Below are 57671 nucleotides of genomic sequence, written 5' to 3' on the forward strand. Positions count from 1 at the left end.
ATGATTCCCTGACTCTTCAAAGAATTTTTCATTGATCGCAACAAGTCCACTTGCCACAGCCGTTAAACCTGTCTCTTCTTTTACTTCCCTTACTAGAGCTTTCTCTAACGTTTCACCCTTTTCAACAGCCCCACCTGGCAATGACCAAACGTTTCGTTCTACATTATGTACCATTAATACTTTATCCGTTTCCTCATCATGTATTAGTGCATATACGACGTCAACTCTTTGCATGTTCCTTTTCTCCTTCAATTAAAAGGGTCGATTCCTAAGAATCGACCCTTCCTATTAATTCGTCACTAACTCAGCTGTGAGCTTTTTTTTTAACTTAGCCAACATGTCCGTTGTCATTTTGTCTAAATCATATTCTGCTTTAAAGCCCCACTCTTTCATTGCCGCTGTTGCATCAATAGAGTTTGGCCAACTATCAGCGATTGTTTGACGAGCAGAATCTACAGCGTAGTCCATTGTAAACGTCGGAATGTGTTTACGAATTGATGCTGCGATTTGCTCTGGCTCAAAGCTCATTGCTGTAATATTGAACGCGTTTCTATGCACAAGTTTACTTGGATCAGCTTCCATTAATGAAATAATCGCTTGTAAAGCATCTGGCATGTACATCATATCCATGTATGTTCCTTCTGCAATGTATGAGGTGTATGTGCCTTTTTTAATCGCCTCATAATAAATTTCAACTGCATAATCAGTTGTTCCCCCTCCTGGAGGAGCTACGTAAGAAATTAAACCTGGGAAACGTACACCGCGCGTATCAACGCCAAATTTTTGATGATAATAATCACATAGTAATTCTCCTGCTACTTTGTTTACCCCATACATCGTAGTAGGACGCTGAATTGTATCTTGTGGTGTATTATCTTTCGGCGTAGATGGACCGAATGCACCGATAGAACTTGGCGTGAAGAATTTACAGTTTAATTCACGAGCTGCTTCTAATGCATTTACAAGTCCGCCCATATTTAAATTCCAAGCAAATAACGGATTTTTTTCTGCTGTTGCTGAAAGTAAAGCTGCTAAATGAATAATTGTATCTACTTCATTACGCTTTGCGATATCATGTAGTTTTTGTCCATCTGTTACATCTAACGTTTCAAATGGACCAGATGTTACTACTTCACTATCTGTTTCACGAATATCTGTTGCAATAACATTTGATGCGCCGTATACATCACGAAGTTTCATTACTAGTTCTGAACCAATTTGCCCTAAAGAACCGGTTACTAGAATTTTTTTCATTTTCCCCACTCCTCATTTGCAAGCTATTCAAAAGATGTCGTTACTTAAATGATGCCCATTTCTTTCCCTACTTTTTCATACTTACGAATTGCTTCATCTAACATTTCTTTCGTATGAGCTGCTGTTGGCATATTACGAACGCGCCCTGTTCCTTTAGCTACAGTTGGGAACACGATAGATTTTGCATATACGCCTTCTTCATTTAGACGTTTACTAAATTCTTGTGTTAATACTTCGTCACCAATAATACAAGGTGTAATTGGCGTTTCACTTTCTCCAATGTTAAAGCCAAGTTCTTTTAACCCTTGTTTTAAATAGCGGCCATTTTCCCATAAACGATCATGTAACTCTGTGCTTTCCATTAAAATTTCAATTGATCGCATACATGCAGCTGCATCAGCTGGTGTTAATGCTGTGGAGAATAAGAATGGACGTGAACGAACTTTTAACCAGTCAATTAAGTTTTGTTTCCCTGCTACATATCCACCAATTACCCCAATTGCTTTTGATAATGTACCAATTTGGAAATCAACTTTATCAGATAGACCGAAATGCTTTACAGTTCCTGCACCTTTTCCAAGTACGCCTGAACCGTGTGCATCGTCTACATATGTCATTAAATCTAATTCTTCTGCAATCTCAACAATTTCTGGTAGTTTTGCAACATCTCCGTCCATTGAGAAGACACCGTCTGTAATTACCATTAATTTATTGTAAAGACCTGATTCTTTCGCCGCGATTGCTTTTTGGCGTAAATCTTCCATATCAGAATGTTTATAAACAATAATTTTTGCTTTTGATAGACGACTACCATCAATAATAGAAGCATGATTTAATTCGTCTGAAAGAATCGCATCATTTTTATCCATAACGGCTGAAATCGCTGCCATATTACAGTTAAATCCTGATTGGTAAGCAATTGCTGCTTCTGTATGTTTAAACTTTGCAATTGTCTCTTCTAATTTAATATGCAAATCTAAAGTACCGTTAATTGTACGAACAGCTCCTGCCCCAACACCGTACTTATGAATTGCACCAATTGCTGCTTCTTGCAAACGGCTATCTGTTGCTAACCCAAGATAGTTGTTTGAAGATAAGTTAATATATTCTTTTCCGCCAATTGTAATGATCGGTCCATTTGAACTCTCAAGCGGATCAATTACGTTATAAAGCCCCTTTGATTTTAAATCCTCTAAATTTTCTTCTAAAAATTTTGCAAGTGTTTTACTAGACATCGTGAAGCCTCCCATCGTTCATGTAAGCGAATTATTGTCTTAATAGTTCTAATAATCCCTCTACTAGCTTAACACGTTTTCAGAATTTATTATAGAAAAATAGTTTAAAGTAACCGCTTACAATTCTAGATTATATATGATTCATTACAAGAAATCTATCATTTACTTTTCATATTTGGTAGAATAAAAAAAATATTTAAGGGGGCTTCAATCATGGCATTTACTGAATCTGATGTATATAATAACGAAGCGTTTTTTGAACAATATATGAAACGAAGATACCGAGAAAATAGCCCAAATGAATCACTTGAAAAACCAGCCTTCTTTCAACTCATTGGTGATGTGAAAGGAAAGAAAATCCTCGATTTAGGCTGTGGGGACGCTAAATTTGGCAAGGAATTATTAGAAAAAGACTGCTACTCTTACACTGGTATTGAAGGCTCCGAACTTATGTATGAAAAAGCTAAAAAACAACTAGAAAATAAAAATGGGATTGCCCATTTTTTAAACCTCAAAGACTACACATACCCTCCTGCTACTTTTGATTTAGTAACATCTAGACTCGCCTTACATTATATTGAACATCTTCCTATCATTTTTCAAAATGTGTACGAAACGTTAAAAACAAATGGAACCTTTACTTTTAGTGTTCAACACCCTGTTATTACTTCTTCATTTGAAAGCTTGCAAACGAGCGGAAAGAGAACGAGCTGGCTCGTCGATGATTATTTTAAAATGGGAAAACGCGTTGAGCCTTGGATTGATCAAGAAGTTATTAAATATCATCGTACAACGGAAGAATATTTCACATTATTACAACAAGCTGGATTTACGATTACAAATATAAAAGAAGCTACACCAAGTCAAACTTATTTTCAGAGCGAAGAAGAATATGAACGACGTTTACGAATTCCCCTCTTCCTCTTATTCTCTTGCGAAAAATAAAAAAGACGATGAATCCTCATCGTCTTTTTTCATTAACTCATTGCCTGAGCAACCTCTTTACGTACACGTCTTCCTTTTCCATGCGGGATACAAAGTGGCGTCCCAAATAACGGATCCGTACTGATTTGACACTCCATTCGGAATACATCACGTACTAGTTTCTCATCTACTACTTCTTCTGGCTTACCTTGTGCATATATTTGTTTATCTTGAATGGCTACAATATTATCTGCATAACGGCATGCTAAATTTAAATCGTGTAATACCATAACAATTGTTCTTTGTTCTGTTTCATTTAATTCGAATAATAAATCTAGCACTTCAATTTGGTGGGTCATATCTAAATAGGTAGTAGGCTCATCCAATAAAATAATATCTGTATCTTGTGCAAGCGTCATTGCAATCCAAGCACGTTGTCGTTGTCCACCTGAAAGAGCATGCACATCACGCTCAGCAAATTCTGTCATACCTGTTGCTGCAAGGGCTTTTTGTACCATTTCCTCATCTTTTTCTGACCATTGCTTCAGCCATGTTTGATATGGATAGCGTCCTTGCTTTACAAGTTGCAATACTGTAAGCCCTTCTGGTGCTTGCGGTCCTTGCGGTAAAATTGCCATTTGACGAGCGATTTGCTTCGTTTGCATACTTTGAATGGCTTGATTATCTAATAAAATGTCACCAGTTGTTGGTTTTAGTAATCTAGCTAGTGAGCGCAATAATGTTGATTTCCCGCAACCGTTAGAACCGATAAAGATTGTAATTTCGCCTTTTGGAATTTCTAAATTCAACTCATCAATAATAATTGTTTCACCATAAGACAATGTCAAACGTTTCGTCTCCAATGCTTTTTGCATATTCATCTCCCTTTATGAATTCCGACTTTTATAAAGTAAATAAATAAAATAAGGTGCACCAATTGCTGATGTAAATACCCCTGCTGGAATTTCAAGTGGCGTGAAAACCGTACGCCCAATTAAATCTGCAGCAAGTACTAAAATTGCACCAACGATTGCCGCAACTGGGAGTAATGCACCGTATAAAGAACCAACTAGTCTTCGTGAAATATGAGGGGCCATTAAACCGACAAATCCAATTCCTCCGGCAAAGGCAACTGCTCCACCAATTAAAGCTGTACTAAGTAATAACATGAATATGCGTGACTTCGTTAAAGGGACACCAAGTCCTACCGCAATATCATCCCCTAGCTCTTGCGCATTTAAATGTCTAGCAGCTATAAATGATATTACCGTTAAAATGAGAACCCACGGCGCAAGCACCATAACGTTTTGCCATGAAGACCCGTAAACGGTGCCTGTAATCCATACATTCGCTTGACTCGCTTGGTAAATTGGCGCTAACAACATAAACAAAGTCGTTGCCGCTTTCGTTAATGCCCAAAAGCCAACACCAATTAAAACAAGACTAATCGGTGATAATCCGTCATTTCTCCATGCAAATAAATATACAAAAAGTGCTACAATCGTTGCCCCAACAAAAGCTGCTAACGGCATATAATGAATGCTTACAGTTAGCGCATTATTTTTATCACTAAATATAGCTAAAAATAATACAACAGCAACACTTGCACCACCTGTAATCCCGATAATATCAGGAGAAGCTAGTGGATTTCGAACGAGACCTTGTAAAATACATCCTGCTACAGCAAGTGCAATTCCTACAAGGATGGCAATTAAAATACGCGGCATACGAAACTTATTTACAACCATATTTGACATCGCATCGCCATTTCCAGTGATCGCTTGCCATACATCATAAGGAGCAATTTTCATGTCTCCCATACCTGCACTCGCAAAAAATAATCCTATTAAAACAACTAATAAACTGAATAAGACGAGACAAGCTCGTTTATACATTAAAAACGAGAGCCCGCCTTTTCCTATACGAAACGGAATATACTTCTTCATTTGCTAAGCCCTCTCTTACGTGCAATATAAATAAAGAACGGTGCACCAATAAATGCTGTCATAACGCCTACAGGTACTTCTTGTGGCATAATGACATATCTTGCTGCTATATCAGCTAAGATTAATAGTATTGCGCCTAACAAGCCGCTATACGGTACTCTCCATCTGTGATCGACCCCAACAAGAAATCTGGCAAAATGCGGGGTAATAATTCCAATAAACCCAATCGGACCAGCGACCGCAACTGAACCACCAGATAACAAAACAATTATAAGTAACACGAATGATTTCATTAAAATTGTTCGTTGCCCAAGTCCTTTTGCAACATCTTCCCCCATCATTAATGTATTTACTTTCCCTGCCATCATAATTGATGCAACCCAGCCTACTAATAAATACGGGAATACAGATTGTAAAATTTCTAACTTTCTTCCTTGCACCGATCCGGCAAGCCAAAATAATACCTCTTCAAGTGCTTTTTCATTTAACACAAGTAATCCTTGTGTTAATGATGAAAATAACGCACTAATTGCGACCCCTGCTAACGTTAATTTAAGAGGCGTTGTCCCCTCTTTTCCTAAAGAACTAGAAGCAAATACAAATACAGCTGCAACTGCTGCCCCTAAGAAGGCAATCCACGTGAAAGCTGATAATGATGTCACGGAAAAAAGAACAATTGCTACAACAATGAAGAAAGCAGCACCTGAATTTAATCCAATAAAATCCGGAGAAGCAAGTGGATTCTTCGTTAAAGTTTGCATAAGACAACCTGCAATGGCTAAACTAGCACCAACACTAGTTGCAATTAATGCCCTTGGTAGACGCACATTTTGAATAATAATATGCTCATTGGAACCATTAAAATGAAAAAAAGCATCTAACGCTAATTTCCAGCTCGTATTTGTATATCCGAAAATAATACTTCCCCAAATACAAGTAATGACTGCAATGATCCCAACAAATAATCCAATCCATTTTGCTCGATTTGTTTTTAATAACATGCAGCGTTTCCCCTTCAATGTATAATGATACGTTGTAAGTGTATTTCAACTTAATTCTCATTGTCAACGGAAATGAGAATTATTTTCAACCGTATGTATTGACAATCCAAAGATAAAGGCTTAATATCATGCTTGCTATTGAAAAAAATTCTCAATATGTAGGGGGTACATAATGAATTTCATGCGAAAGAAATCGTTTACAGTATTTGTATTTTTACTAGCCTTTTCATTACTTTTAAGTGCTTGTGGAAAATCAAATACGAAAGAAGAATCAAAAGAAGATACGAAAAAAGAAATGATTACTGTGGAACATGCAATGGGTAAAACAGAAGTTCCTGCTAATCCAAAACGTGTAGTTATTTTAACAAATGAAGGAACTGAAGCTGTACTTGAGCTAGGTGTGAAACCAGTTGGGGCTGTAAAATCTTGGACTGGTGATCCATGGTATCCACATATTAAAGATAAAATGAAAGATGTAAAAGTTGTTGGTGATGAAGGACAAGTGAATGTGGAAACAATCGCTTCTTTAAAACCAGACTTAATTATCGGTAACAAAATGCGTCACGAAAAAGTGTACGAGCAACTAAAAGCAATTGCACCTACTGTGTTCTCTGAAACGCTACGCGGTGAATGGAAAGATAACTTCAAATTTTATGCAAAAGCATTAAATAAAGAAAAAGAGGGGCAAAAGGTTTTAACTGATTACGATAAACGTATGAAAGATTTAAAAGCCAAACTAGGCGATAAAGTAAATCAAGAAATCTCTATGGTTCGCTTCATGCCTGGTGATGTTCGTATTTATCACGGTGATACATTCTCTGGTGTTATTTTAAAAGAACTTGGATTTAAACGTCCTGGTGATCAAAATAAAGATGACTTTGCAGAACGTAACGTATCTAAAGAACGTATTTCAGCAATGGATGGCGATGTATTATTCTACTTCACATTTGATAAAGGAAACGAGAAAAAAGGCTCTGAATTAGAAAAAGAATATATCAATGATCCTCTATTTAAAAATTTAAATGCAGTAAAAAATGGTAAAGCATACAAAGTTGACGACGTTATTTGGAATACAGCTGGTGGTGTAATGGCTGCTAACCTACTATTAGATGATATCGAAAAACGCTTTGTTAAATAATATTTCCTTAACCAGCTCCCCTTCTATGGAGCTGGTTATTTTTCAATTCACTTAAATGTCACATTATTTCATTTTGTATTTTTATTCTCAATATGTTATATTATAAAAGTAAATAGAATATATTTTCTCTATATCAGAATAAAAAATTTATTCTAAATCTTCTGATTAATCACTATTTTATTTTCTTTTAGAATTCAATTATTACATTTGAAAACGCTTATTATCTAGTTTTCAGGGAAAAATACAGTAACAGTTGAAGAAAAATAGATTTTTTCAGAAATTTTCTTTCTATTTCCATATAATTCTATTGACTTCTAAATATTTTGTGAATTAAAATAATTACATAAATATCCGTTATACAGGATTAGGGGGAAACAAAAATGGATGCAGCTTTAAAATTAGAAAAAGCTGGAGAACAACAATCACCAAAAAAACATCCACCAGGATTATATTTGTTGTTCTTAACAGAAATGTGGGAAAGATTTAGTTATTATGGAATGCGTGGCCTTTTAGTTCTTTATTTAACAACTGCTGCCGTTAGTGGCGGATTAGGATTTGATAAAGCAGTCGCAGTGCAATTATATGGTACTTTTACAGCAGCAGTATATTTCATGCCAATTATAGGCGGATGGCTAACTGATCATTATATTACGAGACGTCATGCCATTACTCTCGGCGGAATTATTATGGCGATTGGTAACTTTGTACTATTCTCCATGAATACAAAAACAGGACTATTCCTTGGATTAGTACTATTAGTTATTGGTAATGGATTCTTCAAACCAAATATTTCTACACTGTTAGGTGAATTGTATGACGAAAATGATTCACGTCGTGACAGTGCATTTACTATCTTCTATATGGGTATTAACGTAGGTGCTTTCTTCGCTCCACTTATTTGTGGATTTTTAGCAGAAGATTTCTTTAAAACAAGCGTTGATGGCGTTATGGTTATGGGATATAAATACGGATTCTTAGCAGCTTGTATCGGTATGATTATTGGACAAATTGTTTTCAACTTATTAGCTCCTCGCTACCTTGGTACAGCAGGAACAACAGTTGTTGGTAAAAAAACAAAAAATCAACCTGCAACCGAAAAAAAACCTTTAACAAAACAAGAAAAAAATCGCACTTGGGCAATTGTAATTTTAACTTGTTTCGTAGTATTCTTCTGGGCAGGCTTTGAACAAGCTGGTAGTTCTTTAACACTTTATACAGATAAATTTGTTGATCGTACAATTTTCGGATGGGAAGTTCCAACATCTTGGTTCCAATCCGTTAATCCAGCATTCATCGTACTACTTGCACCATTCGTATCTATGCTATGGTTAAAACTTTCTAAATCAAAGCGTGGCGATTTAAAAGTACCAACAAAAATGGCATTTGGTATGATTTTACTAGGTATAGGTTATCTTGTTTTAACATTAGCGGTTCTAAAAACTGGAAGTAGTGAAGCTGATATAACTGTTAAAGCAAACTTATTATTCATCGTTATCACTTATATGTTCCATACAATTGGCGAACTATTCTTATCACCAATCGGTCTATCAATGGTAAGTGCAATTGCACCTGTTAAATTAGCATCATTACTAATGGGTGTATGGTTAGCTGGTTCAGGTATGGCTAACTGGTTAGCTGGTAAACTTGCTTCTTTTACACAATCATTAGGTTATCTTGAAGTATTTGCAAGTATCGGTATTATCGTTATCGTCCTAGGAGTTGTACTTCTTCTCTGCTCTAAAAAAGTTGCAAGTATGATGGAATAACACAAAAAAGACGCTTCTAAAATTAGAAGCGTCTTTTCTATTACCTCTCTTCTAAAGCCGTCACGTCCACGTGAACGCTCTCTCCTGGGTTGGATACGTCATACACTTGAGCGCTCCCCTTCTGCTCATCACAGCTCTCAATCCATACAGGTACGCCCTCATATGTAACGTCAATGCTACTTGAAGAAGATAAGATTTGTTTCACACGTTTTACATCCATACTACTATTCCTCCTTTTCCTTACTACACTCCTTTCTATCTTTTCTTTTCCCTTTAGAATATATTCCATACAGTAGCATGTTAATTCGTAGCCTTTTCTTCCTTACATGCTAATATTTACTCTCATATCACCTTTCTGACAAATAAAAAAAGACGTATATTCCACACGTCTTTTTCCATAATATTCAAATTTTAAGAAAATAATGTTTTTACAACTTCACTTACTTTATCATTATGAATTTGATAATACACTTCTAGTCCTCGTCTTTCAAAGCGCACTACTTTATTTTGTTTTAATTTCGTTAAATGTTGCGAAACCGTTGATTGTGGAATTTCTAACACTTCCTGTAATTGCGTTACATTACAAGTTCCACGTTGCATTAGTTCCATTACTAGGCGTAAACGTAACGGATGCGCTAACGCTCTTAACATTTGTACATCTTCTTCTGAAATACGACATTCGAATTGATTTTGGCTCATAAAGTTCCCCTCATTTTCGTTTTTATTTTCTTTTTATTTATTTATATATCTGTTCTTATATTTCCTGTTACGACATAACTTTATCAACCTATAATGCTGAAAATTTTTTCCACCTTTATCAGGAAAGAATTCAGGAAAAATTCCTTGCTGATTTTGAATATTATACTATATGATATAATGAAAAAGCAAAAGTAAGGGCTATGAATACTTTGCTTACAAACGTTGTTTTATCAAGCTTTTTGTTATATTTTCACCTCACTGCAACGTACGGTAACGATATTGTAAAATACCGTCTATAATTGATAACCTATCGTAACGTATTTGGGTTATATTTAACCTCTTTGTTATGCTAAAAGGAATTTTCAGTAAAAAAAGATAATGTAATATTAAAAATTGACTTATTGCTGTTTTAATTCGTATTTTACTTGCTCAGACTGTTATTCAAAACTTCCTATTAAATGCATTTGCTTTCTCTTTCTTACTAGATCAACTCAGACCAGCATGTGACACCTATCAAATTTCAACATCCTATATACTTAATGCAAAGACGTCATCTAACATATAAGATTAATGATATACTAACAAAGAAAACAATATAGAAATAACTTCAAAAAGCAAACTCAAATCTATTTGAGTTTGCTTTTTGTCTACTTTATGAACAAAGCATTTCTTTTAATACTATTATGGAATAATTATACTTTTTTACGTTGACAATAGTGTTGAAGGAGAATATACTAAGCATGTAAGTTGATTGTGAATTGTTTCACAAATAATGTGAATTTCTTCACATAAAATAGATAGGAGTTGTCATTATTATGAGTACTTGGACACAAATTTATGACCCATTAAACAATATTTGGTTATCTGCACTAATCGCAGCACTTCCAATTTTCTGCTTCATCATTTGTTTAATGGGACTGAAAATGAAAAGTTACATGGCTGGTCTTTACAGTGTGATTGTCGCTATTATTCTTGCTATATTCGTTTATAAAATGCCAGCAACCGTAGCTGTAGCATCTGCCGGATTCGGTGTTTTATCTGGATTTTATCCAATTTGTACTATCGTTATCGCAGCAATTTTCCTTTACAAATTAACTGTTAAAACAGAGCAATTCAACATCATTCGTGATAGTATTTCAAGCATTACAAATGATCAACGTTTACAAGTATTATTAATCGCTTATTCTTTCGGTGCTTTCTTAGAAGGCGCAGCTGGTTTAGGGGTTCCAGTTGCTATTACAGCTGCATTACTTGTGGGTATGGGCTTTAACCCATTAAAAGCAGCAGGTATTTGTTTAGTAGCTAACATCGCTGGTGGTGCTATGGGTGCTATGGGTATCCCAGTTACAGTACCAGCACAATTAACTGAGCTAGACGCATTAACTATCGGTCGTCAAACTGTTCTTATTTTACCATTTATTAGTATTGTTTTACCTTTCTTACTTGTTTCAATGGTTGATGGAATTAAAGGTATTAAAGAAACTTGGCAAGGTATTCTTGTAAGTGGTTTTTCTTTCGCTATAACTCAGTTCCTTGTGACTTACTTCTTAGGTGCAGAACTTACTAATATTTTCGCAGCCGTTGTAAGTATGGTTTCTCTAGCATTATTCTTACGTGTTTGGCAACCAAAATCTTCTTCTACAGAAGAAAAACAAGAAAAACAAGAATCTCATACATTCAATCAAATTTTATATGCTTGGTCTCCATTCGTATTCTTAACTGCATTCGTAACAATCTTTAATTTAAAACCAATTAAAGCTTTATTTGCTCCGGATGGCGCACTAGCAAACTTAGTATTTAACATTCAGTTCCCTGGTCTTCATAATGCTGTTATGAAAACTACACCAATTACAAAAGCTGATACACCTTTCGCAGCTGTTTTCAAGTTTGATGTATTCTCATCTACAACTACTGCAATCGTATTAGCAATTATTGTTTCACTTATCGTTTACCGCGTAAAAGGTAAAATGGTTAAAGAATTAATAGTAGAAACAATGAAAGAACTAAAAGCTCCAGTATATACAATCTGTAGCGTTATCGCTTTAGCTTACGTAGAGAACTACTCTGGTATGTCATCTACACTTGGACTGGCATTCTCTTCTACTGGTAATGCATTCCCAGTTCTTTCTCCAATCTTAGGATGGATTGGCGTATTCATTACAGGTTCAGTAGTATCAAGTGGTTCATTATTCGCACCGCTTCAAGCAGTAACTGCAGATCAATTAAACATCGTTCCTTCTACACTTGTTGCATTAAACGTAGTAGGTGGTACAATGGCAAAAATGGTTTCACCACAGTCTGTAGCCGTTGCTTGTGCAGCAGTTGGACTAGTTGGTAAAGAATCTGCCCTATTTAAAACAGCGATGAAATACAGTTTAATCTTCTTAGCTATTATTAGCTTACTTCAATTAAACGCTGTATTTAATATCTTTTAAAAATAAAACACCGATCCAAATGGATCGGTGTTTTTTTCATATTACATCTTCTTATTCTTTAATAAAGAAGCTCCAGCAATTTCAGGATGCGTCATTTCGAATGGATCTAAAATAATATCCAATTCTTCTTCTGTCAGTACACCATGTTCTAAACATAGCTCCCTAACAGATTTTCCTGTTTCAATTGCTTCACGTGCAATACGAGATGCTGCTTCGTAACCAATATGAGGGTTCACCGCTGTAATAATTCCAACACTTTTCTCAACATATTGCTTCAGCAATTCTTCATTTGCTGTAATTCCTTTAATACAATATTCACGGAATACACGGAATCCGTTATTCATAATACTAATAGATTGAATTAAATTAAATACGAGTACAGGCTCCATTACGTTTAACTCTAATTGTCCTGCTTCTGATGCTAAGCAAATTGTATGATCATTACCAATTACTTGGAAAGCAACTTGATTAATTACTTCTGCCATAACAGGATTTACTTTACCTGGCATAATAGATGAACCTGGTTGGCGAGCTGGTAATTGAATTTCCGCCAATCCAACACGTGGACCAGATGCCATAATACGAAGATCATTTGCAATTTTAGACATATTCATCATACATACTTTTAATGCCGCAGATACTTCTGTGTATGCATCTGTGTTTTGCGTTGCATCAACTAAATGCTCTGCACCAACAAGTGGGAATCCGCTAAATGTTCTCAAGTGTTTAACCACTTGTTCAATGTACGTAGGGTTTGCATTTAATCCCGTACCAACAGCTGTCGCCCCCATGTTCACTTCATATAAATGTTGGCGAGACTGTTTAATTCTTTTTATATCACGTTCAAGCACTCGGCTATACGCTTCAAATTCTTGTCCAAGACGAATCGGAACAGCATCTTGTAAATGTGTACGCCCCATTTTAATAACGTGATCGAACTCTTTTGCTTTTGCACGGAAAGCTGAATGAAGTTCTTCCATTGTAATAAGAAGTTCTTCTAACATCATAAGAGTTGCAATATGAATTCCCGTTGGAAACGCATCATTCGTTGATTGAGCCATATTCACATGCGTGTTTGGACTAATCTTTGCATACTCGCCTTTTTCATATCCCATACGTTCTAAAGCTCGATTAGCGATTACTTCATTTGTATTCATATTAATAGAAGTTCCAGCACCGCCTTGGATTGGATCCACGATAAATTGATCATGGAATTTCCCATCAACAATTTCTTGCGCTGCCTCTGCAATTTCATATCCAATGTCTTTAGCTAAGTAACCAGTATCCATATTTGCAAGTGCCGCCGCTTTTTTCACAATTGCCATTGCCGTAATGAGTGACGGATGAATGCGATATCCTGTAATCGGGAAGTTTTCTACAGCACGTAATGTTTGTACCCCATAATAAGCTACACTCGGTACTTCCTTTTCACCTAAAAAATCTTTCTCTATACGTATATCCTTCGTTGCTATCATTTTCATCACCTATACTTTTCATTCTAAATCCTTATCTAAAAAATTCGCCTCTAAAAAAACGAGTATCATTCAGAAGAATTTTTCAGTATCCACCTTCACTATATAGCACCTTTTTTGAAAGCGCAAACATTTATTTTTCTATATATACCTTTTATAAAGTGAAACTTTAATCAGTGGGGGTTTTGTTGATCCCCCACCTAACTTCTTCGCTTTCGCTGAATTTTGAAGTAGGGGTCTTACTGCCCACAAATAGCGGGATAAAAATTTATAGAAAATCATTCTTCTACCTTCTTTATTTCCACTCGTTTAATTTGATGCATATCCTTTTCAAGAACTTTAAAAGAAAAGCCGTGTTTTTCAATAATATCTCCTTCAGCAACGATTTGCTTTTGTACCATAATCCAGCCACCAATTGTATCTACATCATCAGCGATTAAGTGTAGGCCAAATAAATCATTTACTTCACTAATAAGCACTTTTCCCTCTACGATTTTACACCCTTCACTTATATGCTCTATAGGCGGGTGTTCATCTTCATCGTATTCATCTCGGATTTCTCCAACAATTTCTTCTAAAATATCTTCTAGTGTAACGATCCCCGCTGTACCACCATATTCATCATATAATACAGCTAATGGAATTCGTTTTCTTTGCATTTGTAATAGCAAATCATGAATAGGAATATTTTCTAACACTTCAATAACTGGTCTTGTATATGGCTTAATCGAGCACCCCTCGTCTCGATTACCATCCATATAACGAATAAATAAATCCTTTACATTAACCATCCCAATAATTTCATCTTTATCTTCACCAAATACGGGATATCTCGTGTACTTTTCTTGTGCGATTATTTTAATATGTGTTTCAAATGGTTCGTCCTCATATAAACCTACAACTTCCGTACGAGGTACCATAATTTCCTTTGCGACTCTATTATCGAATTCAAAAATATTATTTACATATTTAAATTCCCTTTGATTAATCTCTCCGCTCTCATAACTCTCGGATAAGATTAATCGTAATTCTTCCTCCGAATGAGCAACTTCATGTTCAGAAGCCGGATGTAATCCGAATAACCCTGTCACAATCCTTGCAGAACCATTTAAAGCCCAAATAAACGGATACATTACTCGGTAAAAGTAAATAATTGGCTTCGATAATAATAAGCTAACTTGCTCTGCCCTTTGTATAGCGAGCGTCTTCGGAGCAAGTTCACCAATGACAACATGTAAAAACGTAATAACTGCAAAGGCAATAATAAATGAAACTGTACTTGCAATTGCAGGAGATAGGTGTAGTTTTAAAAACAACGGCTCGAGTATATGTTTTATAGTGGGCTCTCCTAACCACCCAAGTCCTAAAGCAGTAATTGTAATACCTAACTGACATGCTGATAAATACTCATCTAAATTCGAAGTTACTTTTTTAGCTGCCAATGCTCCTCGTCGTTTCTCACTAACGAGTTGATCAATACGACTGCTACGTACCTTAATAATTGCAAACTCAACAGCTACAAAAAATGCTGTTAACGCAATAAGGATGACTACCATCAGTAATTTTAAAATATCCACATATGTCCTTTAGCTTTCTTAGCTAAAGTTACACCTCCTTTAAAAAAGAAGTTTCACTTTAGTTTCTTCATTTATTTGAAAGCAACCCTATATAAAATTCACCAATTTCAAGCCTCATACAATTCTAAAGGCAAGCCATCAGGATCTTGGAAAAAGACAAATTTTTTATCCGTAATTTCATCCATACGTATCGCTTCAGTCTCCACACCGCATTGTTTTAAATGGTTTACAGCTTCTTCTATATTTGTAACAGCAAATGCTAAATGTCTAAGTCCAGCTGCTTCTGGAAAACTTGGGCGCTCAGGTGGACTAGGAAATGAAAATAATTCAATTTGATACTCTTCCCCTACACATAAATCTAACTTATAAGAATCTCGTTCTTTTCTATATACTTCATTTATCGCTTTAAAACCTAATATCCGAGTATAAAAATCCTTTGACAGTTCATAATTCGAACAAATAATTGCAACGTGGTGCACTCTACATATATTCATGCTCTCTCTATTCCTTTCTTTACCAAAGATGCATATTCTCCCTTGAAATGAAAAACATATATAGCAGAATATCTCTTTTAGGAGGCTTACTATGAAATTTATTACTTTTTTCATGGGACTTATCGTTGTTTTCTTCCTTGCTTATATTGCTAGCAACAATAAGAAACATATTAAATTTAAACCAATTTTCATCATGCTTATTATACAGTTGATTTTAACCTATTTATTATTGAATACAGAAATCGGCCTCATACTTATTCGGGTCATTTCCAGTCTGTTTACAAAGCTACTCGAGTACGCTGCTGATGGTATAAACTTTGTATTTGGCGGTCTTGCTAATAAAGGTGAAATGTCATTTTTCCTTACTGTATTATTACCGATTGTCTTCATTTCCGTCTTAATTGGTATACTACAACATTTCAAAATACTACCATTTTTTATTCATTGGATCGGTTACTTCCTTAGCAAAATAAATGGTCTTGGGAAATTAGAATCTTACAACGCTATCGCCTCTGCCATTGTCGGCCAATCAGAAGTTTTTATTACAGTTAAAAAGCAATTAGCTCAAATTCCAAAACACCGTCTTTATACACTTTGTGCTTCTGCCATGTCAACCGTATCTATGTCTATCGTAGGTGCCTATATGACAATGATCGAGCCTAAATATGTAGTAACCGCACTCGTTCTCAATTTATTTAGTGGTTTTATTATCGTACTCATCATCAATCCTTACGACGTGAAAGATGACGAAGATATTTTAGAAATTAAAGGCGAAAAGCAAAGCTTTTTTGAAATGCTTGGAGAATACATTCTAGATGGCTTCCGCGTAGCCATCGTTGTCGGCGCTATGCTCATCGGATTCGTCGCATTAATTAGCTGCATTAATGACCTATTCCTTATTATATTCGGCATTACTTTCCAGCAATTAATCGGCTACGTATTTGCGCCTGTTGCATTCCTTATCGGTGTACCAAGTTCTGAAATTGTCACAGCTGGTAGCATTATGGCAACGAAGCTTGTAACGAATGAATTTGTAGCAATGATGGACCTTAGTAAACTTTCTAATAGCCTTTCTCTCCGTACAGTGGGTATCATTTCTGTTTTCCTCGTTTCTTTTGCCAACTTTTCTTCTATCGGCATTATTTCAGGTGCAGTAAAAGGGTTAAACGAAGAACAAGGAAACGTCGTTGCCAGATTTGGCCTTAAATTACTATATGGAGCTACTCTCGTTAGCATTTTATCTGCAATTATCGTAAGCATTATGTTGTAATTAGGTAAAATTTTATCATTTTCTTATCCTTATCTTTTGTATACAATAACGAATAGATGTCTTTATAAATAATCAAGACATCTATTTTTTATACATGTACAATCGCTTTTATTTAGCGTACAATATTTTTTATGTGTTTGAATGTGCTTCTAGATGTATACACTTTGATAGTTTTAAAGGAGAAAAAATGATGAAATCCGATATGAACAAAGATACTCGAGCCAAAAAAGGACGCTCAAAGAAAAAACGCCTACTTTGGTTCCTTCTTATTCCATTACTGATTATAGCACTTGGAGCAGGAGGCTATTCCTTCCATATATACAGTAAAGCAAAGTCTGTATTAAGTAATGCCTATTCTGAACTGGGCCGCGGGGATAAATCCAGCAAACGTGAAAAAGCCGTGAAACCTATGACTGACAACATTTCCGTACTTATTATGGGTGTTGATGAAAGTGATATTAGGGACAAGAATTACGGAAAAGCAACTCGTACGGATGCGCTATTACTTGCAACAATTAATAAAAACGATAACTCTGTTAAACTTGTGAGTATTCCACGTGACTCACGTGTCTACATTAAATCACGTGATAAATACGATAAAATTACACATGCACACGTATTCGGTGGTGTGGACAGCACAATTGATACAGTAGAGAACTTTTTAGATGTTCCAGTTGATTACTATGTAAAATTCAACTTTAAATCATTTATCAAAATTGTCGATTCTCTTGGTGGTATTACTGTCGATGTTCCAGTTGAGTTTACAGAACAAAATAGTAAAGACGAAGCAGATGCAATTCACCTCAAAAAAGGACGTCAACATTTAAATGGAGAAGAGGCATTAGCACTAGCTAGAACTCGTCATATCGACAGTGATTATATGCGCGGTCAACGACAACAGCTTGTTTTAGAAGCTATTGCTGCAAAAGCACTATCTCTTAATTCCATTAATAAAATCGGTGGCCTATTAGACGCTGTCGATAAAGACTTAAAAACAAATTTAACTTTTGATGATATGATGACAATTGCCAAAAATTCAATGGATTCCAATTTAAAAATGGACAAAATGCAAGTAGAAGGTACTGATAAATATATAGGTGGTATTTATTATTACGTTCCAAATGAAAAAAGCGTCAATAATATTTCGACAACACTACAAGAACATCTCGGTGTTACGAATAAAAATGAACATAAAAAATTATAATAAAAAGGCTGCTAGATCTTTCTAGACAGCCTTTTTATTATAATTTTCAACATATTTCTCGTTCATATTGTGACAAAAAGAGACAATTATTACAACAGTGTAACATTTTTTATGAAAACATTACACACACAGTGAAAATAATAGTATACTAGTACGTACATAATGTTATTTTCATCATATTTATACAAAAAATGTAATACATATATTTATACAAAAATTTCTGGGGGGAAATAAATGAAGCTAAGTAAAATACTGATCGGTTCTGCAATTACTGGAGGCATATTACTTTGTGCAGGCAGTGTTGGTGGATATCAATATGTATCCAAACTAAATAATCAATTAGATACTACTGCATTACCGAATACTACATTTGAAGGTATTTCTCTCGATGGAAAAAATAAAAAAGATATTCAAACCATTATAAATCAAAGGATAACTGAATTAGATCAAAAATCTCTTACCTACATATTCCAAAATGATAAACAAACGTACACATGGAAAGATTTAGGGATAAATTATAAGGAAAAAGATATTATCGACAAAATTTTTAAAGAACAAGAAGGAAACGCAGTGAATCGTTACAAAATGCGGAAGCAGGCTGAAAACGGTGAATTAAAACGTGATTATAAATTAACAGCTCAATTAAATACAACTGCTTATGAAAGCTTTATGAAAGATAAATATAATGAAACATTAAAAAATCCTGTTAATGCAGAATTAAGTATTGAAGGCTCTACAGTAAATATTAGCCAAAGTCAAAATGGAGAAAAAATTGATAAAGGAAAATTAACTCATTTAACAAAGCAGGCCATTACTTCTGGCACATCGGACGTTACGTTACCCGTTACACTATTAAAACCTGAACGTTCTACAGAAGATATACAGAAAATGGGGATTAAAGAAGTAATCGCTGAATATTCGACTCCAATGGCTGGTCGTAACGGGAATCAATCCTTTAACGTAAATAAGTCAGCTAATACTTTAAGTGGAGTTATTGTCGCACCTGATGAAACATTTAGTTTTAATGGCCGCGTTGGCGTAACTGATGCTGCACATGGTTATAAATCCGCAGCAGTATTTTCACAAGGTAAAGTTATACAAAGTGCAGGCGGAGGCGTTTGCCAAGTTAGTAGCACTTTATATAGCGCAGCTTTAAGAGCAGATTTAGGAATTGTTTCTCGAAGCAATCATTCTATGCCCGTAAATTATTTACCACTTGGGCAAGATGCAGCAGTGGCAGATTATGGTCCGGATTTAAAATTTAAAAACAATACAGGCAATCATATTTATATTCAAGCATTTTCAAATGGCGGTAGTATTACTACTCGCATTTTTGGTACAAATACTGGTAAAAATGTTGAAGTTTCTTCTCAAGTAGTTAGTAGAACTGGTGATAAAATAACAGCGGTTACGTATAAAAAAGTAACACAAAACGGTGAAGTAGTATCAAATGGACAAATTTCAAAAAGCGTATATAAAAGTACCCCAACACAATGAGACACCATCAAATTGGCAAACAAAAAAGGCGTGATCTATTCACGCCTTTTTCTTTTGCAATAATAGTAAAAAAGCTTCAAGATGGTCTTTCGTTTCTTCTAAAGACCACATGCGATTTCCTTGCTTCGCAGCTAATACGCACGCCTCTTCCCAAGCGTTTTTTTTCTTCATATATAATAATTCATCGCGTAATTTCAAAACAAATTCTTCATCTTCTTGCTCTATAAACTCTTCCATCACGCCTACTATTTCATCCTCATGGATACTTAACGTACAATACGATTTGAGAAAATATTGTAATGTCGTATACATATTTACTCCCCCTTCTTATTTATCAGATGGATAAGAAGTAATGATCTTATATCCTAAATCTCCTGACTTATCTCTCGCCAAAACAGTAACAGTTTTTACTAACTTGTCTTTTACATTCATATTTTTCTTTATTACCGTTTTTCCAACTGGGAATGAATGAGTTGTATTTACTACGAGACGAGCCTCTTTAGAATTTTTTAACCAATCTTGAATTTCCTTATCATGCTGCTTCAAACTATCTTTTACAGCTTTCGTCGCTGTTTCCTTATCATAGTATGTACTTGCCGCTGATACTTTATCTGTCTTCAAGCGATTCTTCAAATCCTCTTCTGATTTTCCTACATGTCTTTCAATCGTATGACCATTTTTAGGTGGCCCTTCCATTTCATCTAAAATATTATCACTAATTTTTTCTACTGATGTCGATTGATTCCCTGTTTGTTTCTCTGTTTTTTGTTCTTTTCCTGCACATCCACTTAAGATCAGCATTAATGCCAATAAACTACTCAAGAGAAGACTACTTATTCGTTTCATCATATCACCTCTCCCATGATTATTATCGTAACTTCACTAAAAGTCAATTTCACAACGAAAAAACATATACATTTTTAAAATTCCTCATCAATTTTGCCATATTACCACCCTAGTTTCATCAAACTACTATTTTGGACCCTCTCCGAAATATACCCCTATGTTTTTATAATTATTTCCCGGATTAAATCACTCCTAAAATAGCTAAATAATCCTTTTAAAAACAGAGTTTTTTGGTTATTTTCTAAAAAATAAAATATACCCCTGATTTCATATACATAATACCCCTATAAGGTATATTGATAGTGTTTTATCAACGTTTTCTACATTATGTAAATTTGTGCTTGCCTACACAATGGAAATATGGTGTAATGCAAAAAAAGATAAAGGATTTTAAACAATGGCTGAAACAATTCAAAACTTCTTAACAGACTATTATTCAATCGCAATTCCACTTAGTATCTTAATTAACGTCATCATCAGTCTTTTAGGTTTTATCCCTAGTATTTTTTTAACCGCTATTAACATACAGCTCTTTGGTGTAACAAACGGAACCATTATTTCGATCGCAGGTGAGGCATTAGGGGCTATTATCTCGTTTTATATTTATCGTATAGGCCTTCAGAAATTCACTCACAACAAAGTAAATAAGTATCCAAAGGTAGAACGCCTACTTTATGTAGAAGGTAGAGAGGCCTTTCTACTCGTTCTATCGTTTCGATTCATACCTTTCATCCCATCAAGTATCGTTACTTTATTTGCCGCTCTAGGAAGAATGTCATTACTCTCTTTCAGTATTGCTAGCACAATAGGTAAAATACCGGCTTTGTTAATCGAAGTATATTCTGTCTATCATGTCATGAATGGAACGAATGAAGCGAAGTGGATTGTAACAATGGCGGGGTGTGTTGGATTGTTTTATTTGTGGAAAAAATGGAGAAAAAAATAAAGAAGGAGCATAGGCTCCTTCTTTATTTTTGAAGTATTTTATTAATAATACTCTCTTAAACCCTTAGTTTACACCAACAGCACTATATGATTGCTTCACTGCTGCTACTTCTGCAGAGTTAGCACCATATAAATCAGCTGCAGCTTGTACTAAACCAGCACGAGCTTGACTAAACGTAGTAGATTGAGTGAAATATTGCGTGTTTGCACGATAATAAATCGCTCCTACTTTATCTTTACCAATACCACTCACAGTAACACCGTAATGCGTGCCACCATTCGCTAATAAATAAGCCGCTTTGTTAATAATACCGCTATTCGTATGAACGCCACCATTGTCACTAGTACCAGTGTAACGCTTAGAGTAATGGTCTGGATCACCATATTTCGTTGGATCACTCATAGAGCGAAGCGCATCTCCTGCTTTACCAGGCGTATAAATATCTTCACCAATTTCCCAATCTGGGTTACGATTATCATAATACTCTACTAATGTACCAAAAACATCTGAAATAGCTTCATTTAATGCTCCTGATTCATTTTGATAAATTAAATCTGAGCTATACTCTGTAACAGCATGCGTTAATTCGTGTCCAATTACATCAATTCCACCAGACAATGAAGTGAATGTTACACCATCACCATCTCCGTATACCATTTGTGAGCCGTTCCAGAATGCATTATTATACTTACTTCCGTAATGAACTGTTGATTTTAATGGTGCTCCTGCATCATTAATAGAGTTTCTGTTAAATGTAGCTTTATAGTAATCATATGTTTTACCTGCATAATAATGAGCATCTACTGCCGCTGCATCATACGCTGCATTGAAAATATTATCTGCATCTACCCATAATGTTCCTGGTAATGTTGAGCGATTTTTCGCATCATATGTGAAAATCGTTGCTCCGCGCGTATTATCTTGTAAGTAGTAAGATGAGCTAGATAACGTTGTATTAAGTGATTTTGTATCTCCTAGTACACCTTTACCAGTTCCCACTGCATTTGTTCCTGTTACAGGTTTTACAGCCGGTTTCGCTTCCTGTTTAGGAGCATCTTGCTTAACTGGCGATTTATCTTCATTTGCTACATGATCAAGTTTATTATATTTATTTAATACTTTACCGCTGTCTGCTTCAATGAAATAATAGTAGTTTCCTGGACTTGGATCTAAGAAGTTTAGATTTACAACGTATGCATATGTTGTTTCCTCACCATTTTGATATACATATAAGTCCGCTTTTGGTTCTACCTCATATTTAGGTGTAACACCTAAATCTTGTTGCGCAATTTCAATTGCTTTTGCGCCTTCAATCTTATTTTTATTTTTCAACTTTTCTTTTTTGTCTAGATCAGGTGCAACTGTTCCAGACAATACTTTTAAAGAACCATCTTTACTTACATGAGCTACTTGAGTAGAACCCCATACAGGTACTCCTTCGTATACTTGTTGCATACGTACTACTGTTGAATCAGTTACAGAGTCTTTTTTTACTTGTTTCACTTTGAAAGAATCTTGCGCACTCTTTTCCCCTAACTTATAATCGCCTTTTGCTGCGTTTAAGTAATCAAACACAACAGATTCCGCTTTCTTACCAGTCGCTCCAGTTAGATCACCAGAAATAAACTCCGGTGACTGTACTGTCTCATTGTACTTCTTCGTAGAGAGCACATTTTTAGAATCTGCAAACGCAGAGCCTGTCCCTCCAAACGTTGTAACTGCCATTCCTGTCGCTAACACTAACGCTAAACTTTTCTTTTTCATGAACCTTCCCCCTAATAAATTATTTTTTGAAAAAGAGTAGTTTTATCGTAGCACTATGTTTCCACTATTAATATACTAAAAATTCAAATAATTTTTTTCTCAAGTTTTGTAGAATTTTGAGGAACAAATATTGAAAAACCCCTTTCCGATTGGAAAGGGGTTTTTCAATATTTTCTTAACCATAAATATCTGGATTAGAATAATTTATGAAACTTTTTTCTGAAAAATTAAAGCCATAAATATCCGGATTAGAATATTGTATATTCTCCTCTTTTACAGACTTCAATCCATAAATATCTGGATTAGAGTAATTTACTGATCCTTCTTTTAAGGATTTTACTCCATATATGTCTGGATTAGAATAATTAACCCCTAAAGAAAGAATCGCTACTATTCCCAATCCTACTACACCATATATACGTTTTTTCAATTCAATTCCTCCCTTTCTTCCAAAACTTTAATAACTTCTTTATAATATTTATTGCTTTCCTCGTACTTAAATTCATTCTCTAAGTACATTGCTAATTCTAAATAGGCATTTTTTAATTCTTTCATACTACCCACACTCTTAAAGAATGGAATAGCCTCATTCTCTAAAAATCTCTTAAACTCTTGGGATTCCCCAAAATATTTATACTTAAATATACAGAATGAATAAATCATTTTATTATATTTTTCATCACTACGTGAACACTCAATCCCTTTTTCTATCCATTTCTGTGCTTCTTCATAACATTTAAGATGAATAGATTGTTTAGCCAAACCATAAATTGTTTCAATATAATTCATATTGACAGTCTGCTGTAATTGGAAACTTTGAAGAAAATAGTTTTTTGATTTATCATGCTCATTCTTATAATGGTATAATTCTCCCATATTATTTAAAGTCATAGCTTTAATCATGTCTTTTTCCGCAAAAGAATCCACTTCTCTTAATATACTTTCATAAATCTTTAGAGCTTCTTCATACTGTGCTTTTTCCACATAACTTAAAGCAATAATCGTTTGACAATTTATTACATAACGGAATTTGTATTCGTTACGGAACCCTTCCATGGCAATGTTAGCAAAGTGCATGGCTAAATGTGGTATATTTAGGTGACTATACGCAAGGCTCAAGTTATAATATATACCAGTTTCATAATACCCTTGCTCTTTAGCCATTTCTTCCGTTTCAATTAAATACTTCAAACTTTCCTTATGCTTATATTGCAGACTAAGTAACAATGCCTTACTGTACGTATACAACATCTTCTGAAAAGGTGAATATTTCTTGTAAACTTTTTTCAATCTTTCCAACTCTTCTTCAACAGCAAGAAAATCTCGTTTCATAATTAAATAACGCGTATAAAGCAGTTTATAATAATTTATAATTTCAAAATCCAAAACATGCTTCATTTCACCTTGCAACTCTTCATATATGCGCTCTACTTGTGGCTTGTCCAAATGAACTAGTGCATTCAACCATTCATCTAGCTTCCCCTTCACATCTTCTTCTACATCTCTCAAATCCGTCACGGCAATTTCTAATCTTGCGCAGAGCAATTGTAGAATTTCTTCTGATGCCTCGATCTTTCCATTTTCGATTTTACTTAAGTATGAGACAGAACAAATGCCCTGACATAATTCTTCTTGTGTCATTTTTTGCTGTAGCCGTTTATAAAAGACTTGTTTGCCTATTTTTTCTAATGTTTGTTGCATTGTCCTCCTCCATTCTCATTACCCCCATTACTCTAATAATACATAAAATCTTGAGAAATATAAATTGATAAATGTTAATTTTCTAAAAAATATGCATTATTTCATTTTTTTCCCTCTTGACTATACTTTCATATCCATTCTTTGCTACGAGCGGTGAAAAATTGGTATACTATAACCAAATTATGGAGGTGTTTTCGCGATGACTTATTATAAAGACGATAGCTATGCCTTACATACAGATTTATATCAAATTAATATGGCTTATACATATTGGAAAGATGGTATTCATAATCGCCGCTCGGTGTTTGATTTATACTTTCGAAAGCTTCCATTCGAGAACGGTTATGCTGTTTTTGCTGGCCTTGAAAAGATTGTAGAGTACATAGAAAACTTCAGCTTTACCGAAAGCGATATCGCTTATTTAGCAGAATTACAATTTGAAGAAGAATTCCTTCAGTATTTACAAAATATGAAATTCACTGGGACCGTTCGAAGTATGCAAGAAGGTGAAGTTGTATTTAATAACGAGCCTTTATTACGTGTTGATGCACCGCTCGGTGAAGCACAAATTATTGAAACTGCCCTGTTAAACATTGTGAATTACCAAACATTAATTGCAACAAAAGCAGCTCGTATGAAGCACGCTGCAAATAACGATGCACTTTTAGAATTCGGCACAAGACGTGCCCACGAGTTTGATGCTGCTCTTTGGGGCACACGCGCTGCCTTTATTGGTGGTTTCTCATCTACGAGTAACGTACGGGCTGGGAAACGCTTCGGAATACCTGTAGCCGGCACACACGCTCACTCTTTCGTTCAAGCGTATCGCGATGAATATGTCGCGTTTCAGAAATACGCTGAAACTCATAAAAAATGTGTCTTTCTCGTTGATACATACGACACTTTAAAATCAGGTGTTCCAAATGCAATTCGCGTCGCGAAGGAGTTTGGAGATCGTATCGATTTTTACGGCATTCGCCTTGATAGTGGTGATATGGCTTATTTATCTAAAAAGGCAAGAAAACTACTAGATGAAGCTGGGTTTACAAATACAAAAATTATTGCTTCTAGCGATTTAGATGAATACACAATTATGCACTTGAAATCTCAAGGCGCAAAAATTGATGTATGGGGCGTTGGAACAAAATTAATTACGTCCTTTGAACAACCCGCGTTAGGGGCTGTCTATAAACTAGTTGCGATTGAAGATAATGACGGAAAGTTAAATGATACAATTAAAATTTCATCTAACCCTGAAAAAATTACCACTCCAGGGCTGAAACGAATTTATCGCATTATCAATCGAGTTAACGATCATGCAGAAGGCGATTATATTGCATTAGATTCTGAAGAACCAGGAAAAGAAGAACGTTTAAAAATGTTTCATCCTGTTCACACGTATATAAGTAAATTTGTAACAAACTTTGAAGCACGCGAACTGCATAAAGACATTTTCGTTAACGGCGAAAGAACATATGAACTACCAGGTATATTAGATATTCAAAAATATAATGAACAAAGTCTCGCACTATTTTGGGAAGAATATATGCGAACTTTAAATCCCGAAGAGTACCCTGTCGATTTAAGTCAAGAATGTTGGGATCATAAAATGAATTACATTCAAACTGTTCGAGAACAAGTTGAAAAAAATATACAAAAATAAAACAGAGAAGCTTTTCCTTCTCTGTTTTTTCAATACGATATGTATCTTTGTGGCAAATATATTAAAATAGTACGACGAATATTTTTCATTTGCAAATTTAAATATTACGTTATTTATTTATAAAATAATATTTGTTATTATTTTATTGAGTCAATTTCAACAAAATAACCTAAAAAAGAGGACGCAGGTTGCGTCCTCTTTTTTATAAATCTTTCACTCGTAGTACACGCATTGCATTTAACACTGCAAGTAGTGTCACACCAACATCTGAGAAGACAGCTTCCCACATTGTTGCAATACCAAAAGCACCAAGTAATAAAACTAATCCTTTTACCCCTAATGCAAAGATGATATTCTGCCATACAATGCGTCGTGTGCGTTTTGCAATATTTAAGGCTGTTGCAATTTTTGAAGGCTCATCAGTCATAATAACAATGTCTGCCGCCTCAATCGCTGCATCTGATCCTAAACCACCCATCGCAATACCAACATCTGCTCTTGCTAATACCGGTGTGTCATTAATACCATCACCAACGAAAGCAACTTTTTCTTTTCCGTTCTTCGCCGTATCAATTTTTTCAATCTCTTCGACTTTTTGTTGCGGTAATAGTTCTGCGTGAACTTCATCTAAACCTAATTCTTTACCAACAGCCTCACCAACTGATTTTGCATCACCCGTTAACATGACTGTCTTCTTAATACCTAGTTCTTTTAATTTTTGAATTGCTTGTTTTGAATCTTCTTTTACCTCATCAGAGATAACGACATAACCTGCATATTTCCCATCTACAGCAACGTGAACTAATGTACCTACCGTTTCTGGTTGCTTAAATGTAATGTTTTCTTTTCTCATTAATTTAGCATTACCTGCAAAAATTTCTTTTCCTTGTACTTTTACGACTGTACCGTGACCAGAAATTTCGTTATACTCATCGATTATTTTTTCATCAATTGATTTTCCATATGCCTTTCGAATAGATTGTGCAATTGGATGATTAGAATACACTTCAGCAAATGCTGCATACTCTAATAATTCTTCATTTGCAATACCTTCACTTGGTTCCATTTTTGTAACTTTGAAGACACCTTTTGTTAATGTTCCTGTTTTATCAAAAACAATATATTTCACATCATTTAAAGCTTCTAAATAGTTACTTCCTTTTATTAACACACCACTTTTAGATGCACCACCAATTCCTCCAAAAAATCCAAGAGGAATAGATACAACTAACGCACATGGACAAGAGATTACTAAGAACACTAAAGCTCTATAAATCCATTCTGAGAATGTAGCTCCTTCTAAAATAAGTGGTGGAATAAACGCCATGATCGCTGCTGTAATAACTACAACTGGAGTGTAGTAACGCGCGAACTTCGTAATAAAGTTTTCTGTTGGCGCTTTTTTACTGCTTGCATTTTGAACTAAATCTAAAATTTTTGATACAGTTGATTCACCAAATTCTTTTGTCACTTCAATTGTTAATACACCATTTTGGTTCACAAAACCACTTAATACATCATTTCCAACTTCGACTTCACGTGGTACAGATTCACCAGTCAATGCTGAAGTATCTACCATTGATGTTCCTTCAACTACTTTTCCGTCTAATGGTACTTTCTCACCAGGCTTCACGATAATATAATCGCCGATTTGTACATCTTCTGGTGATACTTGTTTCGTTTCATTTCCAACCTTCACATTCGCATAATCAGGACGAATATCCATTAATGAAGTAATTGACTTTCGGGAGCGATTGACCGCAATACTTTGGAATAGTTCCCCTACTTGATAGAATAGCATTACCGCAACAGCTTCTGAATATTGTTGAATCGCAAAAGCTCCTAGTGTTGCAATCGCCATTAAGAAGTTCTCATCGAACACTTGACCGCGAGTTATGTTTCTTACCGCTCTCCAAACGATATCTCCGCCTATTAATAAATACGCAAGGACGAATAACGGAATTGTTATCATTTGTGGTAAGCCAGCTAATGCAGCAATTGCTGTCAAAATTCCGCCGACCACTAATCGTCCTACCATCTTTTTCACATTTGCTTCACCATGGTCGTGACTATGTCCGTGGTCATGACCACCTTTTTCTTCACGAACAACTTTTACATCTGGTTCTAACTTTTGAACGACATTTGTTATATTTGCTATAGTCGCTTCTAGCTCTCTTTTATTCGCTACTTCAACTCTTAATTTCTTTGATACGAAATCAACAGTTGCTGCTGAAATAGCCGGCATTTCTTTCACTTTATTTTCAATCTTCATCGCACAGTTCGCGCAATCTAAACCTTCTAATATAAATACTTCTTTTGCAACTTTATTTTTTTGTTCTTCTTGTACTTTAATATGCGGTTCTAATTTTGTAACGAGTTGTTTTGCTTCTGTAACAACTTCGCTTTCTGTATTTTGTGCTGTTTCTAAAACCATTGTTTTTGTCGCGAAATTTACAGAGCAAGAATTTACTCCTTCTATATTCCCAACGCCTTTTTCAATTTTCATTGCACAGTTCGCACAATCTAAACCTTCTAACACCAGTTTCTTTTTCACTAATGCTTCAGCCATCGTTCTCCCTCCTCGCGTTCTTTTTATTCTTCCTCGTTTACGTGTTCAAACGCTTGCTCGAAGATATGAATTACGTGCTGGTCAGCTAATGAATAATAAACGACCTTTCCTTCTTTACGATTCTTTACAAGTTTCGCTTGCTTTAACACACGAAGCTGATGCGAAATAGATGATTGTGTCATTCCTAATAAATAAGCTAAATCACAAACACACATTTCAGCTTCAAATAATGCATGTAATATTCTCGTCCGTGTACGATCGCCTAATACTTTAAATAATTCTGCTACTTTACTTAAACTTTCATCAGTTGGAATTGTTTGTTTTACTTGATCAACAACTTCTTCATGAATTATCGTTTGAGAACATGTCTCTTGTGGTGTTTCTACTTTATTTCCAGCCATTATAGCTCACCTCTTTATTTGAACATATGAACAATCATTCATATATCTTATACTCTTATTATATGAGCGTCTGTTCATATGTGTCAATGAAATCCCATACATTTTTTCGAACATTTTGTTCACATTTTAATAAGGCGTACACATATTTTCCGCATCCATTACATTCTCATACGAAAAAAGGATGTACATTTTGCACAAAAGAAAAAAGCCTTGCGCGCTCCCTAGACGCACAAGGCTTACTATACTTATATCCCTTTTAATCAGCTGTTAATTAGCTTGTTCTAAATTATCCTGCGAACTTCCATCGTCTTTTAAATGACTATGTTTTTTCGAATAAACAAAGTATACAACTACTCCGATTGCTAACCAAACACCGAAGTATACCCATGTTTTTAACGGTAAATTTACCATTAAGAATAGACAACATGCAACTGAAATAATCGGTAAGATTGGTACAAGTGGTACCATAAATCCGCGTTGTAATTTCGGATGTGTTTTACGAAGAATGATGACAGTTACACCCACCATCGCAAATGTTAATAACGCTCCAATATTCGCTAAATTTGACAATTCTTTTAAATCGATAAATCCAGCAATTAATGCACTACCAATTCCTGTTAACCAAACTGAAAATGTTGGTGCTTCTGTCTTTTTATTAATTTTTGCAAATGATTTTGGTAATAAACCGTCACGGCTCATCGCGAAGAATACACGTGTTGTTGCATAAATGTAAGCAAAAATTACAGCCATAATACCAATTACAGCTCCAATTGCGATTATACCTGCTACTTTGTCTTGTCCTACAACTTCTAACACATATGCCATAGCTTCTGGTACATCTAATTCCTTATAAGAAACCATACCTGTCATAACGAGACAAACTACAACATAAATGATTGTACAAATAACTAACGAAGCAATAATACCAATCGGTAGATCACGTTGCGGATTTTTTACTTCTTCAGCAGAAGTTGCTAATGCATCAAATCCTAGGAAAGCAAAGAATACTGCTGCTCCTCCGGCGAAAACTCCACTTATGCCGTACGGTGCAAATGGTATCCAGTTTTCTGGTTTCACGTAGAATACACCAACTGCAATGAATAAAACAACAATACCAATTTTAATTAATACCATTATGTTATTCACACGCTTACTTTCTTTCGTACCTCGTGATAATAACCAAGTTATCACCAACGTAACGATAATTGCGGGTAAGTTCACCATACCACCTTGCGATGGAATCGTTAACAAGGCTTTAGGAATTTCAAGTCCTAATCCACTAACTAAGTTATTGAAATAACCCGTCCATCCGCCAGCTACTGCGGCAGTTGTTACGACATATACGGATAACAATGTCCATCCCATTAAATGGGCAACAAACTCACCAATTGTTGCATATGAATATGTGTACACACTACCTGAAACAGGAAGTGTAGATGCAACTTCTGCATAACATAATGCTGCAAATCCACAAACAATTGCTGCAATCATGAATGAAAAAATAACTGCTGGACCAGCATCTCTTGCTGCTACTAATCCTGTTAATACTAGAACTCCTGTACCGATTATCGCACCAATCCCTAGCATTGTTAGGTCGAATGCCCCTAGCGTTTTCGTTAAAGTTTTACTTTTACTTTCCCCTAACAATTGCGTAACGGATTTCTTTTTAAATAGGTTGGCCACGATGTATGCCCCCTTTTGCCAAGAAGAGCTAAGAGATCTTCACTCTTAGCTCTTATCATGTTGGTTTATATATTGTTCGATTTTGTTTTGTATAATGCTTCTATTAGCAAGATACTGTTTCTGCTTCTAATAATTCTTTAGCACCTTTGTACTCTACACCGTGAGCTTCTGCAACTGCTTCGAATGTTACATAGCCGTCTAATGTGTTAATACCTTTTAGTAATGCAGAGTTGCCTAGGCAAGCTTCTTTATAGCCTTTGTTAGCAATTTGTACTGCATATGGTACTGTTACGTTTGTTAATGCAAGAGTTGATGTACGTGGAACCGCACCTGGCATGTTTGCAACTGCATAATGAACAACGCCGTGTTTTTCGTAAGTTGGGTTATCATGAGTTGTAATACGGTCAGTTGTTTCGAAAATACCACCTTGGTCAATCGCGATATCTACAACAACAGAACCTGGTTCCATTGATTTAATCATTTCTTCTGTTACAAGTTTTGGCGCTTTTGCACCTGGGATTAATACTGCACCGATTACAAGATCAGACTCTTTTACAGCTTCTGCAATATTGTAAGGATTAGACATTAAAGTTTTTACTTGGTTTCCGAAAATGTCATCTAATTGACGAAGACGTTCTGCACTTAAGTCGATGATTGTTACATCCGCACCTAGTCCAACTGCAATTTTAGCAGCATTTGTACCAGCTTGTCCACCACCGATGATTGTTACTTTACCACGTTTAACCCCTGGAACACCTGCAAGTAAGATACCTTTACCGCCTTTGTTTTTCTCAAGGAATTGTGCACCAATTTGTGCAGCCATACGACCAGCTACTTCACTCATAGGTGCAAGTAATGGTAGAGAACGGTTTTCTAATTGTACTGTTTCATATGCAATAGAAACAACTTTCTTTTCGATTAATGCTTTCGTTAATTCTGGTTCTGGAGCTAAATGTAAGTATGTGAATAAGATTAAACCTTCGCTGAAGTGTTTGTATTCGCTTTCAACTGGTTCCTTAACTTTCATAACCATTTCCATGTTCCAAGCTTCTTCAGCTGTATCAACAATTTTTGCTCCCGCTTCAACATACTGAGCATCTGTGAAACCAGATCCTAAACCTGCACCCTTTTGAATGAATACTTCGTGATTGTTACGAATTAAATGTACAACACCTGCTGGTGTCATTGCCACACGGTTTTCGTTGTTTTTAATTTCTGCTGGTACCCCAATACGCATAATGAAATGCCCCCTTATAATTAACAGAAAAAAGAGATTCTTTTTTCTTTTTGTAATAATTAATAACTTATGTCCTTATTCTAGCATAACTTAAAAGTTATGAAAACGCTAACATACTATTTTTTAAAAGTTTATATATTTAGAATAGTGTAAATATACGGAACATTGATTCTATTAGCATCTTCGTGCCATTTCATTATCTATCACTCTATTTTTATTATACGCCCTAAAAATAAGAAGAAATCATTTATTATTCGACAATAATGTAACAATGTAAGAAACCTAAGTATCGACGTATACATATACACTTATTACTGTACACAATACTTTAGAGATATATTCTTTTCCTAAAAAAACAGCTGCAGGCATTTAGCCAGCAGCTGGGTAACTTATAAATAACTTGGAAAATAAATCATCTGTTGTTTCAGTAATTTTATCAAACAAATCACTTTCTTCCGCTTCTTGCTCTTTTAACATCTTAATTGTTTCACGTGCATCTTCAGGATAATCGGTAATGATACCATCTACGTTTAATTTATAATATCCCTTTAAACTTTCCATATCATTTACCGTCCATACGTAAATCGACTTGTTTAACTTTCTTGCTTCTTTTACTAATTTCTTATTTAACATGTATTCTTCTGCTACATAAAAATCTGCTTTTACATTCTTTAAGTTAGCTCTACTCGCATACAGTATATATCCTACTTTTATATTGGGATTTGCACGTTTAAACTCTTTAATAAGCGGGTAGTGTAACGTTTGAATGACACATTGCTTCTCAAATTCATTATCTTTAATCACTTTTAATACTTTGTTTACGAAATCTTTTTCGCCACCATGAAGCTTCACTTCAATATTAAGTTTGATTTTATCCTTTGACAGCTTAATGATCTCATCAAGTGTACTTATTTGTCCTGAAAACCCATCTTGACTAAGAGTAAGCTGTCTTAACTCGTCCATCGTTAAATCTGACACATGAACATTAGCATTAGCAAGACGTTTTAGCTTCAAATCATGTATAACTGCTAGTTCACCGTCTTTCGTTTGCAGTACATCAATTTCAGCATAGTCTGCTTTCGCATCAATAGCCCCCTGCACAGCTTCTTTCGTATTCTCTACACCTTTTGAAATATAACCACGATGAGCCATAATAATTGGTTCTTTATATGTGTTTGTAATAAAGGTAACAATGAAGGCAACAACCATTCCAGCAGTAATAATCCCTACAATATATACGCCAATAAATTTCCAACGATGTTTTTGGAAGAAACATTTATCTGCTTTCGTTTTCGAATAATCTAATCCTTCTTCTAATAAAACATCTTCGACCGCAACCTTTTGTAAATACAATCTTGTTAACGCCATAATATAAAACGGCGTCATAATAAAGCTAAATAGGTACAATGTACTTGTTAAGAAGACTGAAATAGTTGACTCTGCTAGTAGTGCAAATGTCCCTTCTGGGTTCGTAAATTCATACACTCCCCACAGACAAAGTAAATAAATTCCTACACATAAAAGAAAGACGATTCCTACAGATATGAAAAAACCTACTAAAAAGAACAATACTTTAAAGAAGCTTTCTTTTACTAAGTTCGCGCTTTTTCGTGCTGCCGTACGGAACGGCTTCTTCTCTAAAACGATAATAGGTAAAACAAAAATCCAACGAAGATTTAAATAGGCAACTACAGCAAAGAAAGTATAATATCCAACTTGCCCCATTGTTGTCTTAAATAGTTCACCTGTAATAAAATTAGGAATTTGGATTTCAGGAATCAATGCAGATTTATATCCCATACTTAATAGTGGTAATAGTACAACTGCATACAAAACAAATCCGGGTAAGCAATATGTAAACAGGGAAGGTAAATACGTTACTGTTTTATACAAAATTGGACGTAGTCTCACCTTTTGCCTTTTATGAGCGAAGTACGAAATGATAATAAGTACTGCAAACTCTGTAAATATAAGAAACAATGCCAATATAGATAAAATTAAAATCGCCAAAATCCCGTATGGTGTTTTCAAAAATGCTAATAACTCATCATTTGTTGCGTTTGCATACCCACCAAAGTACAACAACTTATTGAAAATAATACCGAAAAGTGGGATAAACACAATCGCTGCTAACAATTTATAAGCAAGTTGGAATGTTAACACATTCCAAAAAGCAAATCTAACAGTTTGAAAGGAATGTCTCATTACTCCTGGTATAGATAGTCTTTTACGGTGTTGCATATATTCCTCCATATTCTAAAACGATATTTGAGATGGATTCCATATTTCCATTTCTAATCCATCTTTTTAATAATAATATATTCCGCTTAACATGAACACTCTTATACATACAATGAAAAAAGTGATGGCTACTTCCCATCACTTTTTCATTTACTCTATTTTTTCTCTAACCCTTGTCCAAATGCTTTCAAGAAGCTAAAACCGAATGTAATGGCTCTATTGATATCTGGATCTTTTAATACTTTAAAGAAATCCATTACCTTCGTTTTTTTACCACTATTTAATTCATCTGTTGCAAATTGCAATCCAGTAACTAAACTCGATGTGATTTGCTTCGTTACTTCTGGGTCAACTGCGGATAGCGCTTCCCCCGCCCCCATCATATTGTTGAGTGCATTTTTAACGGGTTCACGATTTAATTGCTCCACAGCGATTTTTGAAACATCTTCCTTCGCAGCAAGTAAACTAATCGCTGCATCTAATATCCCAGCCTTCTGCAACTGTGCTAAAAGCTGCATCGTTTCTTCTACTGCTTCACGATTATTAGATAGCTCATGTAGAAGTTCATCTGCTAATTGCTGTTTCTGTTCTTCCTCTGTTACAACTTTCTTTTTAATTAACGTAATTTCTTTCGCCACTATCTCCGCCCCCTAGTCCACAAGTGATACGTATTGTTTTCTTTGCCACTTTTGCTCGATTTCAACACCATTTTGCGGATTACGCTTTTTATCTCGCGGGTTTGAAGATGGTAACGGACGATTTCCTTTTTCACGTAATACACGCATTTTCACCATCGTTTGTTTATATGCTGGTGTACACGTATAAAGGTCTGTTGCCGTCCCAGTTAAAATATTGATTGCCTCTTCATTTACTGTTGCATGCATTGGTAAATATAGCTCTTTCCCCGTTACACGATCAGTAATAAGCGCTTGTACTTTAATTTTCCCAAATGGTGATGCTAATTCTACAAGACCACCATCTTTCACATTGCGCTCTATAGCGAGTTCAGGTGAAATTTCAACGAATACTTCAGATACTTTAGATAAAATACCAGCCGACTTATTCGTCATATTCCCTTCATGGAAATGTTCTAGCATACGACCATTATTTAAAAGTAAATCATACTCATCTGGCGCTACAACCGGTGGTACCCATTCATCTAATGATAAACGAGCAAGTTTATCTGGGAAGTTAAATCCGTCTACATACAATAGCGGTGTATCGCTACCATCATGACTACCCCAACATAAACTATTCCATCCTTCTAGACGGTCATACGTCGCTTGAGAGTATAACGGTGCAAGTGATGCGATTTCGTCCATAATTTCACTTGGACTTTCGTAATTCCAATCCCCGCCCAGTGCACGAGCAACTTTTTGCAAAATCCACCAGTCTGGTTTAGAATCACCAAGCGGTTTCAATACTTCATATAATCTTTGAATACGGCGCTCTGTATTCGTAAACGTTCCTTCTTTTTCTAAGCTTGGTGCTGCCGGTAAAATAACATCAGCAAAACGAGCTGTTTTTGATAAGAACATATCTTGAACAACGAGGAAGTCTAAATTTGATAAAATATGTTGCACATGGTTCGCATTTGAATCGACTAAAGCCATTTCTTCACCCATGACATACATACCGCGTAGTTTTCCTTCTTCCGCTGCAAGTAACATTGCAATATTATTTAATCCTGGTGCTTTCGGAATAGTTGTACCGTATGCTTTTTCAAATTTCGCACGAAGCGTATCATCTGATACTGCTTGATAACCAGGAAGCCAGTTTGGTAATGTTGCCATATCACAAGCACCTTGTACGTTATTATGCCCTCTTAATGGGTATGCACCTGCACCAGGACGACGATAGTTACCCGTAACAAGTAGTAAATTTGAAATTGCTGCTGATGTCGTACTTCCTCCTGTATTTTGAGTTACACCCATTCCCCAAAGTATACAAGTACCATCTGCTTCATATACCATACGGGCCATTTCTTTTAAATGAGCTTTAGAAATCCCCGTAATTTCTTCTGTATAATCGAGCGTATACTTTTCTAACATTTTGCTATATTCATCAAAGTTCTTCACATTTTCAGCTAAAAACTTTTTATCGTGCCAATCTTGATCGATAATATATTTCGTAATACCTGCAAGCCATACGTAATCCGTACCTTGGCGCGGATGAATAAATAAATCCGCACGCTCTGCCATTTCATGTTTACGAAGGTCTGCTACAATCAGTTTTTGCTCGTGTAATTTATGAGCACGTTTTACTCTCGTCGCAAGTACAGGATGTCCTTCTGTTGGATTCGCACCAACGATAATAACAAGGCCTGCTTCAGCTATATCTTTCACTGTTCCAGCATCCCCGCCCATACCGACAGTTTTAAATAAACCGTCTGTCGCTGGAGATTGACAATAACGAGAACAGTTGTCCACATTATTCGTTCCATATATTTGTCGGGCTAGTTTTTGCATAAGGTAATTTTCTTCATTCGTTACTTTCGATGAAGAAATGAATCCAAATGCATCGCTGCCATATTCAGATTTAATATGCTGCATATTAGAAGCAACAACTTCTAATGCTTCTTCCCATGAAGCTTCAACAAACATATCTCCTTGGCGAATTAATGGCTTCGTAATTCGATCTTCACTATTTACAAAGTCCCATCCAAATTTACCTTTTACACATGTGGAAATACCATTAACAGGTGCATCTGAAACAGGTTGTACTTTTAATATATGACGATCTTTTGTCCATACTTCAAAGGAACAACCGACACCACAAAATGTACAAACTGTTTTTGTTTTATTAACTTTCGTCTTACGCATCGCAGCCTCTACTTCTGAAACCGCTAAAATACTACTATATCCAGGCTCTACATCCTTTACAAAATCAATCATTGGATCTAACACATCTGGTTTTAATCCAGTCATGAACCCAGCTTCACCTAGCATTGTTTTTTCCATTAACGCATTACATGGACATACTGTTACACACTGCCCACAACTTACACAAGATGAGTCATTTATGCTTACACCATGATCCCATATAACACGCGGACGATCTAAGTTCCAGTCTATCGATATAGTTTCATTAACCTGTAAGTTTTGACATACTTCTACACACTGTCCACAAGCAATACATTGATTTGGATCATACCGATAAAACGGATGTGACATATCCACTTCACAAGCACTTACTTTCGGCTCATACGGATATTTCTGTTCTTCAATTCCCATCATATGTACCGTGTTATGGACTTTACAGTTACCATTATTGTTATCACAAACGGTACAATACAATAAATGATTCTCTAATATTCGATCCATTGCCTCAGTCTGTGCCTCTTTTGCACGCTGGGACTGTCTTTCGATATGCATACCGTTCTCTAATTTCGTTGAACAAGCACGTAATAACTTCCCATTTACTTCTACAATACACGTATCACAAGTTTGAATTGGATCTACTTCTGGTACATGACAAATTTGAGGATGTTCCAAATTACTCTCGTTAAATAATTGTAGTATCGTCTTTTCACCCGATGTGGAAAATTCTTTACCATCCACGGTTACACGGACTGTCTGTTCTGCCATAGTTTCCCCTCTCCTTACAACCAACTGTACAACACAATTATGAATCCGTTTTCAAAATCGCATTACTGTACATATTTTTGAAACGCTCTGCCCGAATACTTTTCTTATGAAGTCGATTCTAGATGTTATAAGGTATAACTACGAAAGCTTGAAAATATCACTATTCTACGGTTCTATTATATCGTACATATACAATAATAACCAAAATAATCTGTGATTTCCTTGTTAATAGGTGTTTTTATTTCCCCATTGTTTTATGATAAATATGGGAGATAAATACATATAAAAGGGGAATTAAATATGGGGCCTACGCAAGAGACTTATACAATTGTACGCTATCAATCTGGTACATTTTCAAAACAACTGGATGAGATTGTTACAGAATCTCCTATTACTATTAAATTAAATGGTGAAGAATATGTAACAGTTGTATGCACACCCAATTATATTGAAGATATGGTAATTGGTTTTTTAATTTCTGAAGGAATTATTGCTTCCTATAAAGATGTTGAAGAACTATGGGTGCAAAAAGATAACGGAATTGTCCATGTAACATCATCAAAAGTAAATCCACTCTATCAAACTTTATATAATAAACGATACATCACTTCTTGCTGCGGAAAAGGTAGACAAGGTTTTATTTTCGTTAACGATGCAGCAAAAGCAAAAGATTTACATGATATACATGTAAAAATTACTCCTGAAGAATGCTTTTACTTAATGAATACTTTACAACAATCTTCCACTACCTTTCGCCAAACCGGCGGGGTTCACAATACCGCGCTATGTGATCGAAACAATATCCTCCTATCAAGAATGGATATCGGAAGACATAATGCATTAGATAAAATATATGGCCATTGTTTGCGCAACGATATATCTGTTAAAGGAAAAATCATTGCATTTAGTGGGCGTATTTCATCCGAAATTTTACTCAAAGTTTCAAAAATCGGATGTGAAATGGTTCTATCTAAATCCGCTCCAACAAAATTAGCATTACAACTCGCTCATGATTTAGGCATTACAGTCGTAGGATTTATTAGAAATGAATCTTGCAATATTTACACACATCCACATCGAATTGATGGTTATCAATCGAATAACTAAAATAACTCCTCGGTTGAGGAGTTATTTTAGTTATAAAAATGTAATATATTAAATTCTTGAATAGTTAATGAAGTTAATATATAATTTCATTACATATTAAAAACAAAACATTGTAGCATATATCTTTTCATTCTTTTACAAATTAAAAGAGACTGCTAACAAAACGCATACGCAATCTTATAGAAGTAATGGATTTATTTTATTTGAAATCGACCAAGGAGGTTATAACTATGGAAATTCGCTTATTAACGACAGAGGACGCAGAAATATATTTAAAAGTTTGTATGGAAGGTTTAACGAAGAACCCGGAAGCTTTTAGCTCTTCTTATGAAGATGTTCTTAAACATGAGGATCCTGTAGCTGCTATGGCAAAACGATTAAGCAATCCGGATAAGTATACTCTAGGGGTCTTCAAAGATAACGATTTAATCGGCATTTCTACTTTAGAAACAAAGCCTTTCATTAAACAAGAACATAAAGCAAAAATCGGTTCCGTTTTTGTTTCCCCAAAAGCGCGTGGCCTTGGAGCAGGACGAGCTCTAATTAAAGCAATTATTGAAAATGCCGATAAACTACATGTAGAACAACTTATGCTCGATGTTGTAGTTGGTAACGATGCTGCAAAAAAATTATATGAATCATTAGGCTTCCAAACTTACGGCGTACAAGAGCGTTCATTAAAACATAACGGGCAATATTGGGACGAGGAACATATGGTTCTGTTCTTAAATGATTAATACTTCAATATAGTTTTTTAAAAGCATCTTCTTATTAAGGAAGGTGCTTTTTTCATTACAACAATGTAATCTTCATGTCACCTTTATCGATCGTACCAAACCTTTCCATTCATTATACTAAAAGTATAAAGTGACACTTTAATTAGTGAGGTACCAATCATGAAATGAACGTATAGCATTCAATTGATATATAAAGGAGAATGTGACATGAAACAAAACAAACGAGCTATGCTTTTAATATTTACTACAGCGATTGTAACTTCTGGGTTAGCAATTTTACCTTGGTTTATTATATAAAACTATTCCCCTAATAACGAAAAAAAGCTTATTGCTTCTTAAGAAGCAATAAGCTTTTTCTATATTATAAAATCCCCAAAATTTTATTTACACAACTTATAATAATAACCATAGATACGGCAATGCACATGACAACCGTATTACGGTCTTGCTTTTCTTTTTTTGAAATTTCTTCTTTTGGATTCATATGTATGATCTCCTAAAAAAAAAAGTGTGAGATAGGAAATTTTTCTTATCCGATGCGAGGTGAATACGAAAACCCTCTCTATCTCACATACACAATAGAATGGAATTGTCATTTTATAAATAAAATGACATGACGTTATGTCGCAACATAGGGTATTTTGTGTCGCTACGTTTTCTATTATAAAAAATAGTTGTGCAAAACTAGTGCATTTTTTATGTCAATTACTCTGAGCGAAAAATAACTCTTCGACTCAATCACATAAAAAGAGTTTTTTATTATTTTCATGTAAACTATACAAGTAGAATGAACAGTTTGGGGTGCACAATATTATGGTTAAAATTTTATTAGTAGACGATGAAGAACGCATGTTACGATTATTAGATCTGTTCTTAAGTCCTCGTGGCTATTTTTGTATGAAAGCTACCTCTGGCCTTGAAGCACTAAAGTTAATAGAACAAAAAGACTTCGATATTATTTTGTTAGATGTTATGATGCCGAATATGGATGGATGGGATACTTGCTATCAAATCCGTCAAATTTCCAACGTTCCAATTATTATGCTAACAGCTCGTAATCAAAATTACGATATGGTGAAAGGCCTCACTATGGGCGCGGATGACTATATTACAAAACCCTTTGATGAGCATGTATTAGTTGCACGAATTGAGGCTATATTACGCCGTACAAAGAAAGATGGATTTGTTAGCTTCAATGGTATCGAGTGGGATAAAACGAAACATACTGTCACAGTATATGATGAAAAAATCTCACTAACGCCTATCGAGTTTTCATTACTTGGACTATTTTTACTAAATACAAACCGTGCTTATAGCCGAGATGATTTAATCGAAAAAATTTGGGGTTATGAAACAGACATTGAATATAGAACAATCGATTCACATATTCGCAATATCCGCGATAAATTACGTAAAAAAGGATTTCCAGTTGAAAATTACTTAGAAACTGTTTATAAAGTCGGATATAAATGGAAAAGTGAATAATTACTTCGGTCAGTGGACATTAGTATACCACTGACCCTTTATATGAAATAAGGTATGGTGAGGAAATGAGTAAACTTTCACTTAAAATTGGGACATACTTTTTAATATTAGCTTTATGTATTGAAACAATTGCTTTCGTATCTTTTTACAAAAGCATTTCAACAATGCGCATTGAGGAAGAAACACTTGCTCTTTTAGAAAAAGGTAATCGCTATAGTAATAAAATTACAAACCGCACAAAGTGGAGTGCCATTGCTAAAGAAAAGAAATACCTCGAACGCGCTGGATACAATAAAAAGCCTAACCGTCCTATGTATCCAGAGTTCGATATCGCGGATGAAGCTGAACACTTAGTAGAATCAGAATTAATTGCTAACTCTGATATAGCCATCATAATTACAGACAATAATGGCAAAGTCATTTCCACTTCAGAACCCGTAACAAAGGCAATGCAGAAACAACTTACTTGTAAAACAGAACCTATTCCAAAAGGCGGATTAATCGTCGAAAAGAACTGGAAAAAATCAAAATTCATCACTACGGTAAGCCCGCTGGAACTTCAAGGATTTCAAGGTAAGTTGTATATGTTATTAAAGACATCTTTCTTAGAAAATATGTTACTTAAACTCATGAATCAATTTCTTATCATTAGTGTTTTGACAATTATTTTAACGACTATTTCTGTCTTTGTTTTTTCTCGTGTTATTACAGAACCGCTTATAAAAATGAAAAGGGCAACAGAAAAAATGTCAAAATTAAATACACCAATTCAATTAGGTATTAAACGGAATGATGAACTTGGAAGTTTAGCAAAAACGATTGAAGATTTATCTAGTGAACTGACTTATATGAAAAAAGAACGCAATGAATTTCTCGCTAGTGTTGCCCATGAACTATTAACTCCATTAACCTATATGAAAGGTTATGCGAAGGTAGCAAAGAGAGACTCTTTAACGAAAGAAGAGCGTGAAGAATACTTACAAATCATTGAGGATGAAACAGATAGTGTAACCGATCTCGTCCAAGATTTATTTATGCTGGTGCAATTAGAACAACACCAGTTTGTTATAAAAAAACAAAAAGTGATTCTTCAACCATTTTTAGAACGAATGGTTGAAAAAACAAAAACAACATTAACTAACAAACAAATGCAACTCCATGTATATTGCAAAGATGATTTAGAAGTTTGCATAGACGAAAGACGTATGGAACAAGTTATGTTAAATTTATTACACAATGCTTATCAACATTCGCCAGAAAACACATCTATTACGATACGTGTACTCATGGAAACAGATTATTTTACAATAAATGTAGACGATGAGGGAGAAGGTATTCCTGAAGAAGATATCCCGCATATTTTTGATCGTTTTTATCGTGTTGATAAATCGAGAACGAGAGCTACTGGAGGAAAAGGTATCGGGCTAGCTGTTGCAAAAGAAATTGTAGAATTGCATAACGGTTCCATTCTAGTAACAAGCCAATTAGGAGTAGGAACAAACTTTAGAATCGAGCTACCTTTTGAATAAGATGCGTGTGAAAACACCAGTAGTAGTAAACACTACTGGTGTTATTTTGTTCATAAAATCAGCTCATATAAGCTAACCTTTTGAAATTATTCTTATTTCAATATAAAATAAAGTAAAACTTTAACCAATCGGGCATTTACGGGCAGTTATCTCCCACCTAAATTCCGCGCATTCGCCGGATTTTAAAGTTGGATTCTTACTGCCCGCAAATAGCGGGGTAAAGGTACATTTGCAAAGATTTGGAGGGTGATATAATTGGATATCCATGTATTAACAAAAGATGAAGCAGAAATTTACTTAGAACTTCGTGTAGAAGGATTAAAGCAAAACCCTGAAGCTTTCAGCTCTTCTTATGAAGATATTATTAATAAAGAGTGTGCGATTGAATATAAAGCACAAAAATTAGCACAGGATGAAAACTATACGCTAGGTGCATTTAAAGATGGACAATTAATCGGAGTTGCAACGCTGGAAACGAAACCATATGTAAAACAAGAACATAAAGCTAAAATTGGTTCTGTATATGTGTCTCCAAAAGCACGCGGACTTGGAGCAGGAAAAGCACTTATTAAAGAATGTCTTGAACTTGCTAAATCTTTAGAAGTAGAACAAGTTATGCTTGATGTTGTTGTTGGCAACGATGGTGCGAAGAAACTTTATGAATCATTAGGTTTTAAAACATTCGGTGTACAAGAACGTTCACTGAAATATAACGGACAGTATTGGGACGAAGAGCATATGGTCTTATTCTTAGATGAAAATAAATAATAAAAAACATCCTCATTCTTGGAGGATGTTTTTTACTTTCTTGTATACCATGCCTTATGTAATAATTGAACCGCTTTCGCAATTTCGTCTTCTGATAAAATTGCAAACCCAAGTAAAACTACATTTTCAGGCGCAGTACCGTCTTTATAGTACGTAGAAACAGGATATATTTTAATACTATATTTTGCTGCTTCTTGAATGAGTTCTTCTTCTCGCATTCCATTATGCACTTTTAATAAAATGTGTAATCCAGAATCTTCTCCTATCACTTCAACACGATTAGAGAAATACTTTTCTATTTCAAAGACGAGTCGATCCCTCTTTTTTCGGTAGACGACGCGCATTTTATGAATATGTTTTTCCCAATAGCCTTCATTTAAAAACTTTCTAATCACTTCTTGGTCCATTCTTGAAACACTTTGTGTATAAAACAAATATTCCTTTTGATATTTTTCAATTACATTCTTCGGTAATACTATATAGCTCATCCGTAATGAGGGCAACAAAGCTTTTGAGAGCGTCCCCATATAAATAACTTTCCCATCTGTATCTAAACCTTGTAGTGCCGGAATTGGCTTTCCTGAATAACGAAATTCACTATCGTAATCATCTTCAATAATATACCTGTCTTCCTCTTTCTTCGCCCATTGTAAAAGCTGCGTCCTTCTCGTAATAGGCATAATCATTCCATATGGGAATTGATGAGATGGAGTTACAAATACAACATTCGCATCGCTATTTTCTAAATCTGCCATACAAATTCCGTCTCTATCTAAAGACAACATTTGAACCTTCTTCTCTCCCTGTTCAAAAACGACCATTTTCCTATGATAACCTGGATTTTCAACAGCATAATTACTTCCCTTCAACAATTGAAAAAGTAACTTCACTAATATTTGTGTTCCCGCCCCTAATACAATTTGACTAGCTGAGCAACGTACACCTCTAGATTCATACAAATAGTTCGCAATTTCCTCCCTCAGGCTCAATTCCCCTTGAGGGTGTCCAAGAAAAAGCAACTCATTATTATGTGGTTGCCATACATCATTTATAAGCTTGCGGTACGTAGTGAACGGAAACGTATTCGTATCAACCCCTGTTTGGGTGAAATCAAATGTATAGTTCTCCTCCCGAAACGGTACTTCTTCTACTTTCTCTTCACTTCCTTCTACATAAATCATTTGTTCAACTTTACATACAAAATAACCTTTTCTCGATGCTGACTCAATATAACCTTCTGCAAGTAATTGCTCGTAAGCCGCTTCTACTGTATTCTTACTCACTTGTAAATAGCTTGCCAGCTTTCTTTTTGCAGGTAATTTTGTTAAAGCCGGAATCGTTCCATCTTTAATCTCTTTTTTTATATACTCATACAATTGCACGTACAATGCTCTTTTACTATTCACATTTAAATTAGGCGTTAATTCTAACATAATATCTGACCCCTTAATAAAACTAAAATCTGATACTTTTTACAGTACCAGAAGTTATATATAATTCCTTGTATCATGTCACACATAAAAAATCAAATACCGGAGAGGAGAAACATGATAATGAACAATGGTAGACGTATCGGACTCATTATGATTATTATAGGGGCTACATTATGGGGATTATCTGGTCCAATGATTCAGTGGCTATTTCAGCATACTAATGTATCCTCAATTGATTTTTTAACAATTCGCTTGTTGCTTGCAGGAATATTTATTTTGTCTTTCTTACTTATAAAGAAACAAAACATATTTCAAATTTGGAAACATCCTAGACATTCTATACAACTTATTATTTTCTCTATTCTCGGCATGCTCGGTGCGCAATACGCCTTTATTGAAACAGTTCATATTAGTAACGCCGTTACAGCGACATTATTTCAATTTCTTGGCCCTGTTCTTATTACCATTTATGTCGCATTTGGACAAAAAAAATTCCCAGCTTCTATGCAACTGCTCGCAATTATAACAGCACTAACGGGGACATACTTTATTATTACAAATGGTTCAATTGAAAATATTGTTTTATCAAAAGAAGCCATTATTTTTGGTCTATTAACTGCAATTGGATTTGCATTTTATACCCTTCATCCAGCCTCTCTTATTAAAGAATGCGGAACAACTGTAGTAATTGGCTGGGGAATGTTAATTGGCGGTATTGCCCTGCTTATTTGTAATCGCTCGTTTGAATGGAATCAGCTTTCACAAACTTTTACATCAAGAACTTTTTCTATGCTTATTCTTATCATCATAAGTGGCACTCTTTCTTTCCTCCTTTATATCGGTAGTCTGAAATATTTAGCAGCAACAGAAACGAGCATTTTATCTAGCATTGAACCACTTGTAGCTGCCATCGTTTCAATCGCTTGGCTAAATGAATCCTTTGGAGCATATCAATTATTAGGCGGCGTATGTATCGTTCTTTCTGTTATTTTCTTAACGATGCCACAAAAAGAGAATGAACCTACCTTTTCAACTGAACAAATATAGAAAATGTCAAAAGAGGTCGTACAAAACTTACGACCTCTTTTTATACTTTAAAGGAATTGTCCCGCTTTCTAGCAAATACAATTACACTAACAATAAAATTTAGGAGTGTGACACCATGAAAAAAATCGGAACTATGCTACTTTTCTCTTTTCTCATCGCTGGATGCACACAAGCGCAACCTGATTCAGAAGCACCTAAAAAAGAAGCCATCGCAACGTCATCCACTCAAGTTAATGCACCTTCCTTCTTTCATCTTAGCGTTTTAAAAGATGTAAATTGGGAAGAAACACCCTCCTTCATACAAGAAAAAATACCTTTAAAAGGTATCGAAGAAAAAATCGCAATGGCTGATAGTCCTATTATCGCAAATGAAAAAAATGAAATAATGTGGTACTTTTTAGATCCTGAAATGCCAACTGGAAAACTATCTATTATTGCACTAAAACAAGGATCAATAACTCCAACACCCGTACTCTTTCAACAAGAAACTCCCAAACCAACTTGGACTACTTCAAATACAATTGATTCTACTACAAACGAACTCCCTCTCACTATGTCACTACCTTCATCTGGATTATGGATATTAAATATATATGTGAATGAAAAATATTATGATCAGTTTTTAATTACCGCTGAGTAAAGTGACAAAACTAAAACACTTTCTTACAACAATGTAATTTCTACGTCATGTACTTCGATAGTTGAAGTATCTCTCTTCTCTTATACTTAAAGTAAGAAATGACACGAGGAGAGATGAGAGATGAAAAAAATGATAGAAGTAATCGTAGCAGTAACTGAGGTTTTAGTAAATGGTAAACAAGTTGCAATGGAATTAAATAAATAGTGAAGACACACAAATAAATAATTTTACACTTCTTCATTATTTTGATTTCTTATCTCAAAAAAGCAGTGCCTTTTTAGGCACTGCTTTTAGCTATTAATAACTTGGTATTTTCATAATTTGCGCCACACCTGAATCAATGGCCGCTTTCGCTACAGCTTCCGCAACACTTGGAACAACTCTTTTATCTAACGGATTCGGGATTACATAATTCGCATTACGTTCTTCGTCCGTAATGATGTTAGCGATCCCATATGCTGCCGCTAATTTCATCTCTTCTGTAATATCAGTCGCGCGCACATCTAACGCACCACGGAATATCCCTGGGAACGCCAATACATTATTTACTTGATTCGCATAATCCGAGCGTCCGGTTCCTACTACAGCTGCCCCAGCCTCTAATGCATCCTCTGGGAAGATTTCTGGAATTGGATTCGCCATAGCAAACACAATTGCTTTCTCATTCATCGTTTGTACAAGTTCTTTCGTTAATACGTTAGGAGCAGATACGCCAATAAAAATATCAGCTTGATGAATCGCTTCTTTTAACGTTCCACGCACATATTCTCGATTTGTCTTTTTGGAAACTTCAATTTGTGCTTCGTTCATCCATGATTCACCTTCACAAACAATACCTTCTAAGCTAACTAACGTAATGCGCTTTGCACCAACTTTTAATAATAATTTTCCAATTGCAATTCCTGCCGAACCCGCACCGTTAATAACAATTTTCACATTATCCATTTGTTTGCTAACAACTTTTAATGCATTAATAACAGCTGCTAAGACGACAATAGCGGTCCCATGTTGATCATCATGGAATACAGGAATATTTGTTTCTGCTTTTAATCGCTTTTCAATTTCAAAACAACGTGGTGCCGCAATATCTTCTAAGTTAATTCCTGCAAACGTAGGCTCTAAATTTTTCACAAGAGTAACGATTTCATCCACATCAGTCGTACCTAAACATAACGGGAAAGCATCTACATTCGCAAATTTCTTAAATAAAATACTCTTCCCTTCCATAACAGGCATAGCTGCTTTCGGTCCAATATTCCCTAAACCAAGTACCGCTGTTCCATCTGAGATAACTGCCACCATATTACCGCGTGCCGTATAGTCATACACTGTTTCTTCATCCGCCGCAATTGCTTTGCAAGACTCCGCTACACCTGGTGTATATGTCAGGCTTAAATCATCCGCTGAATTTACTTCTACTTTACTTGTAATTTCAATTTTCCCTACTAATTCTTTATGCAGTAACAATGATCTTTCATTAATTTGATTATCTAACATACTTATAATCTCCCCTTAAATTGACAAGCTAGCTATATAAATATAGCTAGCTTGTTTGATCATGAAAACATTTTCAATAAAATTGTCGCTGTTACAACCATTGCTGCCCCGCCTAAACGTGTTGAAATTTGCGCAAACGGCATTAATTCCATACGATTTGAAGCTGATAAAATAGCAACATCTCCAGTTCCACCTAAACCACTATGACATCCCGTTACAATTGCTGATTCAACTGGATACATTTTCATCACTTTCCCTACAAGAAAACCTGATGCTACCATTGTAAGAACAACTGATGCGCACACAACAACATATCCTACTGAAAGAACTGCTGCTACGTCTTTTAACGGAATATATAGCAATCCTAGTCCAACCATTAACGGCCAAGTTAAATTCTTCGAAATGAATTTATATAAATGGAATGCTCCTTGCTCCATTTTTGCCGGCATTAATTTAAAGTATTTCACAAGTGCTGCTGAGAAAATCATAATGATTGCCCCAGGAATACCGATGAACTTAGAAGCAAATCCTCCGAAGATGAAGAACGTACACGCAATTAATAAACCTGCTCCCATTAATGAGAAGTCAATTGGCTTCTCTGTATTTTGTTCTTTTAATAGCTCTGCTTGATTGTCTGTTTTCACTAATACACCGTTACCACTAAGCTCCGGTTTCTTCTCACCTAAACGCTTCATATACCCTGCACTCACGATTGCGAACATATTTCCAATAATAGCCGCTGGAATAAGTTGTGATACAAACGTTGCTGATGATTCATTTAAAATATCACTATAAGCTAGCGACAATGGTAAAATCCCTTCTCCAATACCACCACTCACAATTGGTACGATGATAAAGAAGAATGTTTGCTTCATTTCAAATCCAAATAGTGAACCGACCAATAATCCTACCGCTACAGAAGCTAACGTCCCTACTACTAAAGGTATAAACATACGAACGAAACCTTGTACTAATACTTTACGATTCATTCCTAAAATACTTCCGACTACTAAACAAGAAATATATAAATATAAAAAGTTCGATTTTTTCATTAACATAGTCGCAGCTTCCATTGAAGCTGGATTCATCCAGTTAAAAAATACAAGTAATGATGGAATAAATAATGAAAGTATTGCCGGGCCGCCGATATTTTTTAAAATTGGAATTCTCATTCCAATGTCGCCTAAGAAAATACCCATGATCATAATAACTGCAAATCCACCAATCATATCTGCTGGCAATTTATTATATACAGATGCCCCATAAATAATAGCAGCCAATACTACATATAACGGTAAAGGTATAACACCGATTTTTACATTCATAATTTTAGAAGCGAAAGATTCTCTTTGTACTTCATTTCCTCCAGAAAATGATACCGCTTCCACATTCTTTTGAATTCCCATATGGCACCTCCTTGTTTTCTTAATAACAATATTAAAACGCTTTCAATAGTAAAAATAGTTTTTGTAAGTTTTGTAATTGATTTTGTAATTAAAAAAAGTATAAGCGACTTATAATAAGTCGCTTATACGTAAAACTCTATTTTATTTTGGTCAATACATCTTAATTTACTCACTGGTCTTCCTACATGTTGATACACCATTTCGTTTTCTAATACTCCAATTTCAGTCAAAAACATTACATACTTTCGAATAGAAACTCTTGAAACTCCAACTAATTGCGCCATTTCATCTGTTGTAAACGCTCGTCCATTCAGCGACTCGATCTTTTGCCAAATTAATTGCATCGTTTGCTTCGTTAATCCTTTGGGAAGCTCTTTAGTGACAGTAGGCTCTCTTTTTTCTTTTTGCAAAATTAACGAATCTAATTCCGATTGACTAATTTTTTGTTGTTCTTTCATGAAAGTAAGCTTTTCTCGATATATAGTTAACGCCTTTTTAAATCGTTCAAATGTAAATGGTTTAATTAAATAATCTACTACACCATATTGTAATGCTTTTTTAATACTCCCCATATCATGTACAGCTGAAATCATCATAATATCGATTTCTTTTTCTTGGTTCCGAATATACATTAAAAGCTCAAATCCAGTTTCTTCAGGCATAAAAATATCAAGTAATACTAAATCTACTCGTAATTCCTCTAATACTTCTATCGCTTCTTTAACGGAGTTAACTGCTTGAACAAGTTCAAACCCTCCTACTTGCTCTAAATAATGCGTATTTAACATTGCTACCATCGGGTCATCTTCTACAATTAAAACTTTAATCATATTTGCCTCTCATCCCTACCTTTAGGTATTTCAATTGTTATCGTTGTTCCCTTTCCTACTAATGAATGCATATGAATTTCCCCATTTATTCGCTGTATACTTTCTTTTACAAGATACAAACCATAACCACGGTTATCTCCCTTTGTGGAATAACCTTTCGTAAATAATGCCCCTATTTCTTCTTCTGGTATACCTTTCCCCGTATCTTGTACTGTAATGATTAACGTATCCCCATATTGTATCTCAAGTTCAACTTGCTTCTTTTCACAATTCATCACTGCCTCTAATGCATTATCAATTAAATTTCCGACAACCGTAATTAGTTCATGAATAATACTTTCATCATCTATTTCCGGCATGTAAGAATCTTCACTTATGATTAATTTTATATTTTTCTCTCTAGCATAGCTAAGTTTCCCAAGTAAAAAACCAGCAAATACTGGACTTTTTATTCTCTCCATAACCCCACCAATTTCATATTGATGCTCTGATACCATACCGCTTATATACTTCTGTAATTCTTCATACTGCTTCATGTGTGTAAGTCCTAATACGACATGCATTTTATTCATAAATTCATGCGATTGTGCCCGTAATGCTTCCGCATATAGTCTAATACCAATTAATTCTTCTGCTAATTTTCTAACCTCTGTTTTATCACGAAATGTTGCAATTGCACCAACTATTTCTCCTTTTACATATAAAGGAACACGATTCGTCACAATCGTAATTCCATAAATATTTTGTTCTTCGTTTAATTGTACCTCTCCCGTTTGTAATACTTCTTTTATACGTGAATTAGGCATATACAACTCAACATCTTTACCGATAAAATCTTCCTCAAGTCCACTTTTCTTAAACAATCGTTTTGCCTCATTATTTATTAAAGTTACATTGGCTTCTTTATCTACAGCAATAATACCTTCCTTTACAGATTGTAGCATCGTATTTCTTTCTTCAAGAATTTTCGCTATCCTGTGAGGTTCAAGACCGAATAAACTTTTCTTTATATGTCTAGCTAGCAATATTGCTCCTATAATTCCAACTAGTACTCCAACTCCGACACCAATGTAAATGATATGTCTACTTTCCCTAACTCTCTCTTTTACATTATCTGCTGAAATACCAACGGCCACCGCTCCAAGTTGTTCACCTGTTTCAGAAAATACAGGTACAAACACTCGCATTGAAATACCTAAAGTTCCTTCTGCCAGCGATACATGTTCCTTTCCTTTCAATGCAGGCCCTTCATCTCCCCCAATAAAATGATAGCCTATTTTTTGAGGATTTGGATGTGATTTTCTTATTCCATTCATGTCCATAACTACAATGAATTGAACACCTGTGTTTTTTAATATTCTATTTGTATACGTTTGGATTGCAGAAGTATCTGCCTTCCCAATCAAACCATCGATTACAATTGAATCATTCGCCACAATGTGTGCAATTGTTTTTGCTTTCTCTGCTTGGCTATCCTCCGTCGTCCGTTCTACATTATGACTAATTAATATATCTGTCACAAGTAAAGAAAAAATTACAACTGTACAAACTAACAATGTAATCGTTTTCCATAAATTCCATAGTCTTTTTCTTTTTTTCATCCCGTTAATGACTCCCCTAATTGCTGAATAGAAAAATAAGTAAGGTGAAAATAATATCACCTTACTTATCTGCTGTTATTATACTTTAAATTTACTAGTCATCGCTTGTAGTTCTTCGGCCATCCCAGCTAAGTTTTGCGAAGCTGAACTAATTTCTTCCATTGAATTCACTTGTTCTTCTGCTGAAGCAGCAACACTTTGCATACTAGCTGTATTTTCTTCTGCAGCCGCTGCAATTTCATCAATAGCATTTGTCACTTCATTTGCATCTCCAGCAATTCTCTTCGTTGTTTCTACCATTTGATTAACTTGAGAAACAATATGTGTAGTAGAACTTAAAATTTCCGTAAAACTTGCTTTCGTTTTTGTTACAACATCAAGGCCTTGTTGAACTTCTCCATTCACATTATCCATCGCCTTAACAGTATGTTCAATATCCGCCTTAATTTCTGCAATTAAATTTGCAATCTCTCCAGATGATTCTCCTGATTGCTCCGCTAATTTTCTAACCTCATCAGCTACAATAGCAAACCCTCGGCCCTGTTCACCTGCTCTTGCCGCTTCAATAGCCGCATTTAAAGCTAATAAGTTCGTTTGAGTAGCGATGTTTTGAATCGCTTCAGAAATAGCTCCTACCTGCTTTGATTTCTCATCAAGAAGTTTAATAATAGCATCTGACTCGGATACCGATTTAGAAATAGACTGCATTTGTTTTGCTGTTTGTTCAACCAATTCTTCCCCTTCTTCAGCTCTTTCTCTCGCATGTAATGAGGAGATAGAAATTGATTCCGCGCTTCCAGTTACATCTTGAATTGCTGTATTTACTTGTTGTAATGTAGCCGCACCTTCTTCAACACCTTGACTTTGTGATTCAGCCCCACCTGATACTTGTTCCATTGCAATTGTAATTTGATCTGTCGCATCATTTGCTTGCTGTACGCTCGCTGTTAACTCTTCAGCCGATGCAGCGACATGTTCTGCTGAAAAACTAATTTGAGTAATCACATCTTGTAAAGAGGCAGACATTTCATTAAATGAATTCCCTAATTTCCCTATATCATCCTTGGAATGGATTGTAATTTTCTCTGTCAAATCTCCCTTACTAATTTTATATGCCGAGTCAGCTATTTTTCTTAATGGTCTTGTAATAGACTTTGTAATGAAATAAATTAATACACTACCAAATACAATAGCTATAGCAATGACAATCAAAGTCTTATAAAACACTGGATTCGCAGCTTGGGTAATTTCTTCGTCGAACATAACCCCGACTACTTTCCATCCTGTTTTCTCATTTGTTGCAAAGATTAAATTCTTTTTATCACCTTGTTCTGTATAAGACACATTTCCTTGTTTTTCTTCATAAATTGGTTTAATCCACGGATCAGTAACTTTTGCACCTGGTTTTCTAGATGGATGACTAACAATTTGCTTATTTTGATCTAGAATAACTGCATAACCTTTTTCACCAATGTTAATCATTTTGGAAATTTTTAAGATGTTATCTAAATTTAAGTTAATTCCTATAACACCTTTACCATCTTTTACTTCTTTAGCAATTGTCACTACCATATTTTTAGTAGATGCTGATTGATATGGTGCAGTAACAATTACTTTCCCTTTATTTTCATGTGCTTCTTTATACCAAGATCTATCTGTTGGATTATACCCATCAGCCATTTGAATAAATGGTTCTCTTATAAACTTTCCTGCCTGTGTTCCAATATAAATACCTTCTACTTCTGGATGAAGTTTTATATATTGCGTTAACTTCGTTCTTACTATTTCTTCTTGTCCGTTTGGATATGTATCCTCTGTTAAAATGTCTGCAAAGTACGCCGCATCAACAAATTTCTCTTCTATATTTTGAGAAATAACAGTATTTAAAACTGAAATATTCTCCTTTGCTTTACCTGTAATTTGTTGTTCAAAATTTGTTTTGGCAGTTTGATATGAAACACCACCGATAATAAGTCCTGGTATAGTTAAAATAAGAAAAAATGAAATGATTAATTTTTTCTTAATACTCATACATTTAACCCAGTTAAATATTTTTTGCATAATAATCCTCCTTTATGTAATGTGGATACTTGTGTAATTTTATACAAGTAACATATATAAAACAATATATAATGATAACATGTAATTTTTTTGTCAATTATGCATTTTTACATATTCACTACTTCTAAATATTTAATCATAAAAAATAAGAGAACCTCAGCTTATATAATAAGCTGAGGTTCTCTTATTTCTTAACAAAAAACACCCAAAAAAACTCCTCTTATAGTTCCTTACATCTATTTCCTTACTAATTCATTTAGAGCTTTTCACATAACTAATCGCCTGACTCCCCATTTGCATCCATGCCTTTTCAAATTTTCCTCTCGGCACTTTTACATCTAGGCTATCCTCGAGAGGATCCCGAATATATACAAATTCTTCATCGTATCCAATCAGTACTACACAATGTTCATTATACGTAATAGAAACATCTCCGCTATTTGTTTCCCATGTAGTAAATTCATCTTCATCTAATGGCGCAAATGTTGCATTCGTAATCATAACTACCGGTTGTCCTGATTTTACACTCTTATAAAGTTCTTCTATACTCTTCCCTGTTAAGTCCACAGCTTTATTAGGTAAATACTTTTTCGCTAATTGAAAAAGTGGTCCGTGATATACACCATATCCAGATTCAGAAAAGGTATAAATATTCCCTACAAATCCTTCATTCGGATTCCCACGTACACCATCGTTCATAAAATCAACTTTCTTTATTTCATTTGCTAATTGCATCTTATCCACTGTAATGCCTGCATATTGTAACATCATCGCTAAGCTAGTCACTTCACAGCCTCTATCTAGCTCTGGTAATTGCTGAATTAAAGGTACATTCGATAAGATGACCTTTTCATCATTATTACTAAAATCTGCTTCTTTTCCGCTTTGTATATTGAAGAATGTTAACTTCTCCACATACTTTGTAATGCCATTTTTATATACATTCCATACTGCTATAGCTAGTAAAGCCATACATATATACCACTTCCATCTCCGTATCACTCTCACGCCCTTTTTAGTTCGTTAAATAAGAATAAAACGCGTCAGCATCCGTGCGAATCACCGGTACAAAATTTAGTTCTTTTCCTTTTTCAGGCTGATCTTTTTTAATTTTTTCTGCTAATTCTTGAACGTTCATATTCGTTTTATCCATATTAAGCTCATCTGCCATTTGTAACACTTTTTGTTCATTAATTTCGCTTAATACTTGATATATATCTTTACCATACAAATCAATATGATATTTTTTTGCTTCTTCCTGCACTTTTTGTTCGTACACTTCTTGCGCTAACGTTTCTATCTCTTTTCCTTTTTGTGAAATACCTAACTTCCCTGCTTCCTCTCTTACTTTCGTTCCATAGATTTCTTCCGCAATGTCTTCTATTTCTTTTCCATTTGTCGAAATGCCTAATTTATCCGCTTCATCATTAATTTTAATCGTATTAATTTGATTAATTAAATTTACAATCGTTGTATTTTCTATAGATATGCCTAGCTTTAACGCTTCTTGCTTCACTTTTGTTTCATAGATTTCTTCTGAAAGAGTTCCAACGTCTTTTCTTTCAATCGAAATTCCTAACTGTTCAGCTTCTCTTCCTACTTCCGTCTCATGAATTTCTTTTTCTAGCGTAATTTGTTCTTTCCCTTCCGTTTCAATACCTAGATTCTCCGCCTTTTCTTCTGTATGCACCGCATGTATCTTCCCATTATTTAATTGTTCTTTACTGCGCTGCGTGTAATTTGTCTTTCCTTGTGATGTTTCAGAAGGAGAGGCACCCCCTAATATGCTTAAGCTCATTACTCCAATAGTGAATACCGTCATCATTTTCTTTTTCAAAATTAATTCCTCCCTCTTACACTTTCTTTTCCATCATTCCCTATACATAATCGAAATAACATTATGATCGATATAATCTGCTCAAATACCTTTTTATAATCGCTTCTTCATAGGGCGAACTTTCTGTATATCATACATGTTATAAATAGTTTCTTAACTTTCCCTTAAAAAAAAAGACGACCTTGTAAAAACAAGATCGTCTTCTCACTTATATTCTTTGGTTTTTAGGGAAATTCACTTCAAAACAAGTACCCTCTCCCCATTTACTATCTACTAATATTTTCCCATAATGCTTTTCTACAATCCAATTTGCGATTGAAAGGCCTAATCCCGCTCCTTCTGACGCACTTCTCGCTTTATCACCTTGATAAAAACGATCAAATAATTTTGGGATGTCCTCATCTTTAACCCCTATCCCGTCATCTTTCACCCGTATACGAATTGAGCTGCTCGTTTGCGTACAATCGATTTGAATATGCCCGCCCCCATTTGTATACTTCATCGCATTATCTAACAATATGACCATCATTTGATGAATTCTCTCTCTATCACCCATAAAAGATATGTCATGTTCTACTTTCAATATCATCTCTTTTTCTTGATATGAAGCAATTTCCTTATATGGATCTACTATTTCTTCTAACAATTTATCCATTTCAAATGTTTTCTTATCCATCTCAATTTGATTAGAATCCGAACGTGCTAACAATAATAAATTAGTTACAAGCTTAGATAACCGTCTACACTCCTTTGAAATCGTAGAAATATCCATCGCTTTTTCTTCTATTGTCGCAGATGGTGACTGGAATAACACATCCGTTTTTGATTGAATAACCGCAAGTGGTGTCCTTAATTCATGCGATGCATCCGAAACGAACTGCTGCTGTTTCTCCCATGAATTTTGAATAGGTACGAGTGCCCTACCAGCTAAGAAAAAGCCGATTCCTATTGCACATAGACTTCCTATGCTACATCCAATTACAAGAATTAAAAGCAACGTACGCAGTACTTCTTTCTCAGTCGTAGTTTCACATAATATTTGAAGTGTAATGCTCTCTCCTAGCCTAGTAGCTCCCTGAACTGCACTGACTCTATAACTTTTCCCTTTTATCTCTATATCATAAAAATCCTCAACTTTTTTTG

At 35.0% G+C, this 57671-nt stretch carries 49 protein-coding genes and 1 pseudogene (2 of these 50 running past the window's edge); 16 read left to right on the forward strand and 34 right to left on the reverse strand.

Going from position 1 to position 57671, the window contains the following annotated elements:
* The 3 genes in view from QCI46_RS24310 to QCI46_RS24320 are tightly spaced (at most 54 nt apart) and all read right to left on the reverse strand, a layout consistent with a single transcriptional unit that may run on beyond the window.
* Positions 1-234, reverse strand: the 5' portion of a protein-coding gene (locus tag QCI46_RS24310) for an NUDIX hydrolase (RefSeq protein ID WP_353841627.1). Its footprint begins 189 nt before the window's first position; only the first 234 of its 423 coding nucleotides appear in the window; it begins with the start codon at positions 232-234; its stop codon lies off the left edge, out of view.
* A gap of 54 nt (positions 235-288) precedes the next feature.
* Positions 289-1254 (reverse strand): L-threonine 3-dehydrogenase, encoded by a 966-nt coding sequence (locus QCI46_RS24315; protein WP_353841628.1) that lies wholly within the window; start codon positions 1252-1254, stop codon positions 289-291.
* 44 nt (positions 1255-1298) lie between these two features.
* On the reverse strand, positions 1299-2489 hold the full coding sequence (locus QCI46_RS24320) for a glycine C-acetyltransferase (protein WP_000095906.1): 1191 nt from the start codon (positions 2487-2489) through the stop codon (positions 1299-1301).
* A 213-nt stretch (positions 2490-2702) separates the two neighbouring features.
* Here QCI46_RS24320 and QCI46_RS24325 point away from each other — a divergent pair, with 213 nt between their 5' ends.
* Positions 2703-3434, forward strand: a complete 732-nt coding sequence (locus tag QCI46_RS24325; protein ID WP_353841629.1) for a class I SAM-dependent DNA methyltransferase — start codon at positions 2703-2705, stop codon at positions 3432-3434.
* Between the two features lie 32 nt (positions 3435-3466).
* Here the strand turns inward: QCI46_RS24325 and QCI46_RS24330 are convergent, their stop codons facing one another.
* Genes QCI46_RS24330 through QCI46_RS24340 form a run of 3 tightly spaced genes read right to left on the reverse strand, consistent with a single transcriptional unit; the run spans position 3467 to position 6360 of the window.
* Entirely contained in the window at positions 3467-4288 is an 822-nt protein-coding gene (locus QCI46_RS24330) for an ABC transporter ATP-binding protein (protein ID WP_046953827.1), read from the reverse strand.
* Between the two features lie 12 nt (positions 4289-4300).
* On the reverse strand, positions 4301-5359 hold the full coding sequence (locus QCI46_RS24335) for a FecCD family ABC transporter permease (RefSeq protein ID WP_000760067.1): 1059 nt from the start codon (positions 5357-5359) through the stop codon (positions 4301-4303).
* A complete protein-coding gene (locus QCI46_RS24340; RefSeq protein WP_353841630.1) occupies positions 5356-6360 on the reverse strand; it encodes a FecCD family ABC transporter permease in 1005 nt (334 codons plus the stop codon). The genes QCI46_RS24335 and QCI46_RS24340 overlap by 4 nt, the downstream gene beginning before the upstream one ends.
* 172 nt (positions 6361-6532) lie before the next feature.
* Here QCI46_RS24340 and QCI46_RS24345 point away from each other — a divergent pair, with 172 nt between their 5' ends.
* Both QCI46_RS24345 and QCI46_RS24350 read left to right on the forward strand, forming a co-directional pair.
* On the forward strand, positions 6533-7498 hold the full coding sequence (locus tag QCI46_RS24345; RefSeq protein WP_353841631.1) for an ABC transporter substrate-binding protein: 966 nt from the start codon (positions 6533-6535) through the stop codon (positions 7496-7498).
* 380 nt (positions 7499-7878) lie between these two features.
* Positions 7879-9264, forward strand: a complete 1386-nt coding sequence (locus tag QCI46_RS24350) for a peptide MFS transporter (RefSeq protein ID WP_137051971.1) — start codon at positions 7879-7881, stop codon at positions 9262-9264.
* A 40-nt stretch (positions 9265-9304) separates the two neighbouring features.
* Here the strand turns inward: QCI46_RS24350 and QCI46_RS24355 are convergent, their stop codons facing one another.
* Together QCI46_RS24355 and QCI46_RS24360 are read right to left on the reverse strand one after the other, a co-directional pair.
* Entirely contained in the window at positions 9305-9484 is a 180-nt protein-coding gene (locus tag QCI46_RS24355) for an acid-soluble spore protein H (RefSeq protein ID WP_128855844.1), read from the reverse strand.
* Positions 9485-9675: 191 nt separating this feature from the next.
* Positions 9676-9963: an ArsR/SmtB family transcription factor gene (locus tag QCI46_RS24360; protein WP_000081429.1), complete on the reverse strand. Its 288-nt coding sequence runs from the start codon at positions 9961-9963 to the stop codon at positions 9676-9678.
* Between the two features lie 815 nt (positions 9964-10778).
* Between QCI46_RS24360 and QCI46_RS24365 the strand changes: the two genes are divergently transcribed.
* The gene (locus tag QCI46_RS24365; RefSeq protein WP_000109124.1) at positions 10779-12398 is read left to right on the forward strand and encodes an L-lactate permease; all 1620 of its coding nucleotides are present in this window, start codon (positions 10779-10781) and stop codon (positions 12396-12398) included.
* 41 nt (positions 12399-12439) lie between these two features.
* Here the strand turns inward: QCI46_RS24365 and aspA are convergent, their stop codons facing one another.
* From aspA to gloA2, 3 genes are all read right to left on the reverse strand, one after another.
* Positions 12440-13873 (reverse strand): aspartate ammonia-lyase, encoded by a 1434-nt coding sequence (gene aspA, locus QCI46_RS24370; RefSeq protein WP_353841632.1) that lies wholly within the window; start codon positions 13871-13873, stop codon positions 12440-12442.
* Between the two features lie 275 nt (positions 13874-14148).
* On the reverse strand, positions 14149-15447 hold the full coding sequence (locus QCI46_RS24375; RefSeq protein WP_353841633.1) for a hemolysin family protein: 1299 nt from the start codon (positions 15445-15447) through the stop codon (positions 14149-14151).
* A 107-nt stretch (positions 15448-15554) separates the two neighbouring features.
* Entirely contained in the window at positions 15555-15941 is a 387-nt protein-coding gene (gene gloA2, locus QCI46_RS24380) for an SMU1112c/YaeR family gloxylase I-like metalloprotein (protein ID WP_001017670.1), read from the reverse strand.
* A 91-nt stretch (positions 15942-16032) separates the two neighbouring features.
* Between gloA2 and QCI46_RS24385 the strand changes: the two genes are divergently transcribed.
* The 3 genes from QCI46_RS24385 (at position 16033) to QCI46_RS24395 (ending at position 19912) form a co-directional block, all read left to right on the forward strand.
* Positions 16033-17211, forward strand: coding sequence for a NupC/NupG family nucleoside CNT transporter (locus QCI46_RS24385; protein ID WP_327958254.1), 1179 nt, complete (start codon positions 16033-16035; stop codon positions 17209-17211).
* Positions 17212-17398: 187 nt separating this feature from the next.
* Positions 17399-18415 (forward strand): LCP family protein, encoded by a 1017-nt coding sequence (locus QCI46_RS24390; RefSeq protein ID WP_353841634.1) that lies wholly within the window; start codon positions 17399-17401, stop codon positions 18413-18415.
* Between the two features lie 234 nt (positions 18416-18649).
* Positions 18650-19912, forward strand: coding sequence for a VanW family protein (locus QCI46_RS24395; RefSeq protein WP_353841635.1), 1263 nt, complete (start codon positions 18650-18652; stop codon positions 19910-19912).
* Positions 19913-19951: 39 nt separating this feature from the next.
* On the opposite strand, the gene QCI46_RS24400 is transcribed toward QCI46_RS24395, so the two are convergent.
* Together QCI46_RS24400 and QCI46_RS24405 are read right to left on the reverse strand one after the other, a co-directional pair.
* Positions 19952-20224, reverse strand: coding sequence for a hypothetical protein (locus tag QCI46_RS24400; protein ID WP_327958251.1), 273 nt, complete (start codon positions 20222-20224; stop codon positions 19952-19954).
* Positions 20225-20239: 15 nt separating this feature from the next.
* Entirely contained in the window at positions 20240-20758 is a 519-nt protein-coding gene (locus tag QCI46_RS24405; RefSeq protein ID WP_353841929.1) for an RNase A-like domain-containing lipoprotein, read from the reverse strand.
* A 397-nt stretch (positions 20759-21155) separates the two neighbouring features.
* Here QCI46_RS24405 and QCI46_RS24410 point away from each other — a divergent pair, with 397 nt between their 5' ends.
* Entirely contained in the window at positions 21156-21704 is a 549-nt protein-coding gene (locus tag QCI46_RS24410; protein ID WP_353841636.1) for a TVP38/TMEM64 family protein, read from the forward strand.
* 63 nt (positions 21705-21767) lie between these two features.
* Here the strand turns inward: QCI46_RS24410 and QCI46_RS24415 are convergent, their stop codons facing one another.
* From QCI46_RS24415 to QCI46_RS24425, 3 genes are all read right to left on the reverse strand, one after another.
* Complete coding sequence (locus tag QCI46_RS24415; RefSeq protein ID WP_075310663.1) at positions 21768-23468, reverse strand: M4 family metallopeptidase; 1701 nt, start codon at positions 23466-23468, stop codon at positions 21768-21770.
* Positions 23469-23643: 175 nt separating this feature from the next.
* Positions 23644-23898 (reverse strand): Phr family secreted Rap phosphatase inhibitor, encoded by a 255-nt coding sequence (locus QCI46_RS24420; protein WP_064477121.1) that lies wholly within the window; start codon positions 23896-23898, stop codon positions 23644-23646.
* Entirely contained in the window at positions 23895-25169 is a 1275-nt protein-coding gene (locus QCI46_RS24425; RefSeq protein WP_353841637.1) for a helix-turn-helix domain-containing protein, read from the reverse strand. The genes QCI46_RS24420 and QCI46_RS24425 overlap by 4 nt, the downstream gene beginning before the upstream one ends.
* 199 nt (positions 25170-25368) lie before the next feature.
* Here QCI46_RS24425 and QCI46_RS24430 point away from each other — a divergent pair, with 199 nt between their 5' ends.
* A complete protein-coding gene (locus QCI46_RS24430) occupies positions 25369-26832 on the forward strand; it encodes a nicotinate phosphoribosyltransferase (RefSeq protein ID WP_327958246.1) in 1464 nt (487 codons plus the stop codon).
* A gap of 202 nt (positions 26833-27034) precedes the next feature.
* Here QCI46_RS24430 and QCI46_RS24435 read toward each other — a convergent pair whose 3' ends face one another.
* The 7 genes from QCI46_RS24435 to fdhF form a co-directional block, all read right to left on the reverse strand.
* Entirely contained in the window at positions 27035-29401 is a 2367-nt protein-coding gene (locus QCI46_RS24435) for a heavy metal translocating P-type ATPase (RefSeq protein ID WP_353841638.1), read from the reverse strand.
* A gap of 23 nt (positions 29402-29424) precedes the next feature.
* Positions 29425-29802 carry an ArsR/SmtB family transcription factor gene (locus tag QCI46_RS24440; protein ID WP_000918377.1) on the reverse strand — a complete coding sequence of 126 codons (378 nt, stop codon included), beginning with the start codon at positions 29800-29802 and terminating at the stop codon, positions 29425-29427.
* Positions 29803-30069: 267 nt separating this feature from the next.
* Positions 30070-31485 (reverse strand): amino acid permease, encoded by a 1416-nt coding sequence (locus QCI46_RS24445; protein ID WP_327958244.1) that lies wholly within the window; start codon positions 31483-31485, stop codon positions 30070-30072.
* A 103-nt stretch (positions 31486-31588) separates the two neighbouring features.
* Positions 31589-32722 (reverse strand): alanine dehydrogenase, encoded by a 1134-nt coding sequence (gene ald / locus QCI46_RS24450; protein WP_001219751.1) that lies wholly within the window; start codon positions 32720-32722, stop codon positions 31589-31591.
* 369 nt (positions 32723-33091) lie between these two features.
* Positions 33092-34963, reverse strand: a complete 1872-nt coding sequence (locus tag QCI46_RS24455; protein WP_327958242.1) for a glycerophosphodiester phosphodiesterase — start codon at positions 34961-34963, stop codon at positions 33092-33094.
* A 155-nt stretch (positions 34964-35118) separates the two neighbouring features.
* A complete protein-coding gene (locus QCI46_RS24460; protein ID WP_048541641.1) occupies positions 35119-35601 on the reverse strand; it encodes a helical membrane plugin domain-containing protein in 483 nt (160 codons plus the stop codon).
* A gap of 12 nt (positions 35602-35613) precedes the next feature.
* Positions 35614-38550 (reverse strand): formate dehydrogenase subunit alpha, encoded by a 2937-nt coding sequence (gene fdhF / locus QCI46_RS24465; RefSeq protein WP_353841639.1) that lies wholly within the window; start codon positions 38548-38550, stop codon positions 35614-35616.
* A 300-nt stretch (positions 38551-38850) separates the two neighbouring features.
* Between fdhF and fdhD the strand changes: the two genes are divergently transcribed.
* Together fdhD and QCI46_RS24475 are read left to right on the forward strand one after the other, a co-directional pair.
* Entirely contained in the window at positions 38851-39657 is an 807-nt protein-coding gene (gene fdhD, locus QCI46_RS24470; RefSeq protein ID WP_000529227.1) for a formate dehydrogenase accessory sulfurtransferase FdhD, read from the forward strand.
* 230 nt (positions 39658-39887) lie between these two features.
* Positions 39888-40394, forward strand: coding sequence for a GNAT family N-acetyltransferase (locus QCI46_RS24475; protein ID WP_000405878.1), 507 nt, complete (start codon positions 39888-39890; stop codon positions 40392-40394).
* Positions 40395-40755: 361 nt separating this feature from the next.
* Here QCI46_RS24475 and QCI46_RS24480 read toward each other — a convergent pair whose 3' ends face one another.
* A complete protein-coding gene (locus QCI46_RS24480; protein ID WP_001068388.1) occupies positions 40756-40878 on the reverse strand; it encodes a hypothetical protein in 123 nt (40 codons plus the stop codon).
* Between the two features lie 329 nt (positions 40879-41207).
* Here QCI46_RS24480 and QCI46_RS24485 point away from each other — a divergent pair, with 329 nt between their 5' ends.
* From QCI46_RS24485 to QCI46_RS24495, 3 genes are all read left to right on the forward strand, one after another.
* A complete protein-coding gene (locus QCI46_RS24485; protein ID WP_063261618.1) occupies positions 41208-41879 on the forward strand; it encodes a response regulator transcription factor in 672 nt (223 codons plus the stop codon).
* 65 nt (positions 41880-41944) lie between these two features.
* Positions 41945-43408: a sensor histidine kinase gene (locus tag QCI46_RS24490; RefSeq protein WP_353841640.1), complete on the forward strand. Its 1464-nt coding sequence runs from the start codon at positions 41945-41947 to the stop codon at positions 43406-43408.
* Between the two features lie 255 nt (positions 43409-43663).
* Positions 43664-44176 carry a GNAT family N-acetyltransferase gene (locus QCI46_RS24495; RefSeq protein ID WP_000351216.1) on the forward strand — a complete coding sequence of 171 codons (513 nt, stop codon included), beginning with the start codon at positions 43664-43666 and terminating at the stop codon, positions 44174-44176.
* A 32-nt stretch (positions 44177-44208) separates the two neighbouring features.
* Here the strand turns inward: QCI46_RS24495 and pdxR are convergent, their stop codons facing one another.
* Positions 44209-45609, reverse strand: a complete 1401-nt coding sequence (pdxR, locus tag QCI46_RS24500; protein ID WP_353841641.1) for a MocR-like pyridoxine biosynthesis transcription factor PdxR — start codon at positions 45607-45609, stop codon at positions 44209-44211.
* Between the two features lie 120 nt (positions 45610-45729).
* Here pdxR and QCI46_RS24505 point away from each other — a divergent pair, with 120 nt between their 5' ends.
* Entirely contained in the window at positions 45730-46656 is a 927-nt protein-coding gene (locus QCI46_RS24505) for a DMT family transporter (protein WP_327958238.1), read from the forward strand.
* 115 nt (positions 46657-46771) lie between these two features.
* Complete coding sequence (locus tag QCI46_RS24510) at positions 46772-47296, forward strand: DUF4871 domain-containing protein (protein WP_353841642.1); 525 nt, start codon at positions 46772-46774, stop codon at positions 47294-47296.
* 297 nt (positions 47297-47593) lie between these two features.
* On the opposite strand, the gene QCI46_RS24515 is transcribed toward QCI46_RS24510, so the two are convergent.
* The 9 genes and pseudogenes from QCI46_RS24515 to QCI46_RS24550 all read right to left on the reverse strand — a co-directional run.
* Positions 47594-48793, reverse strand: coding sequence for an NAD(P)-dependent malic enzyme (locus QCI46_RS24515; protein ID WP_353841643.1), 1200 nt, complete (start codon positions 48791-48793; stop codon positions 47594-47596).
* 59 nt (positions 48794-48852) lie between these two features.
* A complete protein-coding gene (locus QCI46_RS24520) occupies positions 48853-50199 on the reverse strand; it encodes a 2-hydroxycarboxylate transporter family protein (protein ID WP_000512729.1) in 1347 nt (448 codons plus the stop codon).
* A 122-nt stretch (positions 50200-50321) separates the two neighbouring features.
* Entirely contained in the window at positions 50322-51029 is a 708-nt protein-coding gene (locus tag QCI46_RS24525) for a response regulator (protein ID WP_098090699.1), read from the reverse strand.
* Positions 51026-52630 carry a sensor histidine kinase gene (locus QCI46_RS24530; RefSeq protein WP_353841644.1) on the reverse strand — a complete coding sequence of 535 codons (1605 nt, stop codon included), beginning with the start codon at positions 52628-52630 and terminating at the stop codon, positions 51026-51028. Before QCI46_RS24530 ends, QCI46_RS24525 begins: the two co-directional genes overlap by 4 nt.
* Before the next feature lie 78 nt (positions 52631-52708).
* Complete coding sequence (locus tag QCI46_RS29935; protein ID WP_483299033.1) at positions 52709-53656, reverse strand: methyl-accepting chemotaxis protein; 948 nt, start codon at positions 53654-53656, stop codon at positions 52709-52711.
* A pseudogene (locus QCI46_RS29940) lies at positions 53648-54691 on the reverse strand (HAMP domain-containing protein); the annotation flags it as partial. The pseudogene QCI46_RS29940 and the gene QCI46_RS29935, both read right to left, overlap by 9 nt.
* A 252-nt stretch (positions 54692-54943) precedes the next feature.
* Entirely contained in the window at positions 54944-55693 is a 750-nt protein-coding gene (locus QCI46_RS24540; RefSeq protein ID WP_116442942.1) for a C39 family peptidase, read from the reverse strand.
* Positions 55694-55706: 13 nt separating this feature from the next.
* A complete protein-coding gene (locus tag QCI46_RS24545; RefSeq protein WP_048541620.1) occupies positions 55707-56528 on the reverse strand; it encodes a hypothetical protein in 822 nt (273 codons plus the stop codon).
* Between the two features lie 208 nt (positions 56529-56736).
* Positions 56737-57671 carry the 3' portion of a sensor histidine kinase gene (locus QCI46_RS24550; RefSeq protein ID WP_353841646.1) on the reverse strand. The gene runs 337 nt beyond the window's last position, so the window shows 935 of its 1272 coding nt (coding positions 338-1272); its start codon lies beyond the right edge, outside the window — the gene reads right to left on this strand; its stop codon occupies positions 56737-56739.

The sequence above is a fragment of the Bacillus cereus group sp. RP32 genome, assembly GCF_040459735.1.
GTDB lineage: Bacteria > Bacillota > Bacilli > Bacillales > Bacillaceae_G > Bacillus_A > Bacillus_A wiedmannii.

Excerpts from the sequence above, each read along its gene's own strand:
- QCI46_RS24490 (WP_353841640.1), top strand. The coding sequence starts at position 41,945 with ATGAGTAAACTTTCACTTAAAATTGGGACATACTTTTTAATATTAGCT.
- QCI46_RS24415 (WP_075310663.1), bottom strand. The coding sequence starts at position 23,468 with ATGAAAAAGAAAAGTTTAGCGTTAGTGTTAGCGACAGGAATGGCAGTT.
- QCI46_RS24530 (WP_353841644.1), bottom strand. The coding sequence starts at position 52,630 with ATGAAAAAAAGAAAAAGACTATGGAATTTATGGAAAACGATTACATTG.
- QCI46_RS24400 (WP_327958251.1), bottom strand. The coding sequence starts at position 20,224 with ATGTATACGACATTACAATATTTTCTCAAATCGTATTGTACGTTAAGT.
- pdxR (WP_353841641.1), bottom strand. The coding sequence starts at position 45,609 with ATGTTAGAATTAACGCCTAATTTAAATGTGAATAGTAAAAGAGCATTG.
- QCI46_RS24505 (WP_327958238.1), top strand. The coding sequence starts at position 45,730 with ATGAACAATGGTAGACGTATCGGACTCATTATGATTATTATAGGGGCT.
- fdhD (WP_000529227.1), top strand. The coding sequence starts at position 38,851 with ATGGGGCCTACGCAAGAGACTTATACAATTGTACGCTATCAATCTGGT.
- QCI46_RS24405 (WP_353841929.1), bottom strand. The coding sequence starts at position 20,758 with ATGAAACGAATAAGTAGTCTTCTCTTGAGTAGTTTATTGGCATTAATG.
- QCI46_RS24520 (WP_000512729.1), bottom strand. The coding sequence starts at position 50,199 with ATGGGAATTCAAAAGAATGTGGAAGCGGTATCATTTTCTGGAGGAAAT.
- gloA2 (WP_001017670.1), bottom strand. The coding sequence starts at position 15,941 with ATGAATATATGTAGAGTGCACCACGTTGCAATTATTTGTTCGAATTAT.
- QCI46_RS24395 (WP_353841635.1), top strand. The coding sequence starts at position 18,650 with ATGAAGCTAAGTAAAATACTGATCGGTTCTGCAATTACTGGAGGCATA.
- QCI46_RS24325 (WP_353841629.1), top strand. The coding sequence starts at position 2,703 with ATGGCATTTACTGAATCTGATGTATATAATAACGAAGCGTTTTTTGAA.
- QCI46_RS24320 (WP_000095906.1), bottom strand. The coding sequence starts at position 2,489 with ATGTCTAGTAAAACACTTGCAAAATTTTTAGAAGAAAATTTAGAGGAT.
- QCI46_RS24480 (WP_001068388.1), bottom strand. The coding sequence starts at position 40,878 with ATGAATCCAAAAGAAGAAATTTCAAAAAAAGAAAAGCAAGACCGTAAT.
- QCI46_RS29935 (WP_483299033.1), bottom strand. The coding sequence starts at position 53,656 with ATGTCTGCCTCTTTACAAGATGTGATTACTCAAATTAGTTTTTCAGCA.
- QCI46_RS24510 (WP_353841642.1), top strand. The coding sequence starts at position 46,772 with ATGAAAAAAATCGGAACTATGCTACTTTTCTCTTTTCTCATCGCTGGA.
- QCI46_RS24425 (WP_353841637.1), bottom strand. The coding sequence starts at position 25,169 with ATGCAACAAACATTAGAAAAAATAGGCAAACAAGTCTTTTATAAACGG.
- QCI46_RS24410 (WP_353841636.1), top strand. The coding sequence starts at position 21,156 with ATGGCTGAAACAATTCAAAACTTCTTAACAGACTATTATTCAATCGCA.
- QCI46_RS24435 (WP_353841638.1), bottom strand. The coding sequence starts at position 29,401 with ATGGCTGAAGCATTAGTGAAAAAGAAACTGGTGTTAGAAGGTTTAGAT.
- QCI46_RS24525 (WP_098090699.1), bottom strand. The coding sequence starts at position 51,029 with ATGATTAAAGTTTTAATTGTAGAAGATGACCCGATGGTAGCAATGTTA.
- QCI46_RS24330 (WP_046953827.1), bottom strand. The coding sequence starts at position 4,288 with ATGCAAAAAGCATTGGAGACGAAACGTTTGACATTGTCTTATGGTGAA.
- QCI46_RS24340 (WP_353841630.1), bottom strand. The coding sequence starts at position 6,360 with ATGTTATTAAAAACAAATCGAGCAAAATGGATTGGATTATTTGTTGGG.
- QCI46_RS24335 (WP_000760067.1), bottom strand. The coding sequence starts at position 5,359 with ATGAAGAAGTATATTCCGTTTCGTATAGGAAAAGGCGGGCTCTCGTTT.
- QCI46_RS24360 (WP_000081429.1), bottom strand. The coding sequence starts at position 9,963 with ATGAGCCAAAATCAATTCGAATGTCGTATTTCAGAAGAAGATGTACAA.
- QCI46_RS24485 (WP_063261618.1), top strand. The coding sequence starts at position 41,208 with ATGGTTAAAATTTTATTAGTAGACGATGAAGAACGCATGTTACGATTA.
- QCI46_RS24515 (WP_353841643.1), bottom strand. The coding sequence starts at position 48,793 with ATGTTAGATAATCAAATTAATGAAAGATCATTGTTACTGCATAAAGAA.
- QCI46_RS24315 (WP_353841628.1), bottom strand. The coding sequence starts at position 1,254 with ATGAAAAAAATTCTAGTAACCGGTTCTTTAGGGCAAATTGGTTCAGAA.
- QCI46_RS24385 (WP_327958254.1), top strand. The coding sequence starts at position 16,033 with ATGAAATTTATTACTTTTTTCATGGGACTTATCGTTGTTTTCTTCCTT.
- QCI46_RS24345 (WP_353841631.1), top strand. The coding sequence starts at position 6,533 with ATGAATTTCATGCGAAAGAAATCGTTTACAGTATTTGTATTTTTACTA.
- QCI46_RS24475 (WP_000405878.1), top strand. The coding sequence starts at position 39,888 with ATGGAAATTCGCTTATTAACGACAGAGGACGCAGAAATATATTTAAAA.
- ald (WP_001219751.1), bottom strand. The coding sequence starts at position 32,722 with ATGCGTATTGGGGTACCAGCAGAAATTAAAAACAACGAAAACCGTGTG.
- QCI46_RS24350 (WP_137051971.1), top strand. The coding sequence starts at position 7,879 with ATGGATGCAGCTTTAAAATTAGAAAAAGCTGGAGAACAACAATCACCA.
- QCI46_RS24390 (WP_353841634.1), top strand. The coding sequence starts at position 17,399 with ATGATGAAATCCGATATGAACAAAGATACTCGAGCCAAAAAAGGACGC.
- QCI46_RS24355 (WP_128855844.1), bottom strand. The coding sequence starts at position 9,484 with ATGGATGTAAAACGTGTGAAACAAATCTTATCTTCTTCAAGTAGCATT.
- QCI46_RS24440 (WP_000918377.1), bottom strand. The coding sequence starts at position 29,802 with ATGGCTGGAAATAAAGTAGAAACACCACAAGAGACATGTTCTCAAACG.
- QCI46_RS24365 (WP_000109124.1), top strand. The coding sequence starts at position 10,779 with ATGAGTACTTGGACACAAATTTATGACCCATTAAACAATATTTGGTTA.
- aspA (WP_353841632.1), bottom strand. The coding sequence starts at position 13,873 with ATGATAGCAACGAAGGATATACGTATAGAGAAAGATTTTTTAGGTGAA.
- fdhF (WP_353841639.1), bottom strand. The coding sequence starts at position 38,550 with ATGGCAGAACAGACAGTCCGTGTAACCGTGGATGGTAAAGAATTTTCC.
- QCI46_RS24455 (WP_327958242.1), bottom strand. The coding sequence starts at position 34,963 with ATGCAACACCGTAAAAGACTATCTATACCAGGAGTAATGAGACATTCC.
- QCI46_RS24430 (WP_327958246.1), top strand. The coding sequence starts at position 25,369 with ATGACTTATTATAAAGACGATAGCTATGCCTTACATACAGATTTATAT.